Origin of the sequence: Pseudomonas brassicacearum subsp. brassicacearum (assembly GCF_008801605.1) — a bacterium.
Lineage (GTDB): Bacteria > Pseudomonadota > Gammaproteobacteria > Pseudomonadales > Pseudomonadaceae > Aquipseudomonas > Aquipseudomonas brassicacearum.
In genome coordinates this window covers 56,418-109,961 of the sequence record NZ_VZPJ01000020.1, presented here as the reverse complement: position 1 = coordinate 109,961, position 53,544 = coordinate 56,418, and the positions used below count along the sequence as shown (strand labels likewise).

Sequence of the window (53,544 nt, the reverse complement as noted above, 5' to 3'; positions counted from 1 at the left end):
CGCCAGGAGGCCCGTTACGGTGGCAAGGGTGGGCCCAAGTGCTGTTGAGTTGAGGTAGCCTCGAACCCCATGTGGGAGCGGGCTTGCTCGCGAAGGCGGTGGATCAGCAGCATTGATGTTGACTGACACTCCGCTATCGCGAGCAAGCTCGCTCCCACAAAACCGCTTCCCTTTCAGGCATCAAGGAGATTCAGTTTGTCCTCTCCCATCCCGGTCACCATCCTCAGCGGCTTCCTCGGCGCCGGCAAGACCACGCTGTTGCGCCATCTGCTCAAGGCCGAGCACGGCCTGAAAATCGCCGTTATCGAGAACGAATTCAGCGATGCCGGCATCGATACCCAACTGCTGGGCGACGAGCCGGTGCAAGTCATGACCCTGGCCAACGGTTGCGTGTGCTGCACCATCCACACCGACCTGACCAAGGCCCTGTACCTGTTGCTCGAGCGGCTGGACAGCGGCGAGATCGCCTTCGATCGCCTGGTCATCGAATGCACCGGCCTGGCCGACCCGGCCCCGGTGGCGCAAACGTTCTTCATCGACGAGGACCTGCGCGAGCGCTATATCCTCGACGGCATTCTTACGCTGGTGGACGCCGCTCATGCCGATGTCCACCTGACCCAGGCCATCGCCCAGGCCCAGGTCGGGTTTGCCGACCGCCTGCTCTTGAGCAAGACCGATCTGGTGGACGCGGCCCAGGTCCAGGCCCTTGGCGAGCGCCTGACGCGCATCAACCGACGGGCACCCATCAGGGTGGTCGAGCACGGCAAGATCGACCTGGCCGAGCTGCTCGACATCCGCGGCTTCAATCTCAATGCGGACCTGGGCGCGGGGTTCAGCCTGCGACCGGTCGGCAAGGCCACCCCGGGCGATCGCATCAGCAGCCTGGTGCTGCGTACCGACAAGGCGCTGGATATCGACAAGCTCAGCGAGTTCATGAACCAGTTGCTGGAAGAACACGGCAAGCAATTGCTGCGCTACAAGGGCGTGCTGAACATCGCGGGCGAACCCCGTCGGTTGGTGTTCCAGGGCGTGCTCAAGTTGTACGGTTTCGATTGGGACACCGAATGGGCCCCCGGCGAAGCCCGGGAAAGCGTGATCGTGTTCATCGCCGACGAACTGCCGGAAGAGAAGATCCGCGCCGGTTTCGAAGCCGCGCTACTTTGACGAACCCGTACCTGCGACCAGCAGCAGTTTTTGCTCCAGATGGTCCAGGTGCTCGTCCATCAGCCGCACCGCTTCGTTGACGTTGCGGCCTTCCACTGCGTCGACGATTGCCAGGTGTTCCTGCCAGGCGCAGTGCCGGCGGGACTTGATCTCGTGTCGCGCCAGGGCCAACGAGGTCAACGGCACCAGGCTGCCGAGAAATTGCATCAACGGCGCGTTGCCGGCCATGGCGGCCAGTTGCAGATGAAACTCGCCGGACAGGCGGATCGCCGGGCCACGTTCACCACGATCCAGGTACTGGCGCTCGCGTTCCACCAGATCGCGCAGCTGTTGCAAGTCCTTGGGCTGCGGCGCCCTGCAGGCCAGGCGCACCAGGGTCTGCTCAGCCAGGCGGCGAGCGTGGAGGATCTGCCGGGTCTGCTCCAGGTCTGGCGCAGCGACTTGTGGCCGGTGGTTGGGCCGCAGGATCACCACTTGCTGATGAGACAGGCGCGCCAGAACGCGGCGAATGACACTGCGGCTGACACCAAACACATCCCCCAGGCTTTCCTCGGTGAAGCGGCTGGCCGGGGCAATGCGTTGTTCGAGGATGGCGTCGAAGATCCGCGGGTAGATATCGTCCACCGACGGTTTGCCGACCCGGCCGGGCGGGGGCAGGGCGGCCAGCACGTTGTGGTTGTGCTGGGGTTGATGGGGCATGAGGTTGTTCATGGCGGTCTCCACAGGCAATGGCTCAGGTGCCGAGGTTGTCGTCCGGAATGTTCAATTCGATGCCCATGCGCTGGCCTTCCCGGAGAATGTGCCGGCGCATTTCGGCGCTGGCCTGGGCGCTGTTCTTGCCCCGGATGGCACGGACCACGGCTTCGTTTTCTTCCAGGCGTTCAGCCAGGTGCTCGGGCGAATTGCGCAACACATCGGCGCTCTGCTTGAGGGCGTTACTGGTCTGCTGGACCACGTTCTGGAAGATCGGGTTGGATGTCAGGGCAAACAGTTCTTCATGGAAGGCGATGTAGGCGTTGGCGCAGGCGTCGCTGTCGTTGGCTTCCAGGGCTTCGCGCATGTCCATGAGGGTCAGGCGCAACTGGCCGACCTCCTTGCTGCTGATGGACTGGGCCACAAGGCCGACGATGAACGGCTCCAGGGTGTAGCGCAGCTGCAGCAGGTCTTCCAGGCTCGCGCCGGCCATGGCGCTGCCTTCACCGGCAGCATCGTTGAGATTGGCCTCCAGCACCACGACGCCTTTGCCGGGCATCGAGCGCACCAGGCCCAGGGTTTCCAGCACAATCACCGCTTCACGCAGGCTTGGCCGGCTGATGCCCAGTTGCTCGGCCAGCTCGCGCTGGCCGGGCAGCATGTCGCCCGAGCGCCATTGGCCTCGGGCGAGGGCGGCGCGGAGTTTCTCCACCACGGAATTGACGACGGTCGATGAACTGATCACATGTGACTCCTTGGAAATCGATCAGGCGATGCCGGTTCGCGGGCCGGCATCGCCGTCTTTCAGAATTGCTGGTGATGGGCACTGCCCACCGGTTTCCTGGGTTGGAAGGTATAGCCTTGTTGGCCGGACAGCACCTTGCGCGCCCGAGGGATGTCGATGTCTTTTTCCCAGCGGGCAATCGCCACGGTGGCCACGCAGTTGCCAATCAGGTTGGTCAGGGCGCGACCGATGCCCATGAACCAGTCCACGGCCAACACCAGCACCAGGCCGACCACCGGGATCGCCGGGATCGCGGTCAGCGTCGCTGCCAGGATCACCAGCGCCGAGCCGGGAATCCCATGGGCGCCCTTGGAGGTGATCAGCGAGACCAGCAGGATGGTCAACAGATCGCTCATGGCCAGGGGCGTGCCGGTCGCGTTGGCGATGAAGACAATGGCCAGGGTCAGGTAGATCGAGAAACCATCCAGGTTGAACGAGTAGCCGGTTGGAATGACCAGGCCCACGGTGGAGCTGCCGATCCCCAGGTGTTCGAGCTTGCGCATGATCTGTGGCAGCACGGCATCGGACGACGCGGTGCCGAGCACGATCAGCAGCTCTTCGCGCAGGTATTTGAGGAATGGCAGCATCGGCAGGCCCGACACGCGCATTACCGCACCCAGGATCACCGCGACAAAGGCGATGCAGGTCAGGTAGAACAGGCCAACGAGGCTGCCCAGGTGTTGTAGCGAATCCAGACCATATTTGCTGGTGGTGAAGGCAATGGCCCCGAAGACGCCGATCGGGGCCAGCCGTACGATCATGCCCATGATGCGGAAGATCACGTGGCTGAGTTCGTTGATCAGGCGTGAAATGCCGGAAGCGGCGTCACCAACAAGGTTCAACGCGCTGCCAAACAGCACGGCAAACAGCAGCACCTGCAGGATGTTGTTTTCCGCGAACGCGCCAATCACCGAGGTCGGGATCAGGTTCATCAGGAACTGGGTGGTGGTGACCATGTGCTGGCCGCGCTGGGCGATATCGTTCACGTCCGCGCTGGAGAGCTGCTCCAGGTGGATGTTCGCGCCGCTGCCAATGCCTGTGCTGAAAGCAAGGACCAGGCCGATGACCAGGGCGATGGAGGTGAGTATTTCGAAGTAGATGACCGACTTGAGGCCAATGCGCCCGACCTTCTTGAGATCGCCGGCGCCGGAGATACCGCTGACCACCACGCAGAACACGATCAGGCCGATGAGCATCTTGATCAGCTTGATGAAGCCGTCGCCGAGGGGTTTGAGTTGTGCAGAGTATTCAGGAAGGGTAAGTCCACAGACGATGCCGAGCACCAGTCCGAGGACAACTTGAAGGAAGATCGACCGCGAGCACCATTTGAGCATGGGAGGGATTCCTGGTTCGGTGTCCTTGTTCGCCAGGGGAGGGCTGGCGTTGGGACTTCATTATTGTGGTCTTACCGGTTTGTCCAGTGCAGGCGCAGTCTAAGCGCTGTTTTTGCGGGGATGCAAGCTCGATTGTGCTGGTTTGGCATGACCGGTCTTACCAGTTGAGGTGAAAGCCCTGTGCTTGAGCGTTTTCTCAAAAGAAAAAATGACGGGTGGTCAATAACCGCCCCGCCACAAGGGTCGTGCTTCGTCCCTTCGACTGACTTTACATGCCAACAGGGGCGACCTTCAGAGCACGCTCAGAATGAACGTCGCTTTTGATTGTTCGTCTGTCTCGGCAAGATAAAGATAAGGCGAGCCGCGTACCCTTAATCCCCCGACATGTTTCTTATTGCCTGTCATGAGCGAGATGGGGACATGGCGGGATTTGATGTGCTTGCGTGTGATGATGTTTTGCTGATGATCGACCAGGCTGAAAAGAGTCGGGTTGCGAGTGTTTGGATCACTTGCCCCAAACACTTCGAGCCAGCTTTTACTGATCAGTTTGTTGTAGTGTTCACCGGTGTTTTTCAGGGTCAGGAGGTAGCCGCCAGCGGTATACCGCAAGTGCAGCCGCAAGGGCTCGCCGCGCACAGCCTGGTCTTCGACGCGCATGCCGAGCAGGCTTGAGTGATCCTGGGTTTGGGGTCTACCGGTGAAGAATCCACCGCTGAATGCACTGATGGTCGCCATCGCGGGTTTGCCATGCAGCCTTTCCAGTAGATTTACGCGGGTGTTGAACATGCTGAGTGTTGCATTAAAGGATTGTTCACTGTCCATGTGAATAAGCGTCCTGTTTTGAGTGATTAAGTTCAGGGGGCAGGAGAGATCGTATGGGTTTATTAATTGCGTGTAAGGTTTTCTGTATTGCAGAAAATTAAGTGTTGGATGGTGTTAGTTGTTTGGCCCTGTTTTCCAGGGCAATAAAAAAAGGCCCGCATCTTTCGATGCGGGCCTTATTCAACTCGTTCTAGCGGGCTGATTAAGCGCCGTAGACTGGCAGCTTCTTGCAGATAGCCTTGACCTTCTCACGTACGGCGTCGATGACCGCTTCGTTGTTCAGGTCCGCCAGGATGTCGCAGATCCAGCCAGCCAGTTCCTTGCACTCGGCTTCCTTGAAACCACGAGTGGTCACGGCAGGGGTGCCGAAACGCAGGCCCGAGGTGACGAACGGAGAGCGTGGGTCGTTTGGCACCGAGTTCTTGTTGACGGTGATGAACGCCTTGCCCAGCGCCGCGTCGGCGTCTTTGCCGGAGATCTCTTGCTTGATCAGCGACAGCAGGAACAGGTGGTTTTCAGTACCGCCGGACACCACGTCGAAGCCGCGCTCGATGAACACGCCGGCCATGGCCTTGGCATTCTTCACTACTTGTTGCTGGTAAGTCTTGAACTCAGGTTGCAGGGCTTCCTTGAAGCAGATCGCCTTGGCTGCGATCACGTGCTCCAGCGGGCCACCCTGGGCGCCCGGGAAGACGGCGGAGTTCAGCTTCTTCTCGATGTCGGCATTGGCGCGCGCCAGGATCAGGCCGCCACGTGGACCACGCAGGGTCTTGTGGGTGGTGGTGGTGACCACGTCGGCGAATGGCACCGGGTTCGGGTAGACGCCAGCGGCGACCAGGCCGGCAACGTGGGCCATGTCGACGAACAGGTAGGCACCGACCTTGTCGGCGATCTCGCGGAAACGCGGGAAGTCGAGGACCTGGGAGTAGGCGGAGAAACCGGCCACGATCATTTTCGGCTTGTGCTCGAGGGCCAGGCGCTCGACTTCGTCGTAGTCGATCAGGCCGTTGCCGTCGATGCCGTACTGGATGGCGTTGTACAGCTTGCCGGAGGAGGAAACGCTGGCGCCGTGGGTCAGGTGACCGCCGTGGGCCAGGCTCATGCCCAGGATGGTGTCGCCGGCCGACAGCAGCGCCAGGTACACGGCGGAGTTGGCTTGGGAGCCAGCGTGCGGCTGGACGTTGGCATAGTCGGCACCGAACAGTTGCTTGGCGCGATCGATGGCCAGTTGCTCGACCACGTCGACGTACTCGCAACCACCGTAGTAACGCTTGCCCGGGTAGCCTTCGGCGTACTTGTTGGTCAGTACCGAGCCTTGAGCTTCCATCACCGCGGGGCTGGTGTAGTTTTCCGAAGCGATCAGCTCAATGTGCTCTTCCTGGCGCTGAGCTTCTTGCTCCATGGCGGCAAAGAGATCGGCGTCGTACTTGGCAATAGTCAAATCACGGCTGAACATGGCGGTCCTCAAGGATCGGGGGCAGAAAAGGGGGGCATTCTACCTCAACCGGTTTTGGAAGGCATATGAAAGGGCGTCATGTCGCGGACGAATGGGTTTCACGCAAGAGGGGTGTTGCCTGTACTGGCTCATCGCGGGCAAGCCTTGCTCCCACAGAAGCCCTCGTTCCCCTGTGGGAGCAAGGCTTGCCCGCGAGAGGCCGGCCCAGATAGTACAAGGCCTCAGTCGAGCATGAACAACGCATCATTGCTGAACTGCGCTTCAAACCGGGTGGCTGGCATCGGCCGGCCGAACAGGTAGCCCTGGACTTCGTCGCAGCCGTGCTCGCGCAAGAAGTCCAGTTGCTCGTGGGTCTCGACGCCCTCGGCGATCACCGCCAGGTTGAGGCTGTGGGCCATGGCGATGATCGCCCGGGCGATCTGCGCATCCTGCTCGCCGGACGGCAGGCCGTCGACGAAGGTGCGGTCGATCTTCAGCACATCGATGGGGAATTGCTTGAGGTAGTTGAGCGACGAATAACCGGTGCCGAAGTCATCGACGGCGATGCTCAGGCCCAGGTTTTTCAGCCCGGCCAGGATCTGCATCGCCTCGCTGACTTCGCGCATCAGGATACTTTCCGTCAGTTCCAGCTCCAAGCAGGCCGGCGGCAGGCCGGTGCTGCGCAGGATATTGGCGATGCGCGTGCCCAACTGGCCGTCGGAGAACTGCCGGGCGGAAATGTTGACCGAGACCTTCGGCACCCGGACCTTGGCCTGGTGCCACGTCCTGAGCTGCCGACAGGCTTCGGCGATGACCCAGTCGCCGACGTCCACCACCAAGCCGAGCTCTTCGAGTACCGGGATGAAGTCCCCCGGCGGCACCAACCCGCGTCGCGGATGGCGCCAGCGCAGCAGTGCTTCGGCGCCAGTCAAACGTTTGCCATCGCCGCTGAACTGCGGCTGGTAATACAGCACGAACTCGTTCTGTTCCAGGGCGTGGCGCAGGTCGCTTTCCAGCTCCAGGCGCTCCAGGGCGCTGGCGTTCATGTCGGCCTGATAGAACTGGAAGTTGTTCTTGCCACGCTCCTTGGCGTGATACATGGCCGTGTCGGCGTTCTTCATCAATTGGCTCAGTTCGTTGCCGTCCTGGGGGCTCAGGGCGATACCGATACTGGCGGTGACGAAGAACTCCCGGCCTTCGAGCACGAATGGCCGGACCAGGCTGGCGAGGATCTGCTCGGCTACGTTGATGGCCCGGTTCAGCGCCATTTCGCGGCTGGCGCGCGGTTGCAGCAGCAGGGTGAATTCATCGCCGCCCATGCGCGCCACGGTGTCGTCGTCGGCGACGCAGCCGAGCAGGCGCGTGGCCATTTCCTTGAGCATCCGGTCGCCGGCGGCATGCCCCAGGGAGTCGTTTATCGGCTTGAAGCGGTCCAGGTCGAGGAACATCAGCACGACCCAGGTCTTCTGCCGGTCGGCCGATTGCAGCGCGGTGTGCAGGCGATCCTGGAACAGCGTGCGGTTGGGCAGGTGAGTCAGGGCGTCGTAATAGGCCAGGCGATGAATGCGCTGCTCGCTGGCCTTGCGCTCGCTGATGTCGCTGAAGAAGCATACATAGCTGGCCAGGTCGCCCTCGTCATCCAGCACGGCCGTGATGCCGACCCAAGCCGGGTAATGTTCGCCATTGCGGCGCTTGAGCCAGACTTCGCCTTCCCAGGTGCTGTGCTGTTGCAACTGCTTGAGCACGTAGCGCAAGTGGGCTTCCTGCTGTTCGTCCACGGTCAGCATGTTGGGCAACTGGTCCAGCACTTGCGACACGGCATAACCGCTGACGCGACTGAAGGCTTCGTTGGCCTGGACAATGTAGCCGGCCGGGTCGGTGATCAGGATCGCCGAGGTCGAGTGCTCGAAGACCGTGGCGGCCATGCGCAGGTCTTTTTCAGCGCGACGCTGCTGGCTGATGTCGCGACCAACGCCGAGCACGCCTTCGAACGCGCCGTGTTCATCCCACACCAGTACCAGCCGCAGCTCGATGGGAATCTTGCGCCCGTCGGCACGCAGGCAGTCGAACAGGAACAACTGGGTCTGCATCTGGTTGCGCAGCTCGGCCAGTTGTTCGGGCTTGTCGAGGGCCTTGCTGACCCGGTCCATCAGGCTGTAGATGCCGGTCAGCTGTTGCGGATTGGCGATGATCGATTGCCAGCCGTTCTGGAAGATCCAGTCGGCGGTGTAGCCCAGCACCGCCTGCACCGACGGGCTGACGTAGTTGAGCGAAAGCTTGTTGTCGGTGGAGAAAATCACGTCGCTGATGCTTTCGGCGAGCATCCGGTAGCGTTGCTCGCTGTCACGCAGCGATTCGCTGGCCTCGATCTGCTCGGTGACGTCCTTGGCCACACCGATGATTCGTGTCACCTGATTGTCCCGGTCCCGGGCCAGTGCCTGCTCGCGGATGTCGAAGCAGCGCCATTTGCCATTGCGATGGCGAAAGCGCAGTTGGCATTGCAACAATTGCGTGTACCCGCCCCGCCGTTGTGCCTGGCGCAGGCCGTGGTAGTGATCGGCATCGTCGCTGTGCAGCAGGATTTCCCAGAAGTACTCGCCCATCTGGTGCAGCTCGGTGCGGTCGTAGCCCAGGGTCTGGCCCAGGTGGTGGTTGCTGAAGATCATCCGCTGGCTGATGACGTCCTGCACATAGAGATGATCCGGCACGGTGCGCACCACGTCGGACCAGAAACCCTCGCGTTCGAGCAACGAGAGCTCGATCAGCTTGCGGCTGGTGATGTCGCTGATGCTCAGGATGACCGCGTTATGGTCTTGCTGTTTTTCCGGCAGGCGCAGCACCAGCCACAGGTGCTGGTCGCGGCCATGGGCGTCCTGGAGTTTGATTTCCAGTTCCAGTTGCTTGTGTCGATCGAGCAGCGCTTCGAGCAGCTTCGAGCCAACGGGGTTGTTGTCCTGCGCACCCTTGCCGACCAGCAGTTGCCAGGCCTGGTCGCAGGAATCGACGTTGAGCAGTTTCAACGCCATCTGGTTGACTTCGGTGACGTGGACTTCCTGGCGCAATTGCTCGAGTTGATGGGAAGTTTTCGTCCAGGCGCGCAATTGATCGCCCGTGTGCAGGCCGGTCCGCTCAAAAAAGGCCTTGAGCCCCGACAGATCCAGCACGCACAGGGCCACGCCGGTGCCTTCGAAAATATCCTGGTAGCGCCGCCGACCTTCATGCAACTGCCGCTGACGCCGGCGTATGTTCAAGAGCGCAATCACCGGCAACAACGAAAACGCCAGGCCCAGCAGGCATTTGCCGATGAAGGCCGGCAGCAGTTGTTCGATCACCTGGCGCCTGTCGAACAACCCCCGCAGTTGCCAGTCGCTGCTGCTCAAGGGCACGGTCAGTACGGTGTTCTCCAGGTCATCCGGGGACAAATGGGTAGGGCTGCTCGAGGGCAGGCTTTCGTCGCGGCTGATGATCTGCTGGTTGAGACGGTTTTCCACCAGCCACAGCGGGCGCAGCCCCATATCGGTCTGCTTGGTCAGGGTGGAGAAAAACTTCGGGTTCAGGCGCAGCGCCCAGTAGCCACGGCTGCTACCGCTGGCCTGGTGCAACAATAGATGCACCACGGAGCCGTCTTCGGCATTGCTGAAGTAATGGGCCTGGGCCCGGCTGCGCCGCACCAGTTCACCCAGGTAATCGGCGTCGTGGCTGTCGGCGTCGCTGTCACTGAGCACTCGGCCGGAGGGGCTCAGCAGGGCCAGGCTGCGCAATTCGGGGAGCGATTGCTGGAGTTTGCGCACCAGGGCCCGCTGTTCGTCGCCTGTTTGGGGTTGTTCGACAATCGGTAGCAGGTTGAGGGCGATTTGCGCGTTCAGGGCCATGTTCAGGCTGACCTGCGCGGCGAGATCGGCGGTGTAGTCGATGGTGTATTGGCGTTGTTGCTGCTGGGTTTCGCGCAGTTGGTCGAGCAGTTGCCAGAACAGCAAGCCGAGTAACAGCAGCACCAGCGTGGCCAGTCCGCCCTTCAATGTCCCGCGCAGGGGCGAGCCGGGCACGACAGCGGGTGCGCGAGGGGACAGGGGCGGAGTGACGTTGGACAAGCTGTAATCCTGCGGTTTGCTGGACTGGCGCGACGTGCACTATAAGCCGGACGCCCGAAGGGCGGCTAGCATGCCTTGACTTGTGGCAAAGTGCCAGCCCTTGGCGGCTGGACCTTGACCGACGGTTGAGGTAGCTTTGCCGGTCAAACAAGAGCGTTCCAGCTCCAGATTCCCAGGCTCTATCCGCCCGCAGGCATTGATGACCGTCAAGTGCCGGTGCCGCGCATGGCCTGGCTCGTTCTTTTCACCTGTCACTGACGCTAGGTTCACCATGGCTCAATACGTCTTCACCATGCATCGGCTGAGCAAAGTAGTTCCGCCGAAGCGGGAAATCCTGAAAAATATTTCACTGTCCTTCTTCCCCGGCGCCAAGATCGGCGTACTGGGTCTCAACGGTTCGGGTAAGTCCACGCTGCTGAAAATCATGGCCGGCGTCGATAACGAATTCGACGGCGAAGCCCGCCCGATGCCGGACCTGAACATCGGCTACCTGCCCCAGGAACCGCAGCTGGACCCGAGCAAGACCGTCCGTGAAGTGGTCGAGGAAGCGGTCAGCGTGATCAAGGACGCCCAGGCGCGCCTCGACGAGGTCTATGCCGCCTACGCCGATCCGGATGCCGACTTCGACAAGCTGGCCGCCGAACAGGCCAAGCTCGAAGCGATTCTGCAGGCCAGCGACGGCCACAACCTGGATCGCCAGCTGGAAGTCGCCGCCGATGCGTTGCGCCTGCCGGCCTGGGACGCGAAGGTCGAACACCTGTCCGGTGGTGAGAAGCGCCGTGTGGCTCTGTGCCGCCTGCTGCTGTCGGCCCCGGACATGCTGCTGCTCGACGAACCTACCAACCACCTGGACGCCGATTCCGTCGCCTGGCTCGAACACTTCCTGCACGACTTCCCAGGCACCGTGGTTGCGATCACGCACGACCGTTACTTCCTGGACAACGTCGCCGGCTGGATCCTGGAACTCGACCGCGGCGCAGGCATTCCGTACGAGGGCAACTATTCGGGCTGGCTGGAGGCCAAGTCCGATCGTCTGGCCCAGGAATCCAAGCAGCAGTCGGCTCATGAAAAAGCCATGAAGGAAGAACTGGAGTGGGTGCGCAAAGGCGCCAAGGCCCGTCAGTCCAAATCCAAGGCACGTCTGCAACGCTTCGAGGAAATGCAATCCCAGGAATTCCAGAAGCGCAGCGAAACCAACGAGATCTACATTCCGGCCGGTCAGCGCCTGGGTGACAAGGTCATCGAGTTCAAGAACGTCTCCAAGGGTTATGGCGACCGCGTGCTGATCGACAACCTGTCGTTCTCCATGCCAAAAGGTGCCATCGTGGGTGTGATCGGCGGTAACGGCGCGGGTAAATCCACGCTGTTCCGCATGCTGATGGGCAAGGAAACGCCGGATTCAGGCAGCATCGAAATCGGTGAGACCGTGCAACTGGCCTGCGTCGACCAGAGCCGCGAAGACCTGGACGGCAGCAAAACCGTGTTCCAGCAGATCTCCGACGGTTCCGACCAGATCCGCATCGGCAACTATGAAATCCCGTCGCGCACTTATGTGGGCCGTTTCAACTTCAAGGGCGGCGACCAGCAGAAGTTCGTCAAGGACTTGTCCGGTGGTGAGCGCGGTCGCTTGCACCTGGCGTTGACCTTGAAGGAGGGCGGCAACGTCCTGCTGCTCGACGAACCGTCCAACGACCTCGACGTCGAAACCCTGCGTTCCCTGGAAGAAGCCTTGCTGGACTTCCCGGGCGCCGCCATTGTTATCTCCCACGATCGGTGGTTCCTCGATCGCGTGGCGACCCACATCCTGGCGTACGAAGACGACTCGCAAGCGGTGTTCTTCGAAGGCAACTACACCGAGTACGAAGCCGATCGCAAGAAACGCCTCGGCGAAGCTGCTGCCCAGCCGCATCGCGTACGGCACAAGAAATTGGCCTGATTCGGTCGGTTGCATGAAAAACGGAGCCTTCGAAGGCTCCGTTTTTTTATGGATGCAAATCCATTGTGGGAGGCTTAATTGATGGGGCTACCCGAGCACCGGGTAATCTCGGGTCTTGTTAGAGGCTTCAGGCATGTTTAAACAGACTGGCAGTATCACTGGAGATCGATCGCAACGACCTCTATAGCGAGATTCCCCAATGGTCGTTCCCATGTCACCTCATCGCCAACCTTTGCCCCCAGCAACGCCCTTCCCAGCGGCGAGCCCCAGTTGATCAGCCCACTGGCCGCATCGGCCTGGTCTTCCCCGACCAATTGCACTCGCTGCTCGTGGTCCTGTTCATCGACAAAGGTCACCCAGTGGCCGATCCGCACTTGATCGGATGAAGTCGGCGCAACGACCTGGGCGCTTTGCAGGCGCTGCGTGAAATAGCGCAGATCCCGCTCAAGGTCGGCGATCCGCTGCTTGTCCGCCAGCTCCCCACGGCTCGCCTGCTGGGCGTGTAGCGCCTGCAACTCGGCGACCCGGGCCTGTAGCTGGGCAAGTCCTGTGGGCGTGACGTAGTTGGGTTGCGCGCTGACCTGGCGCTCGACCGGCTGGTCGGCCTGGGCAGCGGCGTTATCTTCGTTGACGAAGGCGCGGCTCATGGCATTTGCTCCTCTGCATTGGAGTTTGGGCCATGGTTGCAGGGTTTTGGTTTCGACGGATGTCTGTACGCGACTTATTGCGAGCGATAAGCCCGGGCGGCGTCCTGGTCTTTCTGTAGCTGCCAGGCCCGTTCACGTTCGTCCCAATGGCGCTCGCGATAGGCATTGCGCTCTTCGTTCTCGCGCATGGCCTGGCACTGGCGGAAGCCATCGCTCCAGCCCTCGGCATAACGCGGATCCTTGAGGTAACGCGGCACATCTTTTCTGAATTGGCCGGTGATCACCCCGGCGGCTTGCCGGCCGCTGCTGCAACCGTCGTCGTAGCCGTCGGCGAACGCTGGTGGATAACCCCGGGCGATCAGGTCTTCGTGGGTGGTTTCACAGCCACCGAGCAACATCAACACACTCAGGACCACTGTCGCACGCTTCATTTCTGCTTTCCTGCCGAATCCCGCTCATACAATAAGTCTAGGAGTGGATTCGTCAGTAAGGCGTGAAAGCGTGGTGATTAATCCGTTCGTTGCCTAGGCCATGGTCAGTAGTGGTACCACTTCACCTCGAGCATCACTTCGTTCTCCGGCGAGGCCAATTGGCTGAATTCCCGCTGGGCACTCAGGCGCAGGCCGAGGTTGCGGGACAATTCCCATTGTTGATTCAAGCTCAGGCTGCGGCGCACTTCGCCGTTGACGAAATAATCACCCTTGGCTTCCAGGCTCAGGTTGCCCAGCGGGTTTTTCCACAGCACACCGCTGTTGAAACCGGCGGCCGGGGCGATGAATTGGGCGAAATCGTTGTTGTGCTCGACCCGTACCGTGCCCAGGGCAAAGCCCAGCACCTCTTCGCCCAGCGCCCAGGTGCCACCGGCGCCGCCGTTGACGTGGCTGACCAGGGTTTCATCGTCGTGTTTGCCTGGCACCCGCTCCAGGCCGCCGGTGACCTGCCAGGACAGCGGTTGCAGCAGCTCGTTGCGTGGGGTCAGGGAGCGAATGGTCGCCAGGTCCAGTTGTTGCACCTGCCAGTCATTGCCTTCGTACTGGCGCAGTTTCAATTGCAGGATTTCGATCTGTGCGCCCAAGGGGAAGCTCTCGGCGTTGTCGTTCAGATCGTGATAGGCCATGCGCAAGCCATACTCGCCGAACGCCCGGTCGCCCCGGGTGCCGAGGCCGGCCTGCCAGGTGCGTGATTGGTGGCCGTCCTCGGGCAGGCCCGGTTGCGGGATATCGAGTTCCGGCGCGGGGTTCTGGTTGATTGCCCGCAACAGTTCGAAACTGCGCTGGGAGCGCTGCGGATCACGCTCCTGGCCGTTGGCGCGATAGCGCTCCAGGCGATAGGCCGCATCGATGATCAGCGCCTGGCGTTCGCGCGGCAGCGCCTTGAAGCCGGGGGCTTGCAGTTGCTGCTGGTCGGCGCTGACTTTCAGTACCCATTGCTGTTCATCATCGCTGAGCGGTTCGGCGCGGCTGAGCAGTTCCCGTTCACGGGACGGTCGATACTGGATGCTTTCCACCAGGCCGGATTCTTTCACTGCCTTGACGGTGTCGGTGGGAATCGCGGTCAGCGGGAATTGTTCGGTCAGGCGCAGGCTGGGGCGAGCCACTTGCAGCAATTCGAGCAGGCGATAGGAGCAGTTTTCGTCGAAGAAAAAATAGTCGAACTGAATCTGCTTGAGTTCCCAGACGTGCTCGACCATGCGCTCGGTTTCCGCCTGGCTCAGGTTCAGGCGATATTCCCACAGGTCGCGGTTCTCCAGGCTACGGTACTCGGAGAGTTTTTCCTGGTACGGCACCAGGGCGAACAGGCCGGGATAACCGCCCATCAGGCCCTTCCAGGCATAGAGGATGCTGTTGTCCGAGCCTTCGATGTAGGCGCCGAAATTGATCGCATAGCTGAGCAGGGCGGTCTTGTCGCTTTGCACATCGGCCTGGTCGATGCGCAGCAGGGTGTGGCCGAACATCGAGGAGGGACTGTTCAGGTACGCGGCGGGGAAGATCATCACCGCGCTGTGGGGCGAGACGTCCTTGAACCATTGGTTGAAGTCGCCGCAGTCGACGGCCGGCAGATCCGTCAGGTTGAGCTGGGCCTTGAGCCAGCGCGTGCGCGCCGGGTACACGCACTGGGCATGCTGCTGGCCGGCGCTGGCCGGGCCGTACAGGGCTTTTAGCGTGGCGCTCAGTTCACGCTCGGGATGTTCGTTGCCATCGGGCGCGAGGAAGAATTTCTTGTCGCTGATATAGCTGCGCCAACCGCCGAGCTTGGCGGTTTCGTAGTGGCCCAGGGAAATCCAGAAGCGGTCATTGGCCAGTTGCTGCAAACGTTGAGGGTCGACATGAGGCGCGGCGGACAGCGGGGCGCACACACAGAGCGCCAGCCAGGCAAGGCGTTTGAGCATAGTCGGCTACTTGGAAAGGCGAAAAATAAAGACCGAAGGGGCCCCAAAAAGAAAACCCGCTCCCCGAGAGGAGCGAGTGGTGTCGAGCTTAAGCTTGAGTGGCGTACTTGGCCAGGCGAGGATCGCTTTTCAGCACGGCCAGGGTGTTGGTATGCACGTCTTCGGCGGTTACGTCAGCCTTGCTGAAGATCTGCTGGAAGTGCTCGTGGGTGACGGCAGAGAAATGTGCGCGGTCTTCCGGCGCTACGCCCAGTACCACGGCATAGGTGGTCAGCGCTTCGCCCTGACCCTTGGCCATGTCTTCGGACAGCTCGTTCATCATGCCATTCATGGCCAGCCAGGACTTGCCACCGTAGGTCAGTGCAGCATTGGTCGAGCACCCGTTGGTGCCGGAGGTCATGCCGAAGGTCGCGTTACCGGAAGTGCCGTTGGTGGTGGATGCCAGGAAGTGTGCCGGAGTGCCACGCTGACCTTCGAACAGCATGTTGCCCCAGCCGCAATCCGGGCCGCCCGGCGCCTGAGCCATGGCGTTGATGGATACAGCGGTGAAGAGAGTACCGAGAAGAATCCGTTTCATAGCTATGTTCTCTTTATGTGCATACCAATGGACAGGGTCTGGCCCCTACAGCTGCCAGTGGGCCGGTTATTGTTCCAGCCGCGCAATTTGGAGTTTAGGCACGATCCGAGGGTTCCGTGACATTTTGCAAAAACATTACTGGGGATCGCCTGTTTACGGGGCCCCGCCTGGGGTTTTCCCATTGACTATGCTTTGGTCTGAGGCGCTCCTTGCCAGTCAGGTACAGGCAGCGCCAGAATGCCGCTATCTGCCCCGCCTGATGTAAGGAAGCCCGATGCCTGATCCTGTTGCTGCCAGCTTGCGTCTAGCGCCCGAAGCGCTGACCCGTCCGTTTTCCGCTGAACAGTTCAGCTTCTCTACCACCAATGATCTGGAGCCCTTCCGCGGTGTGCTTGGCCAGGAACGTGCGGTCGAAGCCTTGCAGTTCGGCGTGGCCATGCCGCGCCCCGGTTACAACGTATTCGTCATGGGCGAGCCCGGCACTGGCCGGTTTTCGTTCGTCAAACGCTACCTCAAGGCCGAAGGCAAGCGCCTGCAGACCCCGGCGGACTGGGTCTATGTCAACAATTTCGATGAGCCCCGCGAACCCCGTGCCCTGGAACTGCCGTCAGGCACGGCCGGTGCTTTCATCGCCGACATCAACGGCCTGATCGACAACCTGCTGGCGACTTTTCCGGCGGTGTTCGAGCACCCGTCCTACCAGCAGAAGAAAAGCGCGATCGACCGCGCCTTCAACCAGCGCTATGACCGCGCCTTGGACGTGATCGAGCGCCTGGCGCTGGAGAAGGATGTCGCGCTGTACCGTGACAGCAGCAACATTGCCTTCACGCCGATGAGCGAAGGCAAGGCCCTGGATGAAGCGGAATTCGCCCAGTTGCCGGAAGCCGAGCGCGAGCGTTTCCACGAGGACATCTCGGGCCTGGAAGAGCGCTTGAACGAAGAGCTCGCCAGCCTGCCGCAATGGAAGCGCGAGTCCAGCAACCAGTTGCGCCACCTCAACGAAGAAACCATCACCCTGGCTCTGCAACCATTGCTGGCACCGCTGTCGGAGAAATACGCAGAGAACGCTGCGGTCTGCGGCTACCTGCAGGCCATGCAGGTCTATCTGCTCAAGACCGTGGTCGAGCAATTGGTGGACGACAGCAAGACCGACGCCATCGCCCGTAAACTGCTGGAGGAACAGTACGCCCCGAGCCTGGTGGTCGGGCATCCATTCAGTGGCGGCGCGCCGGTGGTGTTCGAGCCGCACCCGACCTACGACAACCTGTTTGGTCGCATCGAATACAGCACCGACCAGGGCGCGCTCTACACCACGTACCGGCAGTTGCGTCCGGGTGCCTTGCACCGGGCCAATGGCGGTTTCCTGATTCTCGAAGCGGAAAAAATGCTCGGTGAGCCGTTCGTGTGGGATGCGCTCAAGCGTGCCCTGCAATCGCGCAAGCTGAAAATGGAATCGCCGTTGGGTGAGCTGGGCCGGCTGGCCACGGTGACCCTGACGCCGCAGCACATTCCGCTGCAGGTCAAGGTCGTGATCATCGGCGCCCGCCAGCTTTACTACGCCTTGCAGGACCTGGATCCGGACTTCCAGGAAATGTTTCGCGTGCTGGTGGATTTCGACGAAGACATCCCGATGGGCGACGAAAGCCTGGAGCAGTTCGCCCAGTTGCTCAAGACCCGTACTTCGGAAGAGGGCATGGCGCCGCTGACCGCCGACGCGGTGGCGCGCCTGGCGACCTACAGTGCGCGTCTGGCCGAACACCAGGGGCGCTTGTCGGCGCGTATCGGTGATCTGTTCCAACTGGTCAGCGAGGCGGATTTCATTCGCCAACTGGCCGGTGACGAGATGACCGACGCCGGTCATATCGAACGCGCCCTCAAGGCCAAGGCCACCCGCACCGGGCGTGTCTCGGCGCGAATCCTCGACGACATGCTGGCGGGGATCATCCTGATCGACACTGCTGGCGCGGCCGTGGGCAAATGCAACGGGCTGACGGTACTCGAGGTCGGCGACTCTGCGTTTGGTGTGCCAGCGCGGATTTCTGCCACGGTGTACCCGGGCGGCAGCGGTATCGTCGACATCGAGCGGGAGGTCAACCTCGGCCAGCCAATCCACTCCAAGGGCGTGATGATCCTCACCGGTTACCTGGGCAGTCGTTATGCCCAGGAATTCCCGCTGGCGATCTCGGCCAGCATCGCCCTGGAGCAGTCCTACGGTTACGTGGACGGCGACAGCGCGTCCCTGGGCGAGGCGTGTACGCTGATCTCGGCCCTGTCGAAGACGCCGCTCAAGCAGTGCTTCGCCATCACCGGCTCGATCAACCAGTTCGGCGAAGTGCAGGCGGTGGGCGGGGTCAACGAGAAGATCGAAGGCTTCTTCCGCCTCTGCGAAGCCCGCGGGCTGACCGGTGAGCAAGGGGCGATCATTCCCCAGGCCAACGTCGCGACCCTGATGCTCGACGAGAAAGTGCTGGCCGCCGTGCGCGCCGGGCAGTTCCACGTCTACGCGGTGCGCCAGGCCGACGAAGCCCTGAGCCTGTTGGTGGGCGAGCCTGCTGGCGAGCCGGATGAAAACGGCGAGTTCCCGGAGGGCAGCGTCAACGCCCGCGTGGTGGAACGGCTGCGGGTGATTGCGGAGATGATCAGCGAAGACGATATCAAGGAAGCGGAAAAGGAACTGGCGCAGCAGGCATTGGCGGAGGCCAAGCCGGCTTGATGTTTTCCTGACCGCAGCTAGCCCCCCCTGTGGGAGCTAGCTTGTGGGAGAACAGCCTGTGGGAGCAAAGCTTGCTCGCGATAGCGTTTGTCCAGTCAACAGAAATGTTGCATGCGACAATCTCATCGCGAGCAAGCTTTGCTCCCACAGGCTTGCTGTCACCATCAATGTTTTGGGGATTATTGCTAAAAAGTGCCACCACTTTGGCGTCAATATTCACACTGTGACCGCTCGGCGTATTCTGGTCTCGAAAGTCCTTGCGACCGGAACTTTTCTTCTATCCTCAGCTCAAGGATAACGAGAGTCATCATCGGATCGAAACAGCCTCCTCCCGGGGCTGAATACCGGATCTACCGAGGGGCGCCGCCATGTCGCGCAACCTTTGCCTCACTCGTCAATGCCTGGGCCTTGTCACCCGTATCGAATGCGCCATCCGCCCCCTGGCGGGAGATACCGGTATGTGGACCTTGCTCTTCGCCGCCGGAATGGCCGGTGAACAACCTTCTGCCATCAAGGCCCAAGGGCCATTCCCCGGCCCGACTGCCGCCGAATCCATCCTCGATACCATTGTGCAAAGCCTGACACTGCACGGCTATGAGCTGGCCGACGACCCGCAGATCTGGTCCCTGCACATGCAAGCTCAACTGCGTGAAATCAATGGAGGCCGTTGTCGCAATGTCGGCGGCTTCGAGTTTCGTCCGCTGCATTGAAGGCCATCACCGCACGGGCACCGGCAGTAAAATTTTGACACAAGAGCAGGGACCAGGGAGGGGCCCGGCATTTGTGGGGCCGGTCGTGGCTGATATACTCGCCGCGATTTTTTCAGCCCTGGTGTGAGATTCAATGGAACGCTTTATCGAAAACGCAATGTACGCCTCCCGTTGGCTGCTGGCGCCGATCTACTTCGGGTTGTCCCTGGGCCTGTTGGCCTTGGCGCTGAAGTTCTTCCAGGAAGTCTTTCACGTCATTCCCAACGTGTTTTCCATGGCCGAGTCCGACCTGATCCTGGTGCTGCTGTCGTTGATCGACATGGCGCTGGTGGGCGGCCTGCTGGTGATGGTGATGATTTCCGGCTACGAGAACTTCGTCTCGCAACTGGATATCGGCGACGACAAGGAAAAGCTCAACTGGCTGGGCACCATGGACTCTTCGTCGCTGAAGATGAAAGTCGCCGCCTCGATCGTGGCCATTTCCTCCATCCACCTGCTGCGCATTTTCATGGACGCCAAGAACGTCGATCCCGAGCACCTGATGTGGTACGTGATCATCCACATGACTTTCGTGGTCTCGGCATTTGCCATGGGCTACCTGGACAAACTGACCAAGCACTGAGGTCCGCTCACCGCGCTGGCGCAACGCCCGCCTGTAGAATTGCAGGCGGGCGTTGTCGTTTCTGGCGGCCTGCTTTGACGCAGGGGGCTCGTCACCCGCGGTGGCATCTGTGCTAGTCTGCTCGCCCTTTTGGTTCCGGGCGCTCCGGGAGGCGCTGTGTCACGCACGGCAACTCTCGAGCCGTCCGCACAGCGGAGCAGCATCATGTCCGAAGTTAACCTGTCCACCGACGAAACCCGCGTCAGCTACGGCATTGGCCGTCAGTTGGGCGACCAACTGCGCGACAACCCGCCACCGGGTGTGAGCCTGGATGCGATCCTGGCCGGCCTGACCGACGCGTTCGCCGGCAAGCCAAGCCGCGTGGGCCAGGACGAGATGTCCGCCAGCTTCAAGGTCATCCGTGAAATCATGCAAGCCGAAGCCGCTGCCAAGGCTGAAGCCGCCGCTGGCGAAGGCCGTGCGTTCCTGGCCGAAAACGCCAAGCGTGAAGGCATCACCACCCTGGCTTCCGGCCTGCAATTCGAAGTGCTGACCCAGGGTGAAGGCGCCAAGCCGACCCGTGAAGACCAGGTGCGTACCCATTACCACGGCACCCTGATCGACGGCACTGTGTTCGACAGCTCCTACGATCGTGGCCAGCCAGCCGAATTCCCGGTAGGCGGCGTGATCCCAGGCTGGACCGAAGCCCTGCAACTGATGAACGCCGGCAGCAAATGGCGTCTGTACGTGCCGAGCGAACTGGCTTACGGCGCTCAAGGCGTTGGCAGCATTCCACCGCACAGCGTGCTGGTGTTTGACGTCGAGCTGTTGGACGTACTGTAAGACCCTGCCCGGTTTTACTGCCGGACAAAAAACTGTGGGAGCGAGCTTGCTCGCGATGGCGGTCAGTCAATCGATATCGATGTTGAATGACACACCGCTTCGCGAGCAAGCTCGCTCCCACAGGGTCAGGTGCTTCATCCGTGGAACCTGCCGCTGAAATCACCCGTCGGGCGCAATGCCCGGGCGTAGCAGAACAGGAACAGATTGCGCACCAGTTCCTTGAGCACCAACGGTTCACTGGAGTTGAGGCTGTTGAGGTCCAGATCCCCTTGGTCCTGCAGCTCGTTCAAGGCTTCTTCTTCAAGCACCGCACAGACTTCCCCGGTTTCCCGATGCAGGATCCTGAGGTAGGGATGTGGGCGGTCCAGCCAGGCATCGATCAAATAAGTCATGGTTCTCATCTCCTTGATGGGGTTCGATGAGAATAATTCTTATTCGCTAAATAGCAAGGCTCTATTGGCGTTGCGATTGTTTTTCTGACGATGGGTTATGGCCGCTCAGGACGGCTGGCACTTGGCTAACGTCCGAGAAATGGGGCTGAAGCGCAGAGGGCGAAGCTCCATCCCACACGCGGGGTGTGGAATGGAATACAGCAGGATCAGACTTTTCTGACGAACTCGGATTTGAGTTTCATCGGGCCGATGCCGTCGATCTTGCAATCGATGTCGTGGTCGCCATCGCACAGACGGATGTTCTTGACCTTGGTGCCGACCTTGACCACCAGCGACGTGCCCTTGACCTTGAGGTCCTTGATCACGGTGATGGTGTCGCCGTCCTGCAGGACGTTGCCGACCGAATCTTTCTTCACGGTATCGTCGGACACTGTTTCAGCTTCGCCGCTGGCGGACCATTCGTGGGCACACTCCGGGCAGACCAGTTGAGTACCGTCTTCGTAGGTGTATTCGGAATTGCATTTCGGGCAGGGAGGCAACGTGCTCACTAAGGTTCCTTGGGTATCAGGAGGACAAAAGGGCGCACATTATATAGGGTTTTGTTGCGAAAGAGGGACGGTGCTGCGTTTGGATATCCTGTGGCGAGAGGATTTGTGGGAGCAAGGCTTGCCCGCGATGGCGACTATGCGATCCTTCAGAAACCGAGTCGCCGGTATCGCGGGCAAGCCTTGCTCCCACAAAAGCCCTGTGTGTCAGTGCGTGCGAGCCACCGCAAACTCGCTCAGTTCCACCAGCGCATCGCGGTATTCGCTGGCCGGCAGGGCGTCGAGGCATTTGATCGCGCGGGCGACGTAGTCACGGGCCAGGTTCGCGGTGTAGTCCAGCGAGCCGGACGCTTCGACCGCGACACGGATGCTTTCCAGGTCTTCGATCCCGCCTTTCTGGATCGCCTGGCGAACCAGTGCTGCCTGTTCAGGCGTGCCCTCGCGCATGGTGTAGATCAGCGGCAGGGTCGGCTTGCCTTCGGCCAGGTCGTCACCGACGTTCTTGCCCAGGGTCTCGGCGTCGCCCTTGTAGTCCAGCAGGTCGTCCACCAGCTGGAAAGCCACGCCCAGGTGGTCGCCGAAGGTGCGCAGCGCTTCGCTCTGTTCGGCGCTGGCACCGGCCAGGGCGGCGGCGCTGTGGGTCGAGGCTTCGAAGAGCATCGCGGTCTTGCCGCGGATGACTTCCATGTAGGTTTCTTCGGTGGTGCTGGCATCGCGTACCTTGGACAACTGCAGTACTTCGCCTTCGGCGATGATGCGCGTGGCCTGGGACAGGATTTTCATCACCGGCATCGAGCCCAGCTCGACCATCATTTCGAACGAACGCGAATACAGGAAGTCGCCCACCAGCACGCTCGGGGCATTGCCCCACATGGCGTTGGCGGTCGAACGGCCACGCCGCATGCCGGACATGTCGACCACGTCGTCGTGCAGCAGGGTCGCGGTGTGCAGGAATTCGATGGTGGCGGCCAGCAGGCGCATGTCGTCGCCTTCGCGACCCAGGGCCTTGCCGCACAACAGCACCAATAAAGGACGCAGGCGTTTACCGCCGGCCGATGTGATGTAGTCGCCGATTTTCGATACCAGCGGCACTCGGGAAGTCAGCTGCTTCTTGATGATGCCGTCGACGGCGCTAAAATCGTCCGCCACCGCGCGGTAGAAAGCTTGGGGTTGCATCAGCGACAGGTGCTCCAGAAGGGTTGCGCGGCATGCTAGGACCCCCACCCAGGCCTGTCAAGGCGCGATGGACGGCTACTTGCAAGGCTCTCTTGGCTTGCGTACAATCGCGCACCCTGAACTTCCTGGGCAGCACCTGCCTTACGCAATTGCATTAGGGCCTTCCAGCCCATGCAGCCATGCCAGCCAATACCTCTTCTTATAAAGCGCTGGGTGAGCAGGATTATCGGAGAAATACCATGTCGTACGCAGTAATTGTTACTGGTGGCAAGCAATACAAGGTCGCCCCAGGTGAATACCTGAAGATCGAAAAACTGGAAATCGCTACCGGCGAATCCGTGACTTTTGATCGCGTTCTGTTGGTCGCCAATGGCGATGACGTGAATATCGGCGCTCCAGTCGTTGCTGGCGCTACCGTTGTGGCTGAAGTGATCTCCCAAGGTCGTCACGATAAAGTCCGCATCATCAAGTTCCGTCGCCGTAAGCACCACATGAAGCGTATGGGCCACCGCCAGTGGTACACCGAGATCAAAATCACCGGTATTCAGGCTTAATTTCAGCCTAATTCCTCACTAGGAGAATTGAACTCATGGCACACAAAAAAGCTGGTGGTAGTACCCGTAACGGTCGCGACTCAGAAGCCAAACGCCTTGGCGTGAAGATGTATGGCGGCCAGGCTATCAAAGCAGGCAACATCATCGTGCGTCAGCGCGGCACCCAATTCCACGCTGGCTACGGCGTGGGCATGGGTAAAGATCACACCCTCTTCGCTAAAGTCGAAGGCGTGATCAAGTTCGAAGTAAAAGGCGCCTTCGGTCGTCGTTACGTAAGCGTTATCGCAGCTTAATTGCGAGACCGCTGGAAAAGCCCTGTCTTGCGACGGGGCTTTTTCGTTTGTGGGGTGAGTCTCTTGCAAAACTGTTTGTATGGGCTGTCGGCGCTGCGGTTGGGGCGTGTCATCAGGTCGCTGCGCTCATTTTTGCAAGAGTCTTATGTCTTGTTTTTTTGGCTCGTCCGTATGGCGAGAGGCGTGTGTCATGAAGTTTGTTGATGAAGTATCGATTCGAGTAAAGGCCGGCGACGGCGGCAATGGTTGCATGAGTTTCCGTCGGGAAAAGTTCATTGAAAACGGTGGCCCGAACGGCGGTGACGGGGGCGACGGCGGCTCGATCTACATGCTCGCCGACGAAAACCTCAACACCCTGGTGGACTACCGTTACACCCGGCACTTCGATGCCGAGCGTGGCTCCAACGGCGGCAGCACCGACTGCACCGGCAAGAAGGGCGAAGACCTGATCCTGCGTGTGCCGGTCGGTACCACGGTGATCGATTCGGCCACCCAGGAAGTGATTGGCGACCTGACCAAGGCTGGCCAGCGTCTGCTGGTCGCCCATGGCGGCTGGCACGGCCTGGGCAACACCCGTTTCAAGTCCAGTACCAACCGTGCGCCACGCCAGACCACGCCAGGCAAGCCAGGCGAGCAGCGTGACCTGAAGCTGGAAATGAAAGTGTTGGCCGACGTGGGCCTGCTGGGCTTGCCGAACGCCGGTAAAAGTACCTTTATTCGCTCGGTGTCGGCGGCCAAGCCGAAAGTGGCCGATTACCCGTTCACCACCCTGGTACCGAACCTGGGCGTGGTCAGCGTCGACCGCTGGAAGAGTTTCGTAATCGCCGACATTCCAGGCTTGATCGAAGGGGCTTCCGAGGGTGCAGGCCTGGGGATTCGTTTCCTCAAGCACTTGTCCCGTACCCGTCTGTTGCTGCACCTCGTGGACATGGCGCCGCTGGATGAAACCAGTGCCGCCGATGCCGCCGAAGTCATCGTCAACGAACTGACCAAGTTCAGCCCGGCCCTGGCCGAGCGCGACCGTTGGCTGGTGCTGAACAAGTGCGACCAGATCCTTGAAGAAGAGCATGAGGAGCGGGTCAAGGAAATTGTCGATCGCCTGGAGTGGGAAGGTCCGGTCTACGTGATCTCGGCCATCGCCAAAGAAGGCACCGAGCGCCTGTGTCACGACATCATGCGTTACCTGGAAGATCGCGCCGACCGCCTGGCCAACGATCCGGCCTACAAGGAAGAGCTGGCCGAGCTCGATCAGCGCATCGAAGACGAGGCCCGTGCCCAGTTGCAGGCGCTGGACGACCAGCGTGCCCTGCGTCGCAGTGGCGTCAAGTCGGTCCATGACATTGGTGACGACGATTGGGACGAAGAAGATGTGGATGACGAGGACGGTCCGGAAATCATCTACGTTCGCGACTGATCTTGTGCTGATGCCGCTCAGTTGAAGCTAAGGCCTATGTGAGCGAATCTGTGGGAGCAAAGCTTGCTCGCGATAGCGATTTTACAGCCAGCAAAGGTGTTGGATGTGACGATGTCATCGCGAGCAAGCTTTGCTCCCACAAGCTCGCCCCCACAGGGATTCTCGGGTGGCTGGCATGGGGCAGGTTTAACTGGTCCAGTGCGGTGTTATCATCGCAACCAGCCGGTTTCCAAGGCGCCGCTCATTCGAGCGGCGTTTTGGTATCTGTAAAACGCAAATACGAATAATCCCATGGGCGGCGCTGGGTCGCGTCGTTCGCTGGCAAAGGTTGAAGATAATGCGGAGCAAGGTGACGGGTGCGCAGCGCTGGGTCGTGAAGATCGGCAGCGCACTGCTGACGGCGGATGGCAAGGGCCTGGACCGCCAGGCAATGGCGGTGTGGGTCGAGCAGATGGTGGCCTTGCATGAGGCTGGCGTCGAGCTGGTATTGGTCTCTTCGGGGGCCGTGGCAGCCGGTATGAGCCGTTTGGGCTGGACGTCGCGACCCAGCGCGATGCATGAGCTGCAGGCCGCCGCCGCCATCGGCCAGATGGGCCTGGTGCAGGCTTGGGAATCAAGCTTCGCCGAGCACGGTCGCCATACGGCGCAGATCCTGCTGACCCACGACGACCTGTCCGACCGCAAGCGCTACCTCAATGCCCGCAGTACCTTGCGCGCGCTGGTGGAGCTCAAAGTCATCCCGGTGATCAACGAGAACGACACGGTGGTCACCGACGAGATTCGTTTCGGCGATAACGACACCCTGGCGGCGCTGGTGGCGAACCTGGTGGAGGCGGATCTACTGGTGATCCTCACGGATCGCGACGGCATGTTCGATGCCGATCCGCGCAACAATCCCGATGCCAAGCTGATTTACGAAGCTCGTGCCGACGATCCTGCGCTGGACGCGGTGGCGGGCGGCACGGGTGGTGCGCTGGGCCGTGGCGGCATGCAGACCAAACTGCGCGCTGCGCGTCTGGCGGCGCGTTCCGGGGCTCATACCATCATCGTGGGTGGGCGCTTGGAGCGGGTGCTGGACCGCCTGAAAGCCGGCGAGCGGATCGGTACCTTGCTCTCCCCGGAGCGCGGCATGCTGGCAGCGCGCAAGCAGTGGCTGGCTGGGCATCTGCAGACCCGTGGCACGTTGGTGCTGGATGCTGGCGCGGTGGCGGCCCTGTCCCAAGGCAACAAAAGCCTGCTGCCAGTGGGTGTGAAGCTGGTCCAGGGCAGTTTCCGTCGGGGCGAAATGGTGGTGTGCGTGGCGCCGGACGGTCGTGAGATCGCCCGTGGCCTGGCCAACTACAGCGCGCTGGAAGCGCAGAAAATCATCGGTCAGTCGTCTGATGCGATTGTCGGTCTGTTGGGTTACATGGCGGAGCCCGAACTGGTTCACCGTGACAACCTGATCCTCGTCTAAGGAAAAATCATGGGTTTGGCAAAAGGATTGATCGGCTTGCTGTTGGCGGTGCCGCTGCTGGCTTCGGCTGAAGAAATTGGCCAAGTGTCGACGGTGTTCAAGTTTGTCGGGCCGAACGATCGGATCGTGGTCGAGGCGTTCGACGATCCCAAGGTGGATGGCGTGACCTGTTATCTGTCGCGGGCCAAGACTGGCGGCGTGAAAGGCGGCCTGGGCCTGGCCGAGGATCGCGCCGAGGCGTCCATCGCCTGCCGCCAGGTCGGGCCCATCAGCTTCAAGGGTGAGCTCAAGGACGGCGAAGAGGTGTTCCGTGAGCGCACTTCGCTGGTGTTCAAGACCATGCAAGTGGTGCGATTCCTCGACAAGAAGCGCAATACGCTGGTGTACCTGGTCTACAGCGATCGCGTGATCGAGGGCAGCCCGCAGAACGCGGTGACGGCTATTCCGATCTTGCCTTGGCGTTAAGTCGCGAATGGCGGGCGAGCCGATCGGCTCGCTTTTTTTATCTACATGGATTTGTTGTGCTTTAGGCGCGAAGGGATTCGTATGCGTGCGTTTTTGCTGCTGTTTGTATTGGGTTGTTCGGTGTCGGTCGGGGCTTTGGCTGAGCCGTTTTATAGCGAAAAACCCTTGGCCCATCCGCTGATAAAAACTTCCCAGGAGAGTGGGGCGACGCTGGCATTTATCCGCGAAGCCGAGGGTGTCGTAGGCTACTCATGCCTGTGTGATTCGCCGGATGGCGTCCCGCAAATGCTCGACAGGTATGGCGATGCGAGTGTCGAGTCGGTGTTCTACGCCAGCCTCGACAGTGCTCTCCAGACACTGGTCGTGCTGTCACGGGCAAAGGGGCAGTACGCTCTTCATGGCTATCGGTTCGTGCCGTCCACTGGCGGGTATCGCCGGCTCGAGACGTTGCAGCCGGTATTGGATCGTATAGCCGCTGATCGCAAGGTCCTCACTGCCGCGCTGGTCCAGAAAGAGCTGGGCAAGTTGCCGCCCTACGATTACAGCGCTGTGTTGCCCAGGACCGGTGTCGCCGAGTTCGACACGCTGGAGCCCGCGAGTGGCACGCTGGTGGGCTACTTTGGCGTCGACGGTGTCCCGGCGTCAGTGGGGCAACCGCCGGAGGATCCTCATCGCGACACCTACAAAAAGACTTTCCAGCAGCGCGAAGGGCGCTGGCTCACGCTGACTTACGAGCGCGTGCCGCCTCAGGACGAGGATGTGGGTTCTGCCTATCGTGTCAGCAGGATGGCTTGGGAAACCGATCCGAAGGTGTACCAGGGTTCCGAGGATGGGGCCTGGGCGGCCTTGGGTAATGGGCGGCTCTGGGCGCTGGGTGTCTATGTTCAGGGCAAGAGGTCGGGCAAGTGGGCGGAATTCGACGAGTCGGGCTACGCGTCCACCGGCACCTATGTGGATGGACTGCGCCAGGGGCCGTGGGTCGTCAGTGATGGGGGCACGGTTTCCAAGGGTATGATCGTCGACGATTTCTATGAGGGGCGCTGGACGATCGAGGCGCGTGACGATGAAAAGCAGATGTCTGGCTTCGATACTTACAAGCATGGTGATTTCGACGGGCCCTCCGAGCGCGTGCGTCATGGGGAGGTTGTCCAGCGCGGCGATTTTGTGGCGGGGCAGCAGCACGGGGACTGGATAATGCCTTGGGGTGAGGGGCGTTATGTGCAGGGCGTCCGGGAAGGTCGTTGGACCTTGAGAATGGACGGCGGTGGTGTCCAGACTGTGGATTTTGTCGCCGACAAGAAGCAAGGCGAATTGCGCGAAGTGGATGCCGCGGGTGTGTTGCGGCTCGTCGAGCATTACCGCGCGGGTGTGCTGGATGGCTTGAAAGAAGCCTGCGCGGCCAATGGCAAGCTCACCTATTCGGCCAACTATGCCAACGGCCAGATCGAGGGGCGGGCGCTGACCTACACCGATGACGGTGCCGTGCTGCTTTCGGATATCTCGTGGCGCCATGGTTCGCGAGAGGGTGCCTTTCGTCTCTATCACCCCAATGGTCAACCCGATACGGTGGCAATGTACGAGGGGGATGAGCCCATCGGTAACGTGCAATCATTTGATGCGACTGGGCTGTTGATCGCGGACAGGAACTATTGCCACGTGCCTGATGGGAAATACACCCGTATCAAGCTTTGCGGCAAGCAGCGCGGGGCTTTCAACAACGGGCATTTCGACTCGGAGAGTGATTACCTGTTCGGTAATGAGCAAAGCGCCCGCCATACCCAGGACGGGCGCAAGGTCCGGGAGGTGTTGTTGGGGCCTGATGATCGCGTGACTCACAACGAGTACTACCCCAGCGGCCAGTTGAAGTTCTCCGAGGCCAAGCAGGGCTTTCGCCTGATAACGGTCGAGGGGCGCGAATACAGGGACTACTCGTACGCCAAGCGCGAAGGGGAGACGGTCTACTACTACCCGACAGGTGTGGTTGAGCGCCGCATGAACTTCAAGGGCGACAAGATAGTGGGTTGTTACACCGGCTACGACGAGGCGGGCGTGCAGAATTTCCCGCCACCTGGTGGTTGTCCTCCGCCCAAGCCGGTGGTTTTCAATTTTGGGGAATAGTGCAGGGCTTTAGTGGAGATATCTGTTTTCACTGACACCATCGCGAGCAGGCTCGCTCCCACAAGGGATCTGTGGTGAGCAGTGGATATGCAGCGCCCGAGAGCCAATGTGGGAGCCGAGCTTGCTCGCGATAGCGGTGGCACATCCAGCATGGATGCAAGCTGACTCTCCGCCATCGCGAGCAAGCTCGGCTCCCACAGGGATTTGTGGTGGGTGCGATTTGTGTGAGCTCTTCGGAATCAATGTGGGAGCGAGCTTGCTCGCGATGTGGTGGCGCATTCAGTATTAAGGCAAGCTGATCCACTGCTCCCGCAAGGGGGGGTAAATCGCAGGCAATAAAAAACCGACCCTGAGGTCGGTTTTTTAACGAGCGCGTCGCTTAGGCAGCAGCGGCAACGTTCAGGGCCTTTACGTGGCCATTCAAACGGCTCTTATGGCGAGCAGCCTTGTTCTTGTGGATGATGCCTTTATCGGCCATGCGGTCGATAACTGGCACAGCCAGAACGTAAGCAGCTTGAGCTTTTTCAGCGTCTTTTGCGTCGATGGCCTTAACTACGTTCTTGATGTAGGTACGGACCATGGAACGCAGGCTGGCGTTGTGGCTGCGACGCTTCTCAGCCTGTTTTGCACGTTTTTTGGCGGAAGGTGTGTTGGCCACCGTCGAGCTCCTCGAAAGACTTTTTGGGAAATAGCAAACAAAATAGGCCGCGAATCATGCCGATGAGTTGAAGTCTTGTCAAGGGCGGGTGACGCGTTCCGCTGAATGGCAGGTGCTGCGCACCGAAGGATTTCTTTCCGGCGTGCGACCTGTAAACTCGCGGGCTTTGGCTCTGCACTGTTTAGCGGCGCGGAGTATCGCACAAGTGGGCGCGTTGTTCGCCTGCTGTTTATCGACAGGCAAAAACTCTTTTCATGAATCTGCTCAAATCGTTGGCCGCCGTCAGCTCTATCACGATGCTTTCCCGCGTCCTGGGGTTCGTTCGCGATACGTTGATCGCACGGATATTCGGCGCCGGGATGGCCACCGACGCCTTCTTCATCGCCTTCAAGTTGCCCAACCTGCTGCGGCGGATCTTCGCCGAAGGGGCGTTCTCCCAGGCCTTCGTGCCGATCCTGGCGGAATATAAGAGCCAGAAGGGCGACGAAGCGACCCGCACGTTCATTGCCTACGTCACTGGCCTGCTGACGTTGGTGCTGGCGCTGGTCACGGCGGCCGGCATGCTCGCCGCGCCATGGGTGATCTGGGCCACGGCCCCGGGTTTCACCGATACGCCAGAAAAATTCCAGCTCACCTCGGACCTGCTGCGGGTGACCTTTCCTTATATATTGCTGATTTCCCTGTCGTCCCTGGCCGGGGCGATCCTCAATACCTGGAACCGCTTTTCCGTACCGGCTTTTGTACCGACCCTGCTCAACGTCAGCATGATCGTGTTCGCGGTGTTCCTGACGCCGTATTTCAATCCGCCGGTGATGGCCCTGGGTTGGGCGGTGCTGGTGGGGGGGCTGGCGCAATTGCTCTATCAACTGCCGCACCTGAAAAAGATCGGCATGTTGGTCCTGCCACGGCTGAACCTGCGCGACAGCGGCGTGTGGCGGGTGATGAAGCAGATGTTGCCGGCGATCCTCGGGGTGTCGGTGAGCCAGATTTCCCTGATCATCAACACCATCTTTGCCTCGTTCCTGGTGGCTGGCTCGGTGTCGTGGATGTATTACGCCGACCGCTTGATGGAGCTGCCGTCCGGCGTGCTGGGTGTGGCCCTGGGCACGATCCTGCTGCCAACCCTGGCCAAGACCTACGCCAGTCAGGACCGCCAGGAGTATTCGCGCATCCTCGACTGGGGCCTGCGCCTGTGTTTCGTGCTGGTCTTGCCCTGTTCCCTGGCCCTGGGAATCCTGGCTGAGCCGCTGACGGTTTCGCTGTTCCAATACGGCCAGTTCAATGCCTTCGACGCCTTGATGACCCAGCGTGCGCTGATCGCTTACTCGGTGGGCCTGCTCGGGATCATCGTGATCAAGGTGCTGGCGCCGGGGTTCTATGCCCAGCAGAACATTCGCACGCCGGTGAAAATCGCCATTTTCACCCTGGTAATGACGCAGTTGTTCAACCTGTTGCTCATCGGCCCGCTGGCCCACGCCGGCCTGGCCCTGGCGATCAGTGCCGGCGCGTGCCTCAACGCCGGGCTGCTGTTTTATCAGTTGCGCAAGCAGAAGATGTATCAACCGCAGCCGGGTTGGGGCAAGTTCGGTCTCAAGCTGCTGGTGGCCGTGGCGGTGATGTCGGCGGTTTTGCTGGGGGCGATGCATTTCATGCCGGCCTGGGGCGAAGGGCAGATGCTCGAGCGTTTCCTGCGCCTGGGTGCGCTGGTGGTTGCCGGCGTGGTGGCGTATTTCGGCATGTTGCTGCTGATGGGGTTCCGTCTGCGTGACTTCAATCGCAAGGCCTTGAGCTGAGGGCAAGCCCTCGATAATCCCGGAGTGGGCAGTGGTTTTGTCGGTTCGATCACTTTGGGGTGCGGTGTTGCCTGTCGTCGGCCGCCGGGTGTGGTTATAATCGGCCACTTTATGAGCAAGAAGCGCGTTATGCAGCTGGTTCGAGGCCTCCACAACCTGCGCCCCCAACATCGGGGCTGTGTCGCCACTATTGGCAACTTTGACGGTGTTCACCGTGGCCACCAGGCTATCCTGGCGCGGCTGCGCGAGCGCGCGCTGGAATTGGGCGTGCCGAGCTGCGTAGTGATTTTCGAGCCGCAGCCGCGGGAATGTTTCGACCCGGCCACTGCCCCGGCCCGTCTGGCCCGGTTGCGCGACAAGCTGCAATTGCTGGCCGCCGAAGGCATCGACCGGGTCCTGTGCCTGGCCTTCAATCGGCGCCTGAGCAAGCTCAGCGCTGCTGCCTTCGTCGAGACCATCCTGGTGGACGGTCTGGGCGTGAAGCATCTGGAAGTGGGCGACGATTTTCGCTTCGGTTGCGACCGGGTAGGCGATTTCAACTACCTGCAACAGGCCGGTATCGCCCAGGGTTTCACCGTCGAAGCGGCGCAGACTGTCGAGATCGATGGCTTGCGCGTCAGCAGCACCCAGGTCCGCAATGCCCTGGCGGCTGCCGACTTTGAATTGGCTGAGCGCTTGCTTGGCCGGCCGTACCGGATTGCCGGGCGGATCCTGCATGGGCAGAAACTGGCGCGCCAATTGGGCACGCCGACGGCCAACGTGCAACTCAAGCGTCGGCGTGTACCGCTCACCGGGGTATTCCTGGTGAGTGTCGAGATCGACGGCAAGACCTGGCCCGGCGTTGCCAACATCGGTGTGCGACCCACGGTCCAGGGCGATGGCAAGGCTCACCTTGAAGTACATGTTCTGGATTTTGCCGGCGATCTGTATGACCGGCGTTTGACGGTGGTTTTCCACCATAAGCTGCGTGAAGAGCAGCGTTTTGCCTCTCTGGAGGCGCTCAAGACGGCGATCCATGCAGATATCGCCGCCGCCCGTGCCCTTGTCGCAACCAGCGCCAATCGCTAATGAAGAGCCTTAAATGACCGACTATAAAGCCACGCTAAACCTTCCGGACACCGCCTTCCCAATGAAGGCCGGCCTGCCTCAGCGCGAACCACAGATTCTGCAGCGTTGGGACAGCATTGGCCTGTACGGAAAGTTGCGCGAAATTGGCAAGGATCGTCCGAAGTTCGTCCTGCACGACGGCCCTCCGTACGCCAACGGCACTATCCACATCGGTCACGCGCTGAACAAGATTCTCAAGGACATGATCATCCGCTCCAAGACCCTGTCGGGTTTTGATGCGCCGTATGTCCCGGGCTGGGACTGCCACGGCCTGCCGATCGAACACAAGGTCGAAGTGACCCACGGCAAGAACCTGGGCGCGGACAAGACTCGCGAACTGTGCCGTGCCTACGCCACCGAGCAGATCGAAGGGCAGAAGTCTGAATTCATCCGCCTGGGCGTGCTGGGCGACTTCGCCAACCCGTACAAGACCATGGACTTCAAGAACGAAGCCGGCGAAATCCGTGCCCTGGCGAAAATCGTCGAGGGCGGCTTCGTGTTCAAGGGCCTCAAGCCAGTGAACTGGTGTTTCGATTGCGGTTCGGCCCTGGCCGAGGCGGAAGTCGAGTACGAGAACAAGAAGTCCTCGACCATCGACGTCGCGTTCCCGATCGCCGATGAAGACAAGCTCGCCGCGGCTTTCGGCCTGGGCAAGCTGGCCAAGCCGGCCTCGATCGTGATCTGGACCACCACCCCGTGGACCATCCCGGCCAACCAGGCGCTGAACGTCCACCCGGAATTCAACTACGCCCTGGTCGACGTCGGCGACAAGCTGCTGGTGCTGGCCGAAGAACTGGTCGAATCCTGCCTGGCCCGCTACAACCTCGAAGGTTCGGTGGTCGCCACCGCGCCAGGTTCGGCGCTGGAGCTGATCAATTTCCGTCATCCGTTCTATGACCGCCTGTCGCCGGTATACCTGGCCGACTACGTGGAACTGGGCGCAGGCACTGGCGTGGTTCACTCCGCGCCGGCCTATGGCGTCGACGACTTCGTGACCTGCAAGAAATACGGCATGGTCAACGACGACATCCTCAACCCGGTGCAGAGCAATGGCGTGTACGCACCGTCGCTGGAGTTCTTTGGCGGCCAGTTCATCTGGAAAGCCAACCCGGCCATCGTTGAAAAACTGACTGAAGTCGGCGCGCTGCTGCACACCACCGTCATCGAACACAGCTACATGCACTGCTGGCGCCACAAGACCCCGCTGATCTACCGCGCCACTGCGCAGTGGTTCATCGGCATGGACAAGCAGCCCACCAGCGGTGACACCCTGCGCCAGCGTTCGCTCAAGGCCATCGAAGAAACCCAGTTCGTGCCGGCCTGGGGCCAGGCGCGCCTGCACTCGATGATCGCCAACCGTCCGGACTGGTGCATCTCCCGCCAGCGCAACTGGGGCGTGCCGATCCCGTTCTTCCTGAACAAGGAAAGCGGCGAGTTGCACCCGCGCACCGTCGAACTGATGGAAGAAGTTGCCAAGCGCGTCGAGTCCGAAGGCATCGAAGCCTGGTTCAAGATGGATGCCGCCGAGCTGCTGGGCGACGAAGCGCCACTGTACGACAAGATCAGCGACACTCTGGACGTCTGGTTCGACTCCGGCACCACCCATTGGCACGTGCTGCGCGGTTCGCACCCGATGGGCCACGAGACCGGCCCGCGTGCCGACCTGTACCTGGAAGGCTCGGACCAGCACCGTGGCTGGTTCCACTCGTCGCTGCTGACCGGTTGCGCCATCGACAATCACGCGCCGTACCGCGAGTTGCTGACCCACGGCTTCACGGTCGACGAGTCCGGTCGCAAGATGTCCAAGTCGTTGGGCAACGTGATCGCGCCGCAGAAGGTCAACGACACCTTGGGCGCCGACATCATGCGCCTGTGGGTTGCGTCCACCGACTATTCCGGCGAGATGGCCGTTTCCGAGCAGATCCTGCAGCGCAGCGCGGACGCCTACCGGCGGATCCGTAACACCGCGCGCTTCCTGCTTTCCAACCTGACCGGTTTCAACCCGGCCACCGACCTGCTGCCGGCCGAAGAAATGCTCGCGCTGGACCGTTGGGCCGTAGACCGTACCCTGTTGCTGCAACGCGAATTGCAGGAGCACTACGGCGAATACCGCTTCTGGAACGTCTACTCCAAGATCCACAACTTCTGCGTGCAGGAGCTTGGTGGTTTCTACCTCGACATCATCAAGGACCGCCAGTACACCACCGGCGCCAACAGCAAGGCCCGTCGTTCGTGCCAGACCGCGCTGTTCCACATCAGTGAGGCGCTGGTGCGCTGGATCGCACCGATCCTGGCGTTCACCGCTGACGAGCTGTGGCAGTACCTGCCGGGCGAGCGTAACGAATCGGTGATGCTCAACACCTGGTACGAAGGCCTGACCGAACTGCCGCAAGGCTTCGAGCTGGACCGTGCGTATTGGGATCGCGTGATGGCGGTCAAGGCGGCGGTCAACAAGGAAATGGAGATCCAGCGCGCGGCCAAGGCCGTCGGTGGCAACCTGCAGGCCGAAGTGACCCTCTATGCCGAAGACACACTGGACGCCGACCTGGCCAAGCTGGGCAACGAACTGCGCTTCGTGCTGATCACCTCCACCGCCAGCGTCGCGCCTTTCGTGCAGGCGCCGGCCGATGCGGTGACCACTGAAGTCAGCGGCCTGAAGCTGAAGATCGTCAAGTCGAACCACACCAAGTGCGCCCGTTGCTGGCACTGCCGCGAAGACGTCGGCGTGAACCCGGAGCATCCGGAAATCTGCGGTCGTTGCGTCGACAACATCAGCGGCACCGGTGAGGTTCGTCATTATGCCTAACGCGGCGGGCCGCTTCGGGCGGCTGGGCTGGCTCTGGTTGAGTGTGCTGGTACTGGTCATCGACCAGGCCAGCAAGTACTACTTCGAGAACTCGCTGACCATGTACCAGCAGATCGTGATCATTCCCGACTACTTCAGCTGGACCTTGGCCTACAACACTGGGGCGGCATTCAGCTTCCTGGCCGACAGTTCGGGCTGGCAGCGCTGGCTGTTCGCCCTGATCGCCGTCGTGGTCAGCGCCGTGCTGGTGGTCTGGCTCAAGCGCCTGGGGCGCAATGAGACCTGGCTGGCCGTGGCGTTGGCCTTGGTGCTCGGTGGTGCCTTGGGTAACCTCTATGACCGCATCGCGTTGGGCCATGTCATCGATTTCATCCTGGTGCATTGGCAGAACCGCTGGTATTTCCCGGCGTTCAACTTTGCCGACAGCGCCATCAGCGTGGGCGCCGTGATGCTCGCCCTGGATATGTTCAAGAGCAAGAAAACCGGAGAAGCCGTCCATGACTGAGCAGCGTATCGCTCAAAACACTGAAGTGAAGCTTCACTTCGCCCTGTACCTGGAAAACGGTGACACCGTCGACAGCACCTTCGACAAGGCTCCGGCGGTGTTCAAGGTCGGTGACGGCAACCTGCTGCCAGGCTTCGAAGCGGCGATCTTCGGCTTCAAGGCCGGCGACAAGCGCACCGTGGTCGTACCGCCAGAAAACGCCTTTGGTCAGCCCAACCCGCAAAACGTGCAGACCATGCCACGCTCCCAGTTCCAGGACATGGAGCTGTCCGAGGGCCTGCTGGTGATCTTCAACGACGCGGCCAATACCGAGCTGCCGGGTGTGGTGAAGGCTTTCGACGACGCCCAGGTGACCGTGGATTTCAACCATCCGCTGGCGGGCAAGACCTTGAACTTCGAAGTGGAAATCCTCGAAGTGAAGGCGGTTTAAGGTTTTACAGGCAGTTCCTGCTGCCACTCGATTTACTGTGGGAGCGAGCTCGCTCGCGATTGCGCAGACCCTTTTAGTCCAGGGGTGACTGCCCCATCGCCATCGCCATCGCCATCGCGAGCAAGCTCGCTCCCACATGGGATCTCCATTGTTTTCGGGCCTTTCGCTCGATTAACAGGCAAGCATTCAATTCTTGCGCGCAAGACACGAGGCACAGCATGCAAATCAAACTCGCCAACCCCCGTGGCTTCTGCGCCGGTGTGGACCGGGCGATCGAAATCGTCAACCGCGCCCTGGAAGTCTTCGGGCCGCCGATCTACGTGCGCCACGAAGTGGTCCACAACAAATTCGTCGTCGAAGACCTGCGTAGCCGCGGGGCGATTTTCGTCGAGGAGCTGGACCAGGTACCGGACGACGTCATCGTGATCTTCAGCGCCCACGGGGTTTCCCAGGCAGTACGCACCGAAGCCGCCGGTCGTGGCCTGAAGGTCTTCGACGCGACGTGCCCATTGGTGACCAAGGTGCACATCGAAGTGGCGCGCTACAGTCGTGACGGTCGCGAATGCATCCTGATCGGTCATGAAGGCCATCCGGAAGTCGAAGGCACCATGGGCCAATACGATGCCAGCAACGGCGGAGCGATCTATCTGGTCGAAGACGAGGAGGACGTGGCGGCCTTGCAGGTTCGCAACCCTGAGAGCCTGGCTTTTGTTACCCAGACGACCCTGTCCATGGACGACACCAGCCGTGTGATCGACGCCCTGCGCTCGCGTTTTCCGGCCATCGGTGGCCCGCGCAAGGATGACATCTGCTACGCCACCCAGAACCGTCAGGATGCGGTCAAGCAACTGGCCGACGAATGCGATGTGGTCCTGGTCGTCGGCAGTCCCAACAGCTCCAACTCCAACCGCTTGCGTGAGCTGGCCGAGCGCATGTCCACCCCGGCCTATCTGATCGACGGTGCCGAGGACATGCAACGCAGCTGGTTCGACGGCGTCGAGCGCATCGGCATCACCGCCGGTGCTTCCGCGCCGGAAGTGCTGGTGCGCGGCGTGATCCAGCAATTGCAGGCCTGGGGTGCAACGGGCTCCGATGAACTGGCCGGTCGCGAGGAGAACATCACGTTCTCGATGCCGAAAGAGCTGCGCGTGCGCTCCTTGCTTTAAGTCCTTTCTCGCACAGCGCCTGCTCGGCCTCGACGCTTTCCAGGCGGACGCGGCCGGAGGGCGCCAGTATCACTTGATGGTGGCTGACCGGCCCGCGTTTGGCGCAGACATGCAGCCTGCCGGCCTGGAATGCGCCGCTGGGGTACAGTGCTTCCCCCTGGTTGCCGAACCTCACCCTGCGTCTCATCGGCTGGTTGCCGACCACACGGGCGCTAGCGGGGCGTTCCATCAGCAAGGTTTTTTCCTTGTTGTCCAGCATGATCCGCCAACCCCGGCCCCAATCGTTGTCTATTCCTTGTATCAATACGCTGCGATTACGCGTGATGGCTTCGCTGCGGGCAATGCGCAAGCCGTTGATCAGCAACTGCGCGGTGTCCTCGCGTTCGATGGATTCGATCAGCTCTTTGTAGCTCGCGCCGGCCCACGGCAGAACAATTGCGGCGATTGCCAGTCCCATGAGCAGTTCGATCAGGCTGAAACCCTGTTGATACATGACGTCTCCTCCCTGGAGTACGAAAACGACGAACGCCGTAAACCGAAACAACCGCACATACGGCGGTGGTTTGTTCTAGCGTGTAGAGGCAGGTATAGCCGACGGCAACGGAGGGCACCGATGGATCTTCGTACAAAAGGTTTCACGCTGATCGAGGTGCTGGTGGCCCTTGGCGTGCTGCTGATCCTGATCACCATGGCGGTACCGTCATTCACTGGCTCGCTGCAGAGCACCAAGGCCGATACCGATATCGGCGACTTGCGCCGGGCGCTGAACTTTGCCCGGATGGAGGCGATCGACCGTGGTATCACCACGCGAATTCGCCCCACGGCCCAGGGCAGTGTCTGGAGCGGCGAACTGACGGTCTATGACAGTACTGGCACGCCGGCCAATGTATTGCGGGTTGTTCCAGCAATGAGCAGCGGCGCGACTCTGACGCTAACCTCAGACGTGACTAACATTGATTTCAACAACCTCGGCGGGTTGTCGGCACCAGCCACGCCGGTGAGTTTCAATTATGTACGCGGGGCGCAGAGCAGGACGCTGAGTGTTTGCCTCAATGGAAGAATCGTATTGGGTGGAAGTTGCGGATGAAGGGTTGCAGTAAAAGGGCGCAGGCCGGCATGACGTTGATCGAAGTGCTGGTGGCGGTGCTGATTCTCGGCGTCGGTTTGCTGGGGGCGGCGATGATCCAGCTCAATGCGCTCAAGTACACCGACAGTTCGCGCATGACCAGCCAGGCCAGCTTCATTGCCTACGACCTGCTCGACCGCATTCGCGCCAACTCCGGAGCCGACTACACCATCACACCGCCCAGCTCGCCGAACCTCAACGTGGCCCGGGACCAGGACCTCTACGATTTCAAGACCAACATCATTGCCTTCGGCGGCACCACGGCCACTGGCACCATTGCGCTGAACCAGCGCGTCTACACCATCACCATTTCCTGGGACGACACCCGGGCCGCCAATACCACCAACGCCGCCGAGGCGCGGCGCAGCTTCGTGCTGACCAGCCGCGTCGCCGTCGACCCGGTGGGGACAACGCCATGAACCGGCACAGTCGCGGTTTTGGCCTGATCGAGTTGATGATCGCGCTGGTGCTCAGCCTGATCGTCGTGTTGGGTGTCGTGCAGATTTTCATTGCCGCCAAAAATACCTACGTCAGCCAGAATGCCGCCGCGGTGATTCAGGAGGACGCGCGGTTTGCCTTGAGCAAAATGGTCCAGGAAATTCGCATGGTGGGCATGTTCGGCTGCCTGGCGACCGTCATCGATGCTTCAACGGATAACAGTTTCGCGGCCAGCCAGACCACTCCAATCCGTTGGGATAACGCCAACCGGAGGTTGACCCTGGTCACTGCGGACATTGGGAGTGGCGGTAGCGTGCCGACCTGGACCGTCGTCTCCGATTGCCGTACCTCGGCGACGGCCTACTCGAACGCACGGGTGCCAGCGGCGGGGCAGTTGGCCTTCCCGATCCGTCGACTGGTCTACAGCTTCAACAACAACCAATTGCTGTTGGGCAGCGGCACCGCCAATCCGCCGACCCTGTCGGTGCTGGTGGACAACGTGCGGGCGTTCGACGTGACGTTTGGCGTGGCCGCCAGCGCCACGGACGTCGCAGCGTCGAGCTACACCGGCAACCCGGCAGACCCGGCACTGATCCGCAGCGTGCGCCTGAGCCTGACGCTCTTTGATCCAAGGAACACGGTGCGCGAGCAGACCTTCAACGTGGTTGCCGCCTTGCGCAACCGGCTTCTATGAGGGGGCGCTCGATGATCTCGATGGATCTCAAGCATCGCCAGCGTGGCATGGCACTGCTGGTCAGCCTGGTTTTCCTGTTGCTGCTGACGCTGATCGGCCTGTCGTCGATGCAGAGCGCCACCCTCCAGGAAAAAATGACCAGCAGCGTCATGCAACGCAACCAGTCCTTCCAGATTGCCGAGGCTGCGTTGAGGATGGGTGAGAGTGCGGTGCAGGTCGAGACCTATTCCTTGCCAGCCTGTACCACCACGATCCAATGCGCGCCGCCGGCCGAGTCGGCGACCATCACGGCGGCGGGGCGCAATTCGTCGTCGGGGGTGCTCTGGGTTACCGCTGCCGGCGGGTTTTATGGCGTGCAGAACATCGGCACTACGCTTGCGGCGGTCAACGTGCCGGTCAATACCTCGGCGACGCTGTACCGGATCACGGCGGTGGCGGTGGTGGGCAATAACCAGCGCAGCGTGGTGGAGAGCATCTATGCGAAATACTGAGGCTCGCCGTGGCTGGATAGCGATGTTGTGGGGGTTGTTGCTCAGCCTTTACCTGGCGGCACCGGCCTATGCGTTCACGCCTTCTGATTCACCGCTGTTGAGTGCAGCTGCCGTTACACCGAACGTGATGTTGCTGATCGATGATTCGGGGAGCATGAACAACATTATCTGGGCGGCGGGGTTTGATCCGACGGTGTCGCGTCCAGCCGTTTACAACTGCAGTTCCAGCAGCAGTTGTTCCAACGGTGTACAACTGGACCCAGACGATGGAAACGTTTTGCTGGTCGGCCTGTTGCGCGGTGGCTGTTCAAGCGGCTGGTACGGCTTTTATCTAGGCAACCTTGGCCGAGTCTGCCTGCGCTTGCCGGACCCGGTGGGCGGTGGCAATACCCGCTACACCACAAAATACCTGGCCTATCTGCTGACCCTGGCCAACGGCTCGAACCGGGACTTCACCACCGGCACGATACCCAATGACTATCGAATCAACGTGGCACGGGATGTGTCCAATGACCTGGTCACCAGCAACCGCGCCTTGCGTATTGGCCTCGCCACGTTCAATCCACCCAACAGCAACAATTCCGGTCCTGGGGGTTATATTGCCCGTTCAGTCAGCGACCTGTCGCCGGTCAGCGGCAGCGTGACCCAGACCCAGGCCAACAGCAACTACAGCGCCCTGATCAACGCCATCAACGGCTTGGGCGCCGTTGCGAATACGCCGCTGGCCGAGAGCTATTACGAAGTCACCCGCTATTTCAGGGGCATGGCGCCGTACTACAACAGCACGCCGACCACCTATACCAGCCCGATTCAGTACCGCTGCCAGAAAAACTTCGGCGTGGTCATCACCGACGGTTTACCCACCTATGACCGGACGTTTCCCACCAACGACCCACTAGGCTTGGCCCGTTTGCCGAACTGGGATGGCGTCAACAACGATGGTGCCGATCTCAGTGGTGACGGCGAGGGCGACACGCTATATCTGGATGATATCGCCAAGTTCGCCTTCGACATCGACATGCGTTCCACCGGCACCGACGCCACCGGCCAGAGCTGGAACGCCACGGATTTCACTCGGCAATACCTGAACACCTACACCGTGGGTTTTACCGCCAGCAACCCGATGTTGTCCGACGCCGCCCGCTACGGCGCAGGCAAGTATTACCAAGCGAGCGACAGCGAAGGCCTGAACTCAGCGTTGGCCTCCGCCTTGAGCGACATCACCTCCAAGGCCGGGTCCGGGGGCGCCGGCACGACCAACGCCGCCACGTTGTCCAGCACCTCCAGTTACTACCAGACCACCTACGACCCCAAGGACTGGCGCGGCACCATCCGGGCGTTCGGCTTCACCTCGGCAGGCACGGTCAACAGGGCTGCGGTGCAGTGGACCACCGACACCGCCATCGTGCCCGGCGCCACGGCACCGATTTACCAATCCTGGAACACCGTGACGAATGTACCTGTCACCCTGGCCTTCGCTAACTTCTCACCGGCCCAGCAAACCAGCCTCAGCCAGAACCTGCCCACGGGAATCACCGGCAATGACTTGGTGGAGTGGAGCAAGGGCGTCAATAAGACCGGTTTGAAGGTGCGCAGTGTATTGCTGGGCGACATCATCAATTCGCCGCTGGTACTGGCATCGCCCAATGAGCAGACCGCTGCGGATTTGCTCAACGACACGAGCTACAGCACTTATCTGACGACCAAAGCGGCGAACATGAATACCAGCCTGGTGGTGAACGCCAACGACGGTTTTTTTAGCGTCATCAACAGTGCAAACGGTACGCGGCGTTATGCCTATATGCCGTCGAGCGTACTGCCATCGCTGCAGAACATTGCCGACACCAACTACGTCAATGGCGTGAGCCACAAGTTCCTGGTGGATGGGCAGGTCGGCGTATTCGATACGCAATCGGGGAGTGTCTGGAAGACAGTGGCCCTGGGCGGTACTGGTGCCGGGGGCAAGACGTTCTATGCGGTTCAGCTGTTCGATGCGACAGCGGGCAATGTGTTGCGGGCATTGTGGGAAATCAGCGCGCCAGTCGTTGCCAGCACGACCAATGCCTTCAATGACCTGGGCTACGCCTACGCCCGCCCCGAAGTCGCCCGCCTGGCGGATGGGCGCTGGGCGGCGTTCATCTCCAACGGCTACGGCAGCAACAGCGGTGTCGCGGCGCTGTACGTGGTGGATATCCGCGACGGCTCGTTGATCAGGAAAATCGTCATCAACAGCAGCGAGACCGGTAATGGCTTGTCGTCGGTCAAGCTGCGGGTCAACTCCCAGAATGTGGTGCAGGCGGCATACGGTGGCGACCTGAAAGGGCGGATGTGGAAATTCGACCTCAGTGGCACTTCCCCGACTGCTTGGGGCGTAGCGTTTGCCGGTCAGCCATTGTTCACCACCTCCGGTGGCGCGACCCAGCCGATCACCGTTCAACCGCTGCTGGCGGACAACCCGCAGGGCGGTACCCAGGTGTTTTTCGGCACCGGCAAGTTCAACGAAACCGCGGATAAACTCAACAAGGACCTGCAAGGGTTCTACTCGATATGGGACGCCACCGGCGGTGCCGGGCAAATCACCGTGTCGAGCCTGCAGGCCCAGTCGATCACGGGAGTGTTCTCAGGCAGCACGGGGCAGTTCGTGACTACCAGCCAGACCGACGTGGCTTATCCGACGAAAAAGGGTTGGTACCTGCCGTTGGTGTACAACAATGCGCTGACTGGTGAGCGGGTGATCAACCCGGCCAATCTGGTGAGCGGGCGCGTGGTCTTTACCACGGCTGCCGTGGACACTACCGACCCTTGTGCCAGCTTCGGTACCGGCAAACTGATCGAATTGGATGCGTTCAACGGTAAGATGCTCAATTATGCGGTGCTCGATACCAACGGTGACGGCACGATCAACAGCTCCGACACGATTTCCAGCGGGGTGGTCTTCACGGGGGGGATCCCGACCTTGAGCGCCGTCGTCAGCGCCAGCGGGGCCACCAACATGATCGTCAACGACTCCAGCGGCAACATCACCGAGCTGCTGGAAAAATCCGTGGGCGGCAGCCGCCGCATCATGTGGCGACAAATACAATGAAGAGGCAAGGCATGCGCAGATCCAACCGAGGTTTCACCTTGATCGAAATCATGATCGTGATCGCGATCATCGGTATCGTGATCACCGTCGGCTATCCGAGCCTGACCGAATACATGAAGAAGGGCCGGCGGACCGAAATCGCCGGGCTGTTATCGGAGCAGGCGCAGATTCTCGAGCGCTATTACTCGAAGAACAACGTCTACACCAATGCGACCGGCCTGAGCGGCGGCAACGATTTCTATACCATTACCCCGACGCTGGCGGACCAGAGCTTCACCCTGACCGCTGTGCGCAAGAGTGGCTCGTCCATGGCGACGGATAAGTGCGGTGATTTCAGGATCAACAACACGGGCACGCGAGACATGGTCAACCAGGCTGCCGGGCTGACGGCCAAGGATTGCTGGGGCCGCTGAGTTTCTTTTTTCGGGTGCAGCCTTGCGCCCTCTGTCTTATGAGTCGAATCAGAACATGACCAGGCAACAGCAAGTGGTGATTGTCGGCGGCGGAGTCATTGGCCTGCTGACGGCGTTCAATCTGGCGTCCGAAGGGCAGCGTGTGGTGCTGCTGGACCGTTCCAGTGTCGGTCAGGAATCGTCCTGGGCCGGCGGCGGTATCGTGTCGCCGTTGTACCCCTGGCGCTACAGCCCGGCGATCACGGCGCTGGCCCATTGGTCGCAGGATTTTTATCCACAGCTGGGCGAGCGTTTGTTCGCCGCGACCGGAATTGATCCGCAGGTGCATGTCACCGGTCTGTATTGGCTGGACCTGGACGATCAGGACGAAGCGCTGGCCTGGGCCGAGCGGGAAGGCCGCCCGATGCGGGCTGTGGATATCTCGGCGGTCCACGATGCCGTGCCGGTGCTGGGCGCGGGTTTTTCCCGGGCGATCTACATGGCCGACGTGGCCAACGTGCGCAATCCCCGATTGGTGAAGTCCCTCAAGGCTGCCTTGCTGGCGATGCCGAACGTCACGCTTCATGAACATTGCGAAGTCAGTGGGTTCATTCGCGACGGTGGGCGTGTGGTGGGCGTGCACAGTTCTGCCGGAGAAATTCGTGGCGATGAGGTGGTACTGGCCGCCGGTGCCTGGAGTGGCGAGTTGCTCAAGACCTTGGGCTTGAAGTTGCCGGTCGAGCCGGTCAAGGGTCAGATGATTCTGTACAAGTGTGCGTCGGATTTTCTGTCGAGCATGGTCCTGGCCAAGGGGCGTTATGCGATTCCGCGCCGTGATGGGCATATTCTGGTTGGCAGTACGCTGGAGCGTGAGGGCTTCGACAAGACCCCGACGGATACTGCGTTGGAGAGCCTGAAGGCTTCGGCGCAGCAGCTGATTCCGGCGCTGGCGGGCGCTGAGGTGGTCGGGCATTGGGCTGGGTTGCGGCCTGGCTCGCCTGAAGGCATCCCCTATATCGGCGAGGTGCCGGGGGTAGCGGGGCTGTGGTTGAACTGTGGGCATTATCGCAATGGGTTGGTGTTGGCGCCGGCGTCGTGTCAGTTGTTTACGGATTTGATGTTGGGGCGTGAGCCGGTGATCGATCCTGTGCCGTATGCGCCGGCTGGGCGCTTGTAAGGTCCGGTTTTTCCTGTGGAGCGGGCTTGCTCGCGATGGCGGTGTGTTGATCGAGTACATATCCATTGCTGCGGTAACGGCTGCTTAGGGTTCCGCTCTTACAGCGGGTCACTTTTGGAAGAGCGCCAAAAGTAAGCAAAAGCGCTTTGCCCCACCACTCGGCACCTCGCCTAGGCTCGGTGTGCCCTCACTCCGGCATTGCTCCGTGGGCCCGCCGCGAAGGGCCATCCATGGCCCAGCGCGGCTATCCCGGCATCCATGCCGGGATGCCCACGGATCAATGCCTGCGTTCGGCCATCGTGGTTAACGGGGCGCCCGAGATCAACGTCCGCCCCGAGGCGGCCTAGTAGCCGACCTGGTTCTCCTGGTCGTACACCCGTCAAATCTGTTTGAGCAGGACCTGTGGGAGCAAAGCTTGCTCGCGAGGCGGCCTGACAGCCGGCCTGGTTCTCCCGGTCGTACTCCGATCCCATTGTGGGAGCGAGCCTGCTCGCGAAGACGGCGGTACATCCAAGGCTGATGCAAGCTGATCCACCGCCATCGCGAGCAAGCTCGCTCCCACAGGGATTTGCAGTGGCCAAAAATCTGTAGATCGTCGCCGACCCAGTGTGGGAGCGAGCTCGCTCGCGATGACGACAGCCAATCCAATTCCTATCTAACTGAATCACCGCCATCGCGAGCAAGCTCGCTCCCACAGGAATTTGCAGTGGCCGAAAATCTGTAGATCGTCACCGACTCAGTGTGGGAGCGAGCTCGCTCGCGATGACGACAGCCAATCCAATTCCTATCTAACTGAACCACCGCCTTCGCGAGCAAGCCCGCTCCCACAGGAGAAACGCGATCACCCTAAATCAGGTCGGCTGTTAGGCCGCCTCGCGGTGGACGTTGATCTCGGGCGCCCCGTTAACCACGCTGGCCGAACGCAGGCGTTGTGGAGTGGGCATCCCGGCATGGATGCCGGGATAGCCGCGCTGGGCCATGGATGGCCCTTCGCGGCGGCCCACGGAGCAATGCCGGAGTGAGGGCACACCGAGCCTAGGCGAGGTGCCAAGTGGTGGGGCAAAAGCGCTTTGGTTACTTTCGCGCTTTTCGAAAGTGACCCGCCGTCAGGGCGGAACCCTAAGTAGCCGTTACCGCAGAAACGGATATACACACCGCCCTCACAGCCGACCAAGCTTTGTGGGAATGGTCGGACAAGATTCTGATTCGAGCCGAATTTTCCGACGAGTTCTGGCGGTTGCCGGGTGGGAAGAACTCTGGCTAACCTTTTCCCGTCGCTGCCAATTCAGCGTCCGGGCGTCGCGGCCCGCAAAACTTGGTAATCCATTCCCTCTTTGGAGTACCGCAATGTGTAACAAACCTCCATCATCTTCAGAAACCAATAAAGCCTCTCCTGACGCCAGCCTTGACCCAAAAAAGCTCGATGAAGCCGCCAAACGCGCCCTCGACTATTACCTTGGCCCAAAGCCCGAAGCCAAAAAGAAACCCGCCTCAAACCAGCTATTCACCGTCGTGGACGGTATCGACACCGAATGTCTCCTCACCAACCTCAGCGAAACCCTGGCCTGCGCCAACGCAACAATCAGCGACCTGGCCTTCGAACTTGAAGGCTCGCGGCGGCATATCGCCTTGGGGGTACAGCAATTGATTGAGTTGAGTGAATTATTGGCCAATCGTGTTCTGGACGAGCGGGTACCTGTGCCGGAGGGCTAGAGAGCGGCGTTACAGAGGGTGAACGCCGAACCTGTGGCGAGGGAGCAAGCTCCCTCGCCACAGGGGAATACGTGGGCTTCGAAACCGTGGCTCAATCCAGCCCAAGCTTCTTCAACCGATACCGCATCGACCGAAACGACAACTTCAACCGCTGCGCCGCCGCCGTGCGGTTCCAGCGGGTTTCCTCCAACGCCTGGAGGATGAGCTTGCGCTCAACGTCTTCCAGGTAATCCTCCAGGTTGTCGACCTGCATCAAATCGGGATTGCCTGCCTCAGTAGTACTATTGCCCTCGGCCAGGCGCAGGTCATCCGCTTCGATCTGCTGCTGTTCACAAAGGGTGTAGGCACGTTCGAGCATGTTCTCCAGCTCTCGCACATTGCCCGGGAAGCGGTAATTCTTGAGAGCGTCCAACGCTTGGGGATGCAATCTGACCGGTGGACTGCCGGTGTTGGCCGCCAGGCGCTGGAGCATGTGGTTAGCCAGCAGCTCGATGTCTTCACGACGTTCACGCAACGGCGGCACGCGCAGTTCGATGACGTTCAGCCGGTAATACAAATCCTGGCGAAAGCGCCCGGCAGCCACTTCGCCGTCCAGATCCTTGTGGGTGGCGCAGAGGATGCGCACATCCACCACTTCTTCCTGTTGGCCGCCAACGGCGCGCACGGCTTTTTCCTGGATGGCTCGCAACAGCTTGACCTGCATCGCCAAGGGCAAGTCGGCCACTTCATCGAGGAACAGGGTCCCGCCATGGGCGGCCTGGAACAGCCCGGGCTTGTCCTCGATGGCGCCGCTGAAGCTGCCTTTTCGATGGCCGAAAAACTCGCTTTCCATCAGCTCCGTGGGAATCGCCCCACAGTTGACCGGTACGAAGCGCTGGTTGGCACGAGGGCCCTGTTCGTGGATCAGCCGGGCGACCAGTTCCTTGCCGCAGCCCGATTCCCCGCTGATGTACACCGGTGCCTGGCTGCGGGCGAGTTTCCCGATCTGCTTGCGCACGCTGAGCATCGGTGGCGAGTTACCCAGCAGGCTGCGCTCGAGGGTCGTGCCCGGCGTGGCGACCGGCGGCAGGCGCAGGGCACTGGTGACCAGCTCTCGCAGCCGACCCAGGTCGACCGGTTTGGTCAGGAAGTCGAAGGCGCCGGCCTTGAGGGCGTCGATGGCGGTTTCCAGGCTGCCATAGGCGGTGATCATCGCCACGGGCAGTTGAGGGTAGCGTTGCTGGATGTGCTGCACCAGTTCCAGGCCGGTGCCATCGGGCAGGCGCATGTCGGTCAGGCACAGGTCGAAGGCTTCCCCCGCCAGCAGGGCTTGGGCCTCGGCAAGGTTCTTGGCGCTGCGGGTGTCGAGTTTCATCCGGCCCAGGGTGATGTCCAGGAGTTCGCGGATGTCCGGTTCGTCATCGACGATCAGGATTCGTTGCCGTGAGCGATTATTCAAATCTGTTTCCGTCCGTGAGCAAAGGTGATGCGAAAGCAACCGCCGCCTTGGCGTGGTTTGAAGTCTAGGCGGGCCTGGTTGCTTTCGCACAGCTCACGGGACAGATAGAGCCCAAGGCCGGTGCCCTGGCTGCTGGTGGTAAAGAAGGGTTCGAACAAATGTGCCTGCTGCTCGGGTGTTACACCGGGGCCGTTGTCGATGATGTCCAGTGTGGACAGCTGGCTGTGGGGATCGATGAACAGTTTCAGCCAGGCCTCGGCCTGTTCGTGGGTCATGGCGCTGTGGCGCCAGGCGTTGCGCAGCAGGTTGTCGAGTACCTGGGTCAACTGGTCGGGGTCCATCAGCGTGGTGTAGTCACCCGGGTCGATGCTCAGGTGCAAGTGCTGGTGCTCGGCCATGCTTTCGCGGGCCTGCCGGACGAACTGATCGAGCCAGGTCCGCAGGTCGAGGCGTTGGGGGGTGGTTTGCTGGCGGCGAGACAGCTGCAGGACGTTTTCAATGACGCGATTCATTCGTTGGGAGTGATCTTGAATAATCTGCGTCAGACGCCGATCCGCGTTGTTCAGTTCCTCGGATTCGCGCAGTAATTGCGCTGCGTGGCTGATGGCGCCCAAGGGGTTGCGGATTTCATGGGCGATGCCAGCAGTGAGGCGCCCGAGGGACGCGAGTTTCAGTTGCTGGGCCTGCTGGGCAACTTGGGCCAGGTCCTCAAGGAATACCAGCAACTGCTGCTGATCGTGATGCCCCAAGGCGATGAAGCTCGGTTGCAGGGTCAGGCCTGTGCCGGTCACGGTCAGGCTGGGGGGGCGCAGGCTGGGGTTGTTCAGCCACAATTGCAGGCGTTCGACCAGAGCGGTGCAATAGTCATCGATTCGCTGGCCGACCAGGTCGTGCATGCCCAGCAGGTTCAAGGCGCTTTCGTTGGCCAATTGCACGCGCCGTTCGCGGTCGAGCACCAGGATGCCGGTGCGCATGCGTTGCAGGATCAGTGCGTTGAGCGCTTCGAGGCCGATTACCTCGCTGGCCCGTTGCTCGGCCAGGGTTTCACTGGCTTCCAGTCGCCGGGTCAGGCCCTGTACCAGCAGGGCGGCGGCAAAACACAGTGCCCCCAGGGTGCCGGCTTGCAGATAACTGCTGGGACGGTTTGAGTCGCTGAGGCCGAGGAAAAAAGTCGACCCGACGATACCGATCGTGGCGACAGCGGCAATCAACAGGCCGACCCGGCTTCGCAACAGCGTATTGCCGATGGCCACCGAGACAATGAGCAGGTTGCCGATGGCACTGGGCACACCGCCCGCGGCGAAGAACAGCCACGAGAGCAGCAGCACGTCAGTCAGGGCCAGGCCGAACAGCCGGGCAGGGCGGCGGGTGTTCTCAAGGAACACCACCAGCAGGATATTCAGCACCAGGTACAACCAACTGCCACTGCGCAGCAGGTCGTCATTGGCGAACTCCAGCAGGCGGTTGTCCAGTTTGCTGGAGATCAGCAGCACCAGGGTGATGCCGATGCTCAGGCGATACAGGTGATAGAGACGCAGCAGGCGCTGCGCCTGTTTTTCGCGTGGGCTTGAGGCCTCAGCGCTCACGAGTGCCCGGGCCTTGCTCAAGGTGAGCCTGGCTGCAATACCATTGTTGTTCGAGGGCCAGCGCCCGGTCACGGGGCAGGTGTACGCCGCAATGGGCGCAACGGACCATGGGCGGTGCGTCCTGCTCGCGGGGAGCGTTCGGCGCGGAGGAGCCCCCCTTGAACTTGCGCCAGAACCATACCGCGGCGGCAATCAGGGCGATCCAGAACAGTAAACGAAGCATGATGGGCGGCTTTTTGGCTAGAGATCAGGCAGTTTAGCCAAGGACAGGAACGGCGCACAGCGCAATAAAACCCAGGCAAAAAAAAGGGAGACCGTCGGGTCTCCCTTTTTTGGGATGCCTTGATCTCAGTCGAACAGACCAAAGGTCAGGTGGCTGAACCAGGAGCGGTCGCTGGACTCGCTTTCAGGCTCTTCTTCCTCGATCACGTCGCCATTTTCATCCTTGGGCTTGAGTTCGTTCGGGATGGCTTCCTTGGCATCCTGGAACTGGCGCTGTACGTCCTGGTTGGCGCGTGTCTCGCCTGGCGGCAGCGGTGGACGGGACTCGATCAGGCCCAGGGTCGCCTTGCTCAGCCACGAACGGTTGTCCGCTTCGTCGACCCGTGGGGTGAACTGGCCATCGACCAGGGATGGGTGATCCGGGTAGTTCAGCTTGAGGGTTTCCAGGCTGGTGGCCGCCAGTTCGTCCAAGTGCAGGCGCTGGTAGGCTTCGGTCATCACGGCCAGGCCATCACCCACCGAAGGGGTTTCCTGGAAGTTTTCCACTACGTAGCGGCCACGGTTGGCGGCGGCGACGTAGGCCTGACGGGTCAGGTAGTAGTCGGCCACGTGGATCTCGTAGGAGGCCAGCAGGTTGCGCAGGTAGATCATGCGCTGCTTGGCGTCCGGCGAGTAGCGGCTGTTGGGGAAGCGGCTGGTCAGTTGGGCGAACTCATTGTAGGAGTCGCGCGCCGCGCCCGGGTCACGCTTGGTCATGTCCAGCGGCAGGAAACGCGCCAGCAGGCCGACGTCCTGGTCGAAGGAGGTCAGGCCCTTGAGGTAATAGGCGTAATCGACATTCGGGTGCTGCGGGTGCAGGCGAATGAAACGCTCGGCGGCGGACTTGGCGGCTTCCGGCTCGGCGTTCTTGTAGTTGGCGTAGATCAGCTCCAACTGGGCCTGATCGGCGTAGCGACCGAACGGATACCGCGACTCCAGCGCCTTCAGCTTGGCGGTGGCGCTGGTATAGCTGTTGTTATCCAGGTCGTTCTGCGCCTGTTGGTACAGTTCGACTTCGCTCAGGTTTTCGTCTACGACTTCCTTCGACGAGCAAGCAGCAGTCAATGCGAGGATGGCGATCAGCAGCAGGTGTTTCACTTGCATGGCGGCTTGCGTCCCTATGACGGCCGCTGTCTTGGGCGGGGCCGTCCTGTTATGATGAGCGCCCCGTTGAAAGCCTCGGGGCAAAAGACGCCGTATTTAACCACAAGCGCGCAGCCGAAACCAAAGGCTGTGCCGACGCCCAGTCCGAGCATGTCCGATAAAATAGAACTTCGCGCAGAGGTGCCGTCCGAATTGGGCGGCCAACGCCTCGATCAAGTCGCCGCACAACTCTTTGCCGAGCACTCTCGCTCGCGCCTTTCCGCCTGGATCAAGGACGGCCGCCTGACTGTGGATGGGGCGGTGATCCGTCCGCGCGACATCGTCCACGGCGGTGCCATTCTCGAGCTGACTGCCGAACAGGAGGCCCAGGGAGAATGGGTCGCCCAGGACATCGCCCTGGACATCGTCTACGAAGACGATGACATCCTGGTGATCAACAAGCCTGCGGGCCTGGTGGTGCACCCGGCTGCCGGCCATGCTGATGGCACCTTGCTCAATGCCTTGCTGCACCACGTACCGGACATTATCAATGTGCCGCGTGCCGGCATCGTCCATCGCCTGGACAAGGACACCACCGGTCTGATGGTGGTGGCCAAGACCATCCAGGCGCAGACACAGCTGGTCACACAGCTGCAAAGCCGCAGCGTCAGCCGCATCTATGAATGTATCGTGATCGGGGTCGTCACCGCCGGTGGCAAGATCAACGCCCCCATCGGTCGTCACGGCCAGCAGCGCCAGCGCATGGCGGTGATGGAGGGCGGCAAGCAGGCGGTCAGCCATTATCGCGTGCTCGAGCGTTTCCGCTCCCACACCCATGTGCGGGTCAAGCTGGAAACCGGTCGGACCCACCAGATCCGTGTACACATGGCCCACATCAACTTCCCGTTGGTGGGCGACCCGGCCTACGGCGGTCGTTTCCGCATTCCGCCGGCTGCCAGCCAGACCATGGTCGAATCGCTGAAGAACTTCCCGCGCCAGGCGCTGCATGCACGTTTCCTGGAGCTGGATCATCCGACGACCGGCAAGCGCATGAGCTGGGAGTCGCCGTTGCCGGATGATTTCGTCTGGCTGCTGACGTTGCTCAAGCAGGACCGCGAGGCGTTCATCGGATGAGTGACTGGCTGATACCCGACTGGCCCGCGCCGGCTCGGGTCAAGGCCTGTGTCACGACCCGTGCGGGCGGCGTCAGCCTGGCGCCGTTCGACAGCCTCAACCTGGGCGACCATGTGGGCGACGATCCTGTGGCCGTCGCCGAAAACCGTCGGCGTCTCACCGATCAATTCGCCATCACCCCGACCTGGCTGCAGCAGGTCCACGGCATTGCCGTGGTCGAGGCTGATCCGGCCCAGGTGGCGGCTGCCGATGCCAGTTGGACCGACACGCCCGGTATCGCCTGCACCGCGATGACCGCGGACTGCCTGCCCGTGCTGTTCTGCAACCGTATCGGCACCCGCGTTGCGGCGGCCCATGCCGGCTGGCGCGGGCTGGCGAGCGGCGTGCTGGAAGCTACCCTCGACAGCCTTGCCGTGCCCGCGGATGAAATCCTCGCCTGGCTCGGCCCGGCCATCGGTCCGCAAGCGTTTGAAGTCGGGCCGGAAGTGCGTGAAGCCTTCATCGCGCAACTGCCCCAGGCGGCACAAGCCTTTACTGCGAGCCCCAACGCCGACAAGTTCCTGGCCGATATCTACGCGTTGGCACGGCTGCGCCTGGCCGCACGCGGTGTCACGGCCGTCTACGGTGGCGGTCTCTGCACCGTGACCGACCCTCGGTTCTTTTCCTACCGCCGCAACCCGCGCACTGGTCGCTTCGCCTCGTTGATCTGGATCGAACGCTAGACTTCTCTGATCTGTATCAAGGGCGCCCGGCTTGAATCTTCCAGAATCGACCACATCTATAACGGTATCTGGCAGGTTTCTTCATTCAGGATGTTTCCAAGGTCCGGCCTGCTCATTAGGAAGGTGACCCATGCGTATTGATCGTTTAACCAGCAAATTACAGTTGGCCCTGTCCGATGCCCAGTCCCTGGCCGTCGGCCTGGACCATCCCGGTATCGAACCGGCGCACTTGATGCAGGCCATGCTCGAACAGCAGGGCGGTTCCATCAAGCCCCTGCTGATGCAGGTCGGCTTTGACGTCAACAGCCTGCGCAAAGAACTGGCCAAGGAACTCGACCAGTTACCCAAGATCCAGAACCCCACCGGTGACGTGAACATGTCCCAGGACCTGGCGCGGCTGCTCAACCAGGCCGATCGCCTGGCCCAGCAGAAGGGCGACCAGTTCATTTCCAGCGAGCTGGTGCTACTCGCCGCCATGGACGAGAACAGCAAGCTCGGCAAATTGTTGCTCGGCCAGGGCGTGAGCAAGAAAGCCCTGGAAAATGCCATCAACAACCTGCGTGGCGGCGAAGCGGTCAACGACGCCA

General features: G+C 61.1%; 49 protein-coding genes (1 of these 49 cut by a window edge). 29 read left to right on the top strand and 20 right to left on the bottom strand.

Features of this window, described 5'->3' with window-relative positions:
* The first annotated feature begins 195 nt into the window (after positions 1-195).
* Positions 196-1,164, top strand: coding sequence for a GTPase (yjiA, locus tag F7R20_RS29365; RefSeq protein WP_013694246.1), 969 nt, complete (start codon positions 196-198; stop codon positions 1,162-1,164).
* On the opposite strand, the gene F7R20_RS29360 is transcribed toward yjiA, so the two are convergent.
* From F7R20_RS29360 to F7R20_RS29335, 6 genes are all read right to left on the bottom strand, one after another.
* A complete protein-coding gene (locus tag F7R20_RS29360; protein WP_028237100.1) occupies positions 1,156-1,875 on the bottom strand; it encodes a GntR family transcriptional regulator in 720 nt (239 codons plus the stop codon). The two genes, yjiA and F7R20_RS29360, sit on opposite strands and share 9 nt — an antisense overlap.
* Positions 1,876-1,897: 22 nt before the next feature.
* A complete protein-coding gene (locus F7R20_RS29355) occupies positions 1,898-2,602 on the bottom strand; it encodes a FadR/GntR family transcriptional regulator (protein ID WP_003205768.1) in 705 nt (234 codons plus the stop codon).
* 59 nt (positions 2,603-2,661) lie between these two features.
* Positions 2,662-3,975: a C4-dicarboxylate transporter DctA gene (locus tag F7R20_RS29350; RefSeq protein ID WP_003205767.1), complete on the bottom strand. Its 1,314-nt coding sequence runs from the start codon at positions 3,973-3,975 to the stop codon at positions 2,662-2,664.
* Positions 3,976-4,266: 291 nt separating this feature from the next.
* Positions 4,267-4,797: a hypothetical protein gene (locus F7R20_RS29345; RefSeq protein WP_027912166.1), complete on the bottom strand. Its 531-nt coding sequence runs from the start codon at positions 4,795-4,797 to the stop codon at positions 4,267-4,269.
* A gap of 202 nt (positions 4,798-4,999) precedes the next feature.
* Positions 5,000-6,253 carry a serine hydroxymethyltransferase gene (gene glyA, locus F7R20_RS29340; protein ID WP_003205763.1) on the bottom strand — a complete coding sequence of 418 codons (1,254 nt, stop codon included), beginning with the start codon at positions 6,251-6,253 and terminating at the stop codon, positions 5,000-5,002.
* 221 nt (positions 6,254-6,474) lie between these two features.
* Positions 6,475-10,323 (bottom strand): sensor domain-containing protein, encoded by a 3,849-nt coding sequence (locus tag F7R20_RS29335; protein WP_003205761.1) that lies wholly within the window; start codon positions 10,321-10,323, stop codon positions 6,475-6,477.
* A 271-nt stretch (positions 10,324-10,594) separates the two neighbouring features.
* Between F7R20_RS29335 and ettA the strand changes: the two genes are divergently transcribed.
* Complete coding sequence (gene ettA / locus F7R20_RS29330) at positions 10,595-12,259, top strand: energy-dependent translational throttle protein EttA (protein ID WP_003205759.1); 1,665 nt, start codon at positions 10,595-10,597, stop codon at positions 12,257-12,259.
* 155 nt (positions 12,260-12,414) lie between these two features.
* On the opposite strand, the gene F7R20_RS29325 is transcribed toward ettA, so the two are convergent.
* The 4 genes from F7R20_RS29325 to F7R20_RS29310 form a co-directional block, all read right to left on the bottom strand.
* The gene (locus F7R20_RS29325; RefSeq protein ID WP_003205758.1) at positions 12,415-12,906 is read right to left on the bottom strand and encodes a GreA/GreB family elongation factor; all 492 of its coding nucleotides are present in this window, start codon (positions 12,904-12,906) and stop codon (positions 12,415-12,417) included.
* A 74-nt stretch (positions 12,907-12,980) separates the two neighbouring features.
* Positions 12,981-13,337: a hypothetical protein gene (locus tag F7R20_RS29320; protein ID WP_003205756.1), complete on the bottom strand. Its 357-nt coding sequence runs from the start codon at positions 13,335-13,337 to the stop codon at positions 12,981-12,983.
* A 104-nt stretch (positions 13,338-13,441) separates the two neighbouring features.
* Positions 13,442-15,295: an Lnb N-terminal periplasmic domain-containing protein gene (locus tag F7R20_RS29315; protein ID WP_003205755.1), complete on the bottom strand. Its 1,854-nt coding sequence runs from the start codon at positions 15,293-15,295 to the stop codon at positions 13,442-13,444.
* A gap of 88 nt (positions 15,296-15,383) precedes the next feature.
* Positions 15,384-15,872 carry a DUF3015 domain-containing protein gene (locus F7R20_RS29310; protein ID WP_003185616.1) on the bottom strand — a complete coding sequence of 163 codons (489 nt, stop codon included), beginning with the start codon at positions 15,870-15,872 and terminating at the stop codon, positions 15,384-15,386.
* A 274-nt stretch (positions 15,873-16,146) separates the two neighbouring features.
* On the opposite strand from F7R20_RS29310, the gene F7R20_RS29305 reads away from it, so the two are divergent.
* The 4 genes from F7R20_RS29305 (at position 16,147) to F7R20_RS29285 (ending at position 20,739) form a co-directional block, all read left to right on the top strand.
* On the top strand, positions 16,147-18,585 hold the full coding sequence (locus F7R20_RS29305) for a Lon protease family protein (RefSeq protein WP_003205753.1): 2,439 nt from the start codon (positions 16,147-16,149) through the stop codon (positions 18,583-18,585).
* 368 nt (positions 18,586-18,953) lie between these two features.
* Positions 18,954-19,295, top strand: coding sequence for a PA4575 family protein (locus tag F7R20_RS29295; RefSeq protein WP_013694243.1), 342 nt, complete (start codon positions 18,954-18,956; stop codon positions 19,293-19,295).
* A gap of 133 nt (positions 19,296-19,428) precedes the next feature.
* On the top strand, positions 19,429-19,917 hold the full coding sequence (locus F7R20_RS29290) for a TIGR00645 family protein (RefSeq protein WP_003205748.1): 489 nt from the start codon (positions 19,429-19,431) through the stop codon (positions 19,915-19,917).
* Positions 19,918-20,121: 204 nt separating this feature from the next.
* A complete protein-coding gene (locus tag F7R20_RS29285; RefSeq protein ID WP_003205746.1) occupies positions 20,122-20,739 on the top strand; it encodes an FKBP-type peptidyl-prolyl cis-trans isomerase in 618 nt (205 codons plus the stop codon).
* A 134-nt stretch (positions 20,740-20,873) separates the two neighbouring features.
* Here F7R20_RS29285 and F7R20_RS29280 read toward each other — a convergent pair whose 3' ends face one another.
* The 3 genes from F7R20_RS29280 to F7R20_RS29270 form a co-directional block, all read right to left on the bottom strand.
* On the bottom strand, positions 20,874-21,131 hold the full coding sequence (locus F7R20_RS29280; RefSeq protein ID WP_003205743.1) for a PA4570 family protein: 258 nt from the start codon (positions 21,129-21,131) through the stop codon (positions 20,874-20,876).
* Positions 21,132-21,337: 206 nt separating this feature from the next.
* A complete protein-coding gene (locus F7R20_RS29275) occupies positions 21,338-21,679 on the bottom strand; it encodes a zinc ribbon domain-containing protein YjdM (protein WP_003205741.1) in 342 nt (113 codons plus the stop codon).
* Positions 21,680-21,883: 204 nt separating this feature from the next.
* Entirely contained in the window at positions 21,884-22,852 is a 969-nt protein-coding gene (locus F7R20_RS29270) for a polyprenyl synthetase family protein (RefSeq protein ID WP_003205740.1), read from the bottom strand.
* A gap of 239 nt (positions 22,853-23,091) precedes the next feature.
* Between F7R20_RS29270 and rplU the strand changes: the two genes are divergently transcribed.
* The 6 genes from rplU (at position 23,092) to F7R20_RS29240 (ending at position 29,152) form a co-directional block, all read left to right on the top strand.
* Entirely contained in the window at positions 23,092-23,406 is a 315-nt protein-coding gene (rplU, locus tag F7R20_RS29265) for a 50S ribosomal protein L21 (protein ID WP_003176051.1), read from the top strand.
* Between the two features lie 35 nt (positions 23,407-23,441).
* Complete coding sequence (gene rpmA / locus F7R20_RS29260; RefSeq protein WP_003205738.1) at positions 23,442-23,699, top strand: 50S ribosomal protein L27; 258 nt, start codon at positions 23,442-23,444, stop codon at positions 23,697-23,699.
* Between the two features lie 190 nt (positions 23,700-23,889).
* Positions 23,890-25,113 carry an Obg family GTPase CgtA gene (gene cgtA, locus F7R20_RS29255; protein ID WP_003205736.1) on the top strand — a complete coding sequence of 408 codons (1,224 nt, stop codon included), beginning with the start codon at positions 23,890-23,892 and terminating at the stop codon, positions 25,111-25,113.
* Positions 25,114-25,450: 337 nt separating this feature from the next.
* The gene (proB, locus tag F7R20_RS29250) at positions 25,451-26,569 is read left to right on the top strand and encodes a glutamate 5-kinase (protein ID WP_003205734.1); all 1,119 of its coding nucleotides are present in this window, start codon (positions 25,451-25,453) and stop codon (positions 26,567-26,569) included.
* Positions 26,570-26,578: 9 nt separating this feature from the next.
* Positions 26,579-27,034 (top strand): CreA family protein, encoded by a 456-nt coding sequence (locus F7R20_RS29245; protein WP_003205733.1) that lies wholly within the window; start codon positions 26,579-26,581, stop codon positions 27,032-27,034.
* Between the two features lie 81 nt (positions 27,035-27,115).
* The gene (locus F7R20_RS29240) at positions 27,116-29,152 is read left to right on the top strand and encodes a toxin-antitoxin system YwqK family antitoxin (protein WP_003205731.1); all 2,037 of its coding nucleotides are present in this window, start codon (positions 27,116-27,118) and stop codon (positions 29,150-29,152) included.
* Positions 29,153-29,531: 379 nt separating this feature from the next.
* Here the strand turns inward: F7R20_RS29240 and rpsT are convergent, their stop codons facing one another.
* Positions 29,532-29,810, bottom strand: a complete 279-nt coding sequence (rpsT, locus tag F7R20_RS29230) for a 30S ribosomal protein S20 (RefSeq protein ID WP_003185593.1) — start codon at positions 29,808-29,810, stop codon at positions 29,532-29,534.
* A gap of 254 nt (positions 29,811-30,064) precedes the next feature.
* Here rpsT and murJ point away from each other — a divergent pair, with 254 nt between their 5' ends.
* The 6 genes from murJ (at position 30,065) to ispH (ending at position 37,617) form a co-directional block, all read left to right on the top strand.
* Positions 30,065-31,603: a murein biosynthesis integral membrane protein MurJ gene (murJ, locus tag F7R20_RS29220; RefSeq protein WP_003205729.1), complete on the top strand. Its 1,539-nt coding sequence runs from the start codon at positions 30,065-30,067 to the stop codon at positions 31,601-31,603.
* A 129-nt stretch (positions 31,604-31,732) separates the two neighbouring features.
* Positions 31,733-32,671, top strand: coding sequence for a bifunctional riboflavin kinase/FAD synthetase (ribF, locus tag F7R20_RS29215; RefSeq protein WP_003205727.1), 939 nt, complete (start codon positions 31,733-31,735; stop codon positions 32,669-32,671).
* A 13-nt stretch (positions 32,672-32,684) separates the two neighbouring features.
* Positions 32,685-35,516, top strand: coding sequence for an isoleucine--tRNA ligase (gene ileS / locus F7R20_RS29210; protein WP_003205726.1), 2,832 nt, complete (start codon positions 32,685-32,687; stop codon positions 35,514-35,516).
* On the top strand, positions 35,509-36,021 hold the full coding sequence (gene lspA / locus F7R20_RS29205; RefSeq protein ID WP_003205724.1) for a signal peptidase II: 513 nt from the start codon (positions 35,509-35,511) through the stop codon (positions 36,019-36,021). Before ileS ends, lspA begins: the two co-directional genes overlap by 8 nt.
* Positions 36,014-36,451: an FKBP-type peptidyl-prolyl cis-trans isomerase gene (gene fkpB / locus F7R20_RS29200; protein ID WP_003205723.1), complete on the top strand. Its 438-nt coding sequence runs from the start codon at positions 36,014-36,016 to the stop codon at positions 36,449-36,451. The genes lspA and fkpB overlap by 8 nt, the downstream gene beginning before the upstream one ends.
* 218 nt (positions 36,452-36,669) lie before the next feature.
* The gene (gene ispH, locus F7R20_RS29195; protein WP_003205721.1) at positions 36,670-37,617 is read left to right on the top strand and encodes a 4-hydroxy-3-methylbut-2-enyl diphosphate reductase; all 948 of its coding nucleotides are present in this window, start codon (positions 36,670-36,672) and stop codon (positions 37,615-37,617) included.
* On the opposite strand, the gene F7R20_RS29190 is transcribed toward ispH, so the two are convergent.
* Positions 37,571-38,110, bottom strand: a complete 540-nt coding sequence (locus tag F7R20_RS29190; RefSeq protein WP_003205720.1) for a GspH/FimT family pseudopilin — start codon at positions 38,108-38,110, stop codon at positions 37,571-37,573. The two genes, ispH and F7R20_RS29190, sit on opposite strands and share 47 nt — an antisense overlap.
* 120 nt (positions 38,111-38,230) lie before the next feature.
* Here F7R20_RS29190 and F7R20_RS29185 point away from each other — a divergent pair, with 120 nt between their 5' ends.
* The 7 genes from F7R20_RS29185 to thiO are packed head-to-tail and all read left to right on the top strand — an operon-like array spanning position 38,231 to position 45,020.
* On the top strand, positions 38,231-38,704 hold the full coding sequence (locus F7R20_RS29185) for a GspH/FimT family pseudopilin (protein WP_003205719.1): 474 nt from the start codon (positions 38,231-38,233) through the stop codon (positions 38,702-38,704).
* Positions 38,701-39,162, top strand: a complete 462-nt coding sequence (gene pilV / locus F7R20_RS29180) for a type IV pilus modification protein PilV (protein ID WP_003205718.1) — start codon at positions 38,701-38,703, stop codon at positions 39,160-39,162. The genes F7R20_RS29185 and pilV overlap by 4 nt, the downstream gene beginning before the upstream one ends.
* Positions 39,159-39,875 carry a PilW family protein gene (locus F7R20_RS29175; protein ID WP_003205716.1) on the top strand — a complete coding sequence of 239 codons (717 nt, stop codon included), beginning with the start codon at positions 39,159-39,161 and terminating at the stop codon, positions 39,873-39,875. The genes pilV and F7R20_RS29175 overlap by 4 nt, the downstream gene beginning before the upstream one ends.
* Before the next feature lie 20 nt (positions 39,876-39,895).
* Complete coding sequence (locus F7R20_RS29170; RefSeq protein ID WP_027912168.1) at positions 39,896-40,366, top strand: pilus assembly PilX family protein; 471 nt, start codon at positions 39,896-39,898, stop codon at positions 40,364-40,366.
* Complete coding sequence (locus tag F7R20_RS29165) at positions 40,353-43,451, top strand: pilus assembly protein (protein WP_003205712.1); 3,099 nt, start codon at positions 40,353-40,355, stop codon at positions 43,449-43,451. Before F7R20_RS29170 ends, F7R20_RS29165 begins: the two co-directional genes overlap by 14 nt.
* Positions 43,452-43,462: 11 nt before the next feature.
* On the top strand, positions 43,463-43,864 hold the full coding sequence (locus F7R20_RS29160) for a type IV pilin protein (protein ID WP_003205711.1): 402 nt from the start codon (positions 43,463-43,465) through the stop codon (positions 43,862-43,864).
* A 55-nt stretch (positions 43,865-43,919) separates the two neighbouring features.
* On the top strand, positions 43,920-45,020 hold the full coding sequence (gene thiO, locus F7R20_RS29155) for a glycine oxidase ThiO (RefSeq protein WP_003205709.1): 1,101 nt from the start codon (positions 43,920-43,922) through the stop codon (positions 45,018-45,020).
* A gap of 863 nt (positions 45,021-45,883) precedes the next feature.
* Here thiO and F7R20_RS31750 read toward each other — a convergent pair.
* Positions 45,884-46,048: a hypothetical protein gene (locus F7R20_RS31750; RefSeq protein WP_155767777.1), complete on the bottom strand. Its 165-nt coding sequence runs from the start codon at positions 46,046-46,048 to the stop codon at positions 45,884-45,886.
* Positions 46,049-46,367: 319 nt separating this feature from the next.
* Here F7R20_RS31750 and F7R20_RS29145 point away from each other — a divergent pair, with 319 nt between their 5' ends.
* A complete protein-coding gene (locus F7R20_RS29145; protein WP_003205705.1) occupies positions 46,368-46,733 on the top strand; it encodes a DUF6124 family protein in 366 nt (121 codons plus the stop codon).
* A 91-nt stretch (positions 46,734-46,824) separates the two neighbouring features.
* Here F7R20_RS29145 and F7R20_RS29140 read toward each other — a convergent pair whose 3' ends face one another.
* From F7R20_RS29140 to F7R20_RS29125, 4 genes are all read right to left on the bottom strand, one after another.
* Positions 46,825-48,171 (bottom strand): sigma-54-dependent transcriptional regulator, encoded by a 1,347-nt coding sequence (locus F7R20_RS29140; RefSeq protein WP_003205703.1) that lies wholly within the window; start codon positions 48,169-48,171, stop codon positions 46,825-46,827.
* A complete protein-coding gene (locus F7R20_RS29135) occupies positions 48,168-49,757 on the bottom strand; it encodes a two-component system sensor histidine kinase NtrB (RefSeq protein WP_003205701.1) in 1,590 nt (529 codons plus the stop codon). Before F7R20_RS29135 ends, F7R20_RS29140 begins: the two co-directional genes overlap by 4 nt.
* Positions 49,747-49,980: a PP0621 family protein gene (locus F7R20_RS29130; RefSeq protein ID WP_013694237.1), complete on the bottom strand. Its 234-nt coding sequence runs from the start codon at positions 49,978-49,980 to the stop codon at positions 49,747-49,749. Before F7R20_RS29130 ends, F7R20_RS29135 begins: the two co-directional genes overlap by 11 nt.
* 125 nt (positions 49,981-50,105) lie before the next feature.
* On the bottom strand, positions 50,106-51,122 hold the full coding sequence (locus F7R20_RS29125; RefSeq protein ID WP_003205698.1) for an outer membrane protein assembly factor BamD: 1,017 nt from the start codon (positions 51,120-51,122) through the stop codon (positions 50,106-50,108).
* A gap of 150 nt (positions 51,123-51,272) precedes the next feature.
* On the opposite strand from F7R20_RS29125, the gene rluD reads away from it, so the two are divergent.
* From rluD to clpB, 3 genes are all read left to right on the top strand, one after another.
* Positions 51,273-52,235, top strand: coding sequence for a 23S rRNA pseudouridine(1911/1915/1917) synthase RluD (gene rluD / locus F7R20_RS29120; RefSeq protein ID WP_003205696.1), 963 nt, complete (start codon positions 51,273-51,275; stop codon positions 52,233-52,235).
* Entirely contained in the window at positions 52,232-52,957 is a 726-nt protein-coding gene (gene pgeF, locus F7R20_RS29115; protein WP_003205694.1) for a peptidoglycan editing factor PgeF, read from the top strand. The genes rluD and pgeF overlap by 4 nt, the downstream gene beginning before the upstream one ends.
* Positions 52,958-53,087: 130 nt before the next feature.
* Positions 53,088-53,544, top strand: partial view of an ATP-dependent chaperone ClpB gene (gene clpB, locus F7R20_RS29110; RefSeq protein WP_003205692.1) — the 5' end (the start) only. Its footprint extends 2,108 nt past the window's final position; 457 of the gene's 2,565 nt are visible here — the first part of the coding sequence; it begins with the start codon at positions 53,088-53,090; its stop codon lies beyond the right edge, outside the window.

What these genes read in the sequence shown, in the direction of transcription:
- F7R20_RS29360 (WP_028237100.1), bottom strand. Translation starts at nt 1,875, where the DNA reads ATGAACAACCTCATGCCCCATCAACCCCAGCACAACCACAACGTGCTG.
- F7R20_RS29350 (WP_003205767.1), bottom strand. Translation starts at nt 3,975, where the DNA reads ATGCTCAAATGGTGCTCGCGGTCGATCTTCCTTCAAGTTGTCCTCGGA.
- F7R20_RS29345 (WP_027912166.1), bottom strand. Translation starts at nt 4,797, where the DNA reads ATGGACAGTGAACAATCCTTTAATGCAACACTCAGCATGTTCAACACC.
- glyA (WP_003205763.1), bottom strand. Translation starts at nt 6,253, where the DNA reads ATGTTCAGCCGTGATTTGACTATTGCCAAGTACGACGCCGATCTCTTT.
- ettA (WP_003205759.1), top strand. Translation starts at nt 10,595, where the DNA reads ATGGCTCAATACGTCTTCACCATGCATCGGCTGAGCAAAGTAGTTCCG.
- F7R20_RS29325 (WP_003205758.1), bottom strand. Translation starts at nt 12,906, where the DNA reads ATGAGCCGCGCCTTCGTCAACGAAGATAACGCCGCTGCCCAGGCCGAC.
- F7R20_RS29320 (WP_003205756.1), bottom strand. Translation starts at nt 13,337, where the DNA reads ATGAAGCGTGCGACAGTGGTCCTGAGTGTGTTGATGTTGCTCGGTGGC.
- F7R20_RS29315 (WP_003205755.1), bottom strand. Translation starts at nt 15,295, where the DNA reads ATGCTCAAACGCCTTGCCTGGCTGGCGCTCTGTGTGTGCGCCCCGCTG.
- F7R20_RS29310 (WP_003185616.1), bottom strand. Translation starts at nt 15,872, where the DNA reads ATGAAACGGATTCTTCTCGGTACTCTCTTCACCGCTGTATCCATCAAC.
- F7R20_RS29305 (WP_003205753.1), top strand. Translation starts at nt 16,147, where the DNA reads ATGCCTGATCCTGTTGCTGCCAGCTTGCGTCTAGCGCCCGAAGCGCTG.
- F7R20_RS29295 (WP_013694243.1), top strand. Translation starts at nt 18,954, where the DNA reads ATGTCGCGCAACCTTTGCCTCACTCGTCAATGCCTGGGCCTTGTCACC.
- F7R20_RS29290 (WP_003205748.1), top strand. Translation starts at nt 19,429, where the DNA reads ATGGAACGCTTTATCGAAAACGCAATGTACGCCTCCCGTTGGCTGCTG.
- F7R20_RS29285 (WP_003205746.1), top strand. Translation starts at nt 20,122, where the DNA reads ATGTCCGAAGTTAACCTGTCCACCGACGAAACCCGCGTCAGCTACGGC.
- F7R20_RS29280 (WP_003205743.1), bottom strand. Translation starts at nt 21,131, where the DNA reads ATGACTTATTTGATCGATGCCTGGCTGGACCGCCCACATCCCTACCTC.
- F7R20_RS29270 (WP_003205740.1), bottom strand. Translation starts at nt 22,852, where the DNA reads ATGCAACCCCAAGCTTTCTACCGCGCGGTGGCGGACGATTTTAGCGCC.
- rplU (WP_003176051.1), top strand. Translation starts at nt 23,092, where the DNA reads ATGTCGTACGCAGTAATTGTTACTGGTGGCAAGCAATACAAGGTCGCC.
- rpmA (WP_003205738.1), top strand. Translation starts at nt 23,442, where the DNA reads ATGGCACACAAAAAAGCTGGTGGTAGTACCCGTAACGGTCGCGACTCA.
- cgtA (WP_003205736.1), top strand. Translation starts at nt 23,890, where the DNA reads ATGAAGTTTGTTGATGAAGTATCGATTCGAGTAAAGGCCGGCGACGGC.
- proB (WP_003205734.1), top strand. Translation starts at nt 25,451, where the DNA reads ATGCGGAGCAAGGTGACGGGTGCGCAGCGCTGGGTCGTGAAGATCGGC.
- F7R20_RS29245 (WP_003205733.1), top strand. Translation starts at nt 26,579, where the DNA reads ATGGGTTTGGCAAAAGGATTGATCGGCTTGCTGTTGGCGGTGCCGCTG.
- F7R20_RS29240 (WP_003205731.1), top strand. Translation starts at nt 27,116, where the DNA reads ATGCGTGCGTTTTTGCTGCTGTTTGTATTGGGTTGTTCGGTGTCGGTC.
- murJ (WP_003205729.1), top strand. Translation starts at nt 30,065, where the DNA reads ATGAATCTGCTCAAATCGTTGGCCGCCGTCAGCTCTATCACGATGCTT.
- ribF (WP_003205727.1), top strand. Translation starts at nt 31,733, where the DNA reads ATGCAGCTGGTTCGAGGCCTCCACAACCTGCGCCCCCAACATCGGGGC.
- ileS (WP_003205726.1), top strand. Translation starts at nt 32,685, where the DNA reads ATGACCGACTATAAAGCCACGCTAAACCTTCCGGACACCGCCTTCCCA.
- lspA (WP_003205724.1), top strand. Translation starts at nt 35,509, where the DNA reads ATGCCTAACGCGGCGGGCCGCTTCGGGCGGCTGGGCTGGCTCTGGTTG.
- fkpB (WP_003205723.1), top strand. Translation starts at nt 36,014, where the DNA reads ATGACTGAGCAGCGTATCGCTCAAAACACTGAAGTGAAGCTTCACTTC.
- ispH (WP_003205721.1), top strand. Translation starts at nt 36,670, where the DNA reads ATGCAAATCAAACTCGCCAACCCCCGTGGCTTCTGCGCCGGTGTGGAC.
- F7R20_RS29190 (WP_003205720.1), bottom strand. Translation starts at nt 38,110, where the DNA reads ATGTATCAACAGGGTTTCAGCCTGATCGAACTGCTCATGGGACTGGCA.
- F7R20_RS29185 (WP_003205719.1), top strand. Translation starts at nt 38,231, where the DNA reads ATGGATCTTCGTACAAAAGGTTTCACGCTGATCGAGGTGCTGGTGGCC.
- pilV (WP_003205718.1), top strand. Translation starts at nt 38,701, where the DNA reads ATGAAGGGTTGCAGTAAAAGGGCGCAGGCCGGCATGACGTTGATCGAA.
- F7R20_RS29175 (WP_003205716.1), top strand. Translation starts at nt 39,159, where the DNA reads ATGAACCGGCACAGTCGCGGTTTTGGCCTGATCGAGTTGATGATCGCG.
- F7R20_RS29170 (WP_027912168.1), top strand. Translation starts at nt 39,896, where the DNA reads ATGGATCTCAAGCATCGCCAGCGTGGCATGGCACTGCTGGTCAGCCTG.
- F7R20_RS29165 (WP_003205712.1), top strand. Translation starts at nt 40,353, where the DNA reads ATGCGAAATACTGAGGCTCGCCGTGGCTGGATAGCGATGTTGTGGGGG.
- F7R20_RS29160 (WP_003205711.1), top strand. Translation starts at nt 43,463, where the DNA reads ATGCGCAGATCCAACCGAGGTTTCACCTTGATCGAAATCATGATCGTG.
- thiO (WP_003205709.1), top strand. Translation starts at nt 43,920, where the DNA reads ATGACCAGGCAACAGCAAGTGGTGATTGTCGGCGGCGGAGTCATTGGC.
- F7R20_RS29145 (WP_003205705.1), top strand. Translation starts at nt 46,368, where the DNA reads ATGTGTAACAAACCTCCATCATCTTCAGAAACCAATAAAGCCTCTCCT.
- F7R20_RS29130 (WP_013694237.1), bottom strand. Translation starts at nt 49,980, where the DNA reads ATGCTTCGTTTACTGTTCTGGATCGCCCTGATTGCCGCCGCGGTATGG.
- F7R20_RS29125 (WP_003205698.1), bottom strand. Translation starts at nt 51,122, where the DNA reads ATGCAAGTGAAACACCTGCTGCTGATCGCCATCCTCGCATTGACTGCT.
- rluD (WP_003205696.1), top strand. Translation starts at nt 51,273, where the DNA reads ATGTCCGATAAAATAGAACTTCGCGCAGAGGTGCCGTCCGAATTGGGC.
- pgeF (WP_003205694.1), top strand. Translation starts at nt 52,232, where the DNA reads ATGAGTGACTGGCTGATACCCGACTGGCCCGCGCCGGCTCGGGTCAAG.